The 56064-nt window shown below is 63.5% G+C and carries 51 protein-coding genes, 1 tRNA gene and 2 rRNA genes (2 of these 54 running past the window's edge); 22 read left to right on the plus strand and 32 right to left on the minus strand.

The genetic code is table 11. From position 1 onward, the window contains the following. The 3 genes from FJ974_RS07545 to FJ974_RS07555 form a co-directional block, all read left to right on the plus strand. Positions 1-2851, plus strand: a 23S ribosomal RNA gene (locus tag FJ974_RS07545) (it extends 7 nt beyond the left edge of the window). A 224-nt stretch (positions 2852-3075) separates the two neighbouring features. Further along, positions 3076-3190, plus strand: a 5S ribosomal RNA gene (gene rrf, locus FJ974_RS07550). Between the two features lie 131 nt (positions 3191-3321). Beyond that, positions 3322-3398, plus strand: a tRNA-Met gene (locus tag FJ974_RS07555). An 80-nt stretch (positions 3399-3478) separates the two neighbouring features. On the opposite strand, the gene FJ974_RS07560 is transcribed toward FJ974_RS07555, so the two are convergent. Continuing rightward, entirely contained in the window at positions 3479-4600 is a 1122-nt protein-coding gene (locus FJ974_RS07560; RefSeq protein ID WP_140533852.1) for an NAD(P)/FAD-dependent oxidoreductase, read from the minus strand. 177 nt (positions 4601-4777) lie between these two features. On the opposite strand from FJ974_RS07560, the gene FJ974_RS07565 reads away from it, so the two are divergent. Continuing rightward, positions 4778-6154, plus strand: a complete 1377-nt coding sequence (locus FJ974_RS07565) for an aspartate aminotransferase family protein (RefSeq protein ID WP_140533737.1) — start codon at positions 4778-4780, stop codon at positions 6152-6154. A gap of 14 nt (positions 6155-6168) precedes the next feature. Further along, complete coding sequence (locus tag FJ974_RS07570) at positions 6169-6810, plus strand: ThuA domain-containing protein (protein ID WP_140533736.1); 642 nt, start codon at positions 6169-6171, stop codon at positions 6808-6810. 25 nt (positions 6811-6835) lie between these two features. Here the strand turns inward: FJ974_RS07570 and FJ974_RS07575 are convergent, their stop codons facing one another. The 3 genes from FJ974_RS07575 to FJ974_RS07585 form a co-directional block, all read right to left on the minus strand. Continuing rightward, positions 6836-8191 (minus strand): glutamine synthetase family protein, encoded by a 1356-nt coding sequence (locus FJ974_RS07575; RefSeq protein WP_140533735.1) that lies wholly within the window; start codon positions 8189-8191, stop codon positions 6836-6838. A gap of 520 nt (positions 8192-8711) precedes the next feature. Further along, a complete protein-coding gene (locus tag FJ974_RS07580) occupies positions 8712-9410 on the minus strand; it encodes a GntR family transcriptional regulator (RefSeq protein ID WP_140533734.1) in 699 nt (232 codons plus the stop codon). Positions 9411-9550: 140 nt separating this feature from the next. Continuing rightward, complete coding sequence (locus FJ974_RS07585; protein ID WP_140533733.1) at positions 9551-10336, minus strand: SDR family NAD(P)-dependent oxidoreductase; 786 nt, start codon at positions 10334-10336, stop codon at positions 9551-9553. A 170-nt stretch (positions 10337-10506) separates the two neighbouring features. On the opposite strand from FJ974_RS07585, the gene uxuA reads away from it, so the two are divergent. From uxuA to FJ974_RS07605, 4 genes are all read left to right on the plus strand, one after another. Next, positions 10507-11706: a mannonate dehydratase gene (uxuA, locus tag FJ974_RS07590; protein ID WP_140533732.1), complete on the plus strand. Its 1200-nt coding sequence runs from the start codon at positions 10507-10509 to the stop codon at positions 11704-11706. Between the two features lie 226 nt (positions 11707-11932). Continuing rightward, entirely contained in the window at positions 11933-13303 is a 1371-nt protein-coding gene (locus tag FJ974_RS07595; protein WP_140533731.1) for a glutamine synthetase family protein, read from the plus strand. Between the two features lie 2 nt (positions 13304-13305). Beyond that, positions 13306-14607: an NAD(P)/FAD-dependent oxidoreductase gene (locus FJ974_RS07600; RefSeq protein WP_140533730.1), complete on the plus strand. Its 1302-nt coding sequence runs from the start codon at positions 13306-13308 to the stop codon at positions 14605-14607. 105 nt (positions 14608-14712) lie between these two features. Continuing rightward, the gene (locus tag FJ974_RS07605) at positions 14713-15501 is read left to right on the plus strand and encodes a DeoR/GlpR family DNA-binding transcription regulator (RefSeq protein ID WP_226891511.1); all 789 of its coding nucleotides are present in this window, start codon (positions 14713-14715) and stop codon (positions 15499-15501) included. On the opposite strand, the gene FJ974_RS07610 is transcribed toward FJ974_RS07605, so the two are convergent. The 7 genes from FJ974_RS07610 to FJ974_RS07640 form a co-directional block, all read right to left on the minus strand. After that, positions 15498-16448, minus strand: a complete 951-nt coding sequence (locus FJ974_RS07610; RefSeq protein WP_226891512.1) for an IS481 family transposase — start codon at positions 16446-16448, stop codon at positions 15498-15500. The two genes, FJ974_RS07605 and FJ974_RS07610, sit on opposite strands and share 4 nt — an antisense overlap. A 173-nt stretch (positions 16449-16621) precedes the next feature. After that, positions 16622-17125 (minus strand): L-2-amino-thiazoline-4-carboxylic acid hydrolase, encoded by a 504-nt coding sequence (locus FJ974_RS07615; protein ID WP_140536189.1) that lies wholly within the window; start codon positions 17123-17125, stop codon positions 16622-16624. Continuing rightward, positions 17122-17898, minus strand: coding sequence for an ABC transporter ATP-binding protein (locus FJ974_RS07620; protein WP_140536192.1), 777 nt, complete (start codon positions 17896-17898; stop codon positions 17122-17124). The genes FJ974_RS07615 and FJ974_RS07620 overlap by 4 nt, the downstream gene beginning before the upstream one ends. After that, on the minus strand, positions 17895-18941 hold the full coding sequence (locus tag FJ974_RS30385) for an ABC transporter ATP-binding protein (RefSeq protein WP_140536194.1): 1047 nt from the start codon (positions 18939-18941) through the stop codon (positions 17895-17897). Before FJ974_RS30385 ends, FJ974_RS07620 begins: the two co-directional genes overlap by 4 nt. Then, complete coding sequence (locus FJ974_RS07630) at positions 18938-19768, minus strand: ABC transporter permease (RefSeq protein WP_140536197.1); 831 nt, start codon at positions 19766-19768, stop codon at positions 18938-18940. Before FJ974_RS07630 ends, FJ974_RS30385 begins: the two co-directional genes overlap by 4 nt. Next, complete coding sequence (locus FJ974_RS07635) at positions 19768-20751, minus strand: ABC transporter permease (protein ID WP_140536199.1); 984 nt, start codon at positions 20749-20751, stop codon at positions 19768-19770. The genes FJ974_RS07630 and FJ974_RS07635 overlap by 1 nt, the downstream gene beginning before the upstream one ends. A 273-nt stretch (positions 20752-21024) precedes the next feature. Beyond that, a complete protein-coding gene (locus FJ974_RS07640) occupies positions 21025-22635 on the minus strand; it encodes an ABC transporter substrate-binding protein (RefSeq protein WP_140536202.1) in 1611 nt (536 codons plus the stop codon). A gap of 339 nt (positions 22636-22974) precedes the next feature. Here FJ974_RS07640 and FJ974_RS07645 point away from each other — a divergent pair, with 339 nt between their 5' ends. Further along, the gene (locus FJ974_RS07645; protein WP_140536205.1) at positions 22975-24168 is read left to right on the plus strand and encodes a M24 family metallopeptidase; all 1194 of its coding nucleotides are present in this window, start codon (positions 22975-22977) and stop codon (positions 24166-24168) included. A 175-nt stretch (positions 24169-24343) separates the two neighbouring features. Here the strand turns inward: FJ974_RS07645 and FJ974_RS07650 are convergent, their stop codons facing one another. From FJ974_RS07650 to FJ974_RS07660, 3 genes are read right to left on the minus strand one after another with little or no spacing between them, the layout of a single operon-like run. Then, positions 24344-24760, minus strand: coding sequence for a cupin domain-containing protein (locus FJ974_RS07650; protein ID WP_140536207.1), 417 nt, complete (start codon positions 24758-24760; stop codon positions 24344-24346). Further along, entirely contained in the window at positions 24757-25629 is an 873-nt protein-coding gene (locus FJ974_RS07655) for a phosphoenolpyruvate hydrolase family protein (RefSeq protein WP_140536209.1), read from the minus strand. Before FJ974_RS07655 ends, FJ974_RS07650 begins: the two co-directional genes overlap by 4 nt. A gap of 6 nt (positions 25630-25635) precedes the next feature. Continuing rightward, positions 25636-26832 carry a Tm-1-like ATP-binding domain-containing protein gene (locus FJ974_RS07660; RefSeq protein ID WP_140536211.1) on the minus strand — a complete coding sequence of 399 codons (1197 nt, stop codon included), beginning with the start codon at positions 26830-26832 and terminating at the stop codon, positions 25636-25638. Between the two features lie 97 nt (positions 26833-26929). On the opposite strand from FJ974_RS07660, the gene FJ974_RS07665 reads away from it, so the two are divergent. From FJ974_RS07665 to FJ974_RS07695, 7 genes are all read left to right on the plus strand, one after another. Then, a complete protein-coding gene (locus FJ974_RS07665) occupies positions 26930-27622 on the plus strand; it encodes a TetR/AcrR family transcriptional regulator (protein WP_140536213.1) in 693 nt (230 codons plus the stop codon). A 356-nt stretch (positions 27623-27978) separates the two neighbouring features. Next, positions 27979-29295, plus strand: coding sequence for an ABC transporter substrate-binding protein (locus FJ974_RS07670; RefSeq protein WP_140536216.1), 1317 nt, complete (start codon positions 27979-27981; stop codon positions 29293-29295). 66 nt (positions 29296-29361) lie between these two features. Next, on the plus strand, positions 29362-30267 hold the full coding sequence (locus FJ974_RS07675; RefSeq protein ID WP_140536218.1) for a carbohydrate ABC transporter permease: 906 nt from the start codon (positions 29362-29364) through the stop codon (positions 30265-30267). Positions 30268-30270: 3 nt separating this feature from the next. Beyond that, positions 30271-31227 (plus strand): carbohydrate ABC transporter permease, encoded by a 957-nt coding sequence (locus FJ974_RS07680; protein ID WP_140536220.1) that lies wholly within the window; start codon positions 30271-30273, stop codon positions 31225-31227. Continuing rightward, complete coding sequence (locus FJ974_RS07685; RefSeq protein WP_140536223.1) at positions 31224-31445, plus strand: hypothetical protein; 222 nt, start codon at positions 31224-31226, stop codon at positions 31443-31445. The genes FJ974_RS07680 and FJ974_RS07685 overlap by 4 nt, the downstream gene beginning before the upstream one ends. Next, the gene (locus FJ974_RS07690) at positions 31442-32545 is read left to right on the plus strand and encodes an ABC transporter ATP-binding protein (protein WP_140536225.1); all 1104 of its coding nucleotides are present in this window, start codon (positions 31442-31444) and stop codon (positions 32543-32545) included. The genes FJ974_RS07685 and FJ974_RS07690 overlap by 4 nt, the downstream gene beginning before the upstream one ends. Next, entirely contained in the window at positions 32545-33648 is a 1104-nt protein-coding gene (locus tag FJ974_RS07695; protein ID WP_140536227.1) for an ABC transporter ATP-binding protein, read from the plus strand. The genes FJ974_RS07690 and FJ974_RS07695 overlap by 1 nt, the downstream gene beginning before the upstream one ends. Before the next feature lie 6 nt (positions 33649-33654). Here FJ974_RS07695 and FJ974_RS07700 read toward each other — a convergent pair whose 3' ends face one another. Then, a complete protein-coding gene (locus FJ974_RS07700; RefSeq protein ID WP_140536230.1) occupies positions 33655-34629 on the minus strand; it encodes an AraC family transcriptional regulator in 975 nt (324 codons plus the stop codon). A 91-nt stretch (positions 34630-34720) separates the two neighbouring features. On the opposite strand from FJ974_RS07700, the gene FJ974_RS07705 reads away from it, so the two are divergent. Continuing rightward, complete coding sequence (locus tag FJ974_RS07705) at positions 34721-35935, plus strand: MFS transporter (protein WP_140536233.1); 1215 nt, start codon at positions 34721-34723, stop codon at positions 35933-35935. A gap of 94 nt (positions 35936-36029) precedes the next feature. On the opposite strand, the gene FJ974_RS07710 is transcribed toward FJ974_RS07705, so the two are convergent. Further along, positions 36030-36377 carry a GFA family protein gene (locus FJ974_RS07710; protein WP_140536236.1) on the minus strand — a complete coding sequence of 116 codons (348 nt, stop codon included), beginning with the start codon at positions 36375-36377 and terminating at the stop codon, positions 36030-36032. A gap of 181 nt (positions 36378-36558) precedes the next feature. On the opposite strand from FJ974_RS07710, the gene FJ974_RS07715 reads away from it, so the two are divergent. Next, entirely contained in the window at positions 36559-37851 is a 1293-nt protein-coding gene (locus FJ974_RS07715; RefSeq protein ID WP_140536239.1) for an amidase, read from the plus strand. A 53-nt stretch (positions 37852-37904) separates the two neighbouring features. Here FJ974_RS07715 and FJ974_RS07720 read toward each other — a convergent pair whose 3' ends face one another. The 4 genes from FJ974_RS07720 to FJ974_RS07735 form a co-directional block, all read right to left on the minus strand. Continuing rightward, on the minus strand, positions 37905-38882 hold the full coding sequence (locus FJ974_RS07720) for a hydroxyacid dehydrogenase (protein WP_140536242.1): 978 nt from the start codon (positions 38880-38882) through the stop codon (positions 37905-37907). A gap of 66 nt (positions 38883-38948) precedes the next feature. Continuing rightward, entirely contained in the window at positions 38949-39665 is a 717-nt protein-coding gene (locus FJ974_RS07725; RefSeq protein WP_140536245.1) for a FadR/GntR family transcriptional regulator, read from the minus strand. A 2-nt stretch (positions 39666-39667) separates the two neighbouring features. After that, complete coding sequence (locus FJ974_RS07730) at positions 39668-40837, minus strand: mandelate racemase/muconate lactonizing enzyme family protein (RefSeq protein ID WP_140536248.1); 1170 nt, start codon at positions 40835-40837, stop codon at positions 39668-39670. A gap of 57 nt (positions 40838-40894) precedes the next feature. Then, entirely contained in the window at positions 40895-41782 is an 888-nt protein-coding gene (locus tag FJ974_RS07735; RefSeq protein WP_140536251.1) for a sugar phosphate isomerase/epimerase family protein, read from the minus strand. Positions 41783-42182: 400 nt separating this feature from the next. Here FJ974_RS07735 and FJ974_RS07740 point away from each other — a divergent pair, with 400 nt between their 5' ends. The 3 genes from FJ974_RS07740 (at position 42183) to FJ974_RS07750 (ending at position 45635) form a co-directional block, all read left to right on the plus strand. Then, positions 42183-43238: a sugar phosphate isomerase/epimerase family protein gene (locus FJ974_RS07740; protein WP_140536253.1), complete on the plus strand. Its 1056-nt coding sequence runs from the start codon at positions 42183-42185 to the stop codon at positions 43236-43238. 153 nt (positions 43239-43391) lie between these two features. Then, on the plus strand, positions 43392-44579 hold the full coding sequence (locus FJ974_RS07745) for a Gfo/Idh/MocA family protein (RefSeq protein ID WP_140536256.1): 1188 nt from the start codon (positions 43392-43394) through the stop codon (positions 44577-44579). Between the two features lie 204 nt (positions 44580-44783). Further along, on the plus strand, positions 44784-45635 hold the full coding sequence (locus FJ974_RS07750) for a sugar phosphate isomerase/epimerase family protein (RefSeq protein WP_140536259.1): 852 nt from the start codon (positions 44784-44786) through the stop codon (positions 45633-45635). Between the two features lie 291 nt (positions 45636-45926). Here FJ974_RS07750 and phnE (FJ974_RS07755) read toward each other — a convergent pair whose 3' ends face one another. The 12 genes from phnE (FJ974_RS07755) to phnH form a co-directional block, all read right to left on the minus strand. Next, entirely contained in the window at positions 45927-47294 is a 1368-nt protein-coding gene (phnE, locus tag FJ974_RS07755; protein WP_140536262.1) for a phosphonate ABC transporter, permease protein PhnE, read from the minus strand. 65 nt (positions 47295-47359) lie between these two features. After that, positions 47360-48313 (minus strand): phosphonate ABC transporter, permease protein PhnE, encoded by a 954-nt coding sequence (phnE, locus tag FJ974_RS07760; protein ID WP_140536265.1) that lies wholly within the window; start codon positions 48311-48313, stop codon positions 47360-47362. Positions 48314-48373: 60 nt separating this feature from the next. After that, a complete protein-coding gene (gene phnD / locus FJ974_RS07765; protein ID WP_140536268.1) occupies positions 48374-49282 on the minus strand; it encodes a phosphonate ABC transporter substrate-binding protein in 909 nt (302 codons plus the stop codon). 143 nt (positions 49283-49425) lie between these two features. Beyond that, positions 49426-50280 carry a phosphonate ABC transporter ATP-binding protein gene (gene phnC, locus FJ974_RS07770; protein WP_140536271.1) on the minus strand — a complete coding sequence of 285 codons (855 nt, stop codon included), beginning with the start codon at positions 50278-50280 and terminating at the stop codon, positions 49426-49428. 177 nt (positions 50281-50457) lie between these two features. Further along, positions 50458-51168, minus strand: coding sequence for a DUF1868 domain-containing protein (locus FJ974_RS07775; protein WP_140536273.1), 711 nt, complete (start codon positions 51166-51168; stop codon positions 50458-50460). Between the two features lie 73 nt (positions 51169-51241). Beyond that, the gene (locus tag FJ974_RS07780) at positions 51242-51793 is read right to left on the minus strand and encodes a hypothetical protein (protein ID WP_140536276.1); all 552 of its coding nucleotides are present in this window, start codon (positions 51791-51793) and stop codon (positions 51242-51244) included. Next, positions 51777-52400, minus strand: a complete 624-nt coding sequence (locus FJ974_RS07785) for a DapH/DapD/GlmU-related protein (protein WP_140536278.1) — start codon at positions 52398-52400, stop codon at positions 51777-51779. Before FJ974_RS07785 ends, FJ974_RS07780 begins: the two co-directional genes overlap by 17 nt. Continuing rightward, positions 52397-53104 (minus strand): phosphonate C-P lyase system protein PhnL, encoded by a 708-nt coding sequence (gene phnL / locus FJ974_RS07790; RefSeq protein WP_140536460.1) that lies wholly within the window; start codon positions 53102-53104, stop codon positions 52397-52399. The genes FJ974_RS07785 and phnL overlap by 4 nt, the downstream gene beginning before the upstream one ends. 2 nt (positions 53105-53106) lie before the next feature. Next, positions 53107-53883 (minus strand): phosphonate C-P lyase system protein PhnK, encoded by a 777-nt coding sequence (gene phnK / locus FJ974_RS07795; protein WP_140536281.1) that lies wholly within the window; start codon positions 53881-53883, stop codon positions 53107-53109. Further along, positions 53880-54791 carry an alpha-D-ribose 1-methylphosphonate 5-phosphate C-P-lyase PhnJ gene (locus FJ974_RS07800; RefSeq protein ID WP_140536283.1) on the minus strand — a complete coding sequence of 304 codons (912 nt, stop codon included), beginning with the start codon at positions 54789-54791 and terminating at the stop codon, positions 53880-53882. Before FJ974_RS07800 ends, phnK begins: the two co-directional genes overlap by 4 nt. Then, entirely contained in the window at positions 54788-55900 is a 1113-nt protein-coding gene (locus FJ974_RS07805) for a carbon-phosphorus lyase complex subunit PhnI (protein ID WP_140536286.1), read from the minus strand. The genes FJ974_RS07800 and FJ974_RS07805 overlap by 4 nt, the downstream gene beginning before the upstream one ends. 1 nt (position 55901) lies before the next feature. After that, a protein-coding gene (gene phnH, locus FJ974_RS07810) for a phosphonate C-P lyase system protein PhnH (RefSeq protein WP_140536289.1) crosses the window boundary here: on the minus strand, positions 55902-56064 show its end. The gene runs 449 nt beyond the window's last position; the window shows 163 of its 612 coding nt (coding positions 450-612); its start codon lies off the right edge, out of view; its stop codon occupies positions 55902-55904.

A 56064-nucleotide genomic window follows, 5' to 3' on the forward strand; every position in this document is an offset into this window, starting at 1 on the left:
TGTCTTAAGGGCAATTGGTGGATGCCTTGGCATGCACAGGCGATGAAGGACGTGATACGCTGCGATAAGCTACGGGGAGGTGCGAATACCCTTTGATCCGTAGATTTCCGAATGGGGAAACCCACCTAAGGTACTTGGAAAATCAGAGCAGCAGGACAACTGACGCGAAGTCCCCAAAAGGATTGAGCGTGAGGCGACGATCTCTTTGAGATCGCGCTGTTTGCTGCTGTGGTTTCCATGTATCGATAATAGGTAACTTATCCTGAATACATAGGGATAAAGTGGCGAACGCGGGGAACTGAAACATCTAAGTACCCGTAGGAAAGGACATCAACCGAGACTCCGGAAGTAGTGGCGAGCGAACCCGGACCAGGCCAGTGGCGATGATGAGACAAGCGGAACCTTCTGGAAAGTAGGGCCGTAGTGGGTGACAGCCCCGTACGCGTAATGCAAATCATCGTCCTCGAGTAAGGCGGGACACGTGAAATCCTGTCTGAAATTGGGAGGACCACCTTCCAAGCCTAAGTACTCGTGCATGACCGATAGCGAACTAGTACCGTGAGGGAAAGGTGAAAAGCACCCCGACAAGGGGAGTGAAAGAGTACCTGAAACCGATTGCCTACAAACAGTGGGAGCCCGCAAGGGTGACCACGTACCTTTTGTATAATGGGTCAGCGACTTAGTGTGACGAGCAAGCTTAAACCGGTAGGTGTAGGCGCAGCGAAAGCGAGTCTGAACAGGGCGTTCAGTTCGTCGCATTAGACCCGAAACCGAGTGATCTAGCCATGAGCAGGCTGAAGGTAAGGTAACACTTACTGGAGGGCCGAACCCATAACTGTTGCAATAGTTCGGGATGACTTGTGGCTAGGGGTGAAAGGCCAATCAAACTCGGAAATAGCTGGTTCTCCGCGAAATCTATTTAGGTAGAGCGTCGACCGAATACCCCAGGGGGTAGAGCACTGGATGGGCTAGGGGTCCTCACCGGATTACCAAACCTAACCAAACTCCGAATACCTGGGAGTACTAGTCGGCAGACACACGGCGGGTGCTAACGTCCGTCGTGAAAAGGGAAACAACCCTGACCTACAGCTAAGGTCCCCAAGTTATGGCTAAGTGGGAAAGGATGTGAGGATCCCAAAACAACCAGGATGTTGGCTTAGAAGCAGCCATCATTTAAAGAAAGCGTAACAGCTCACTGGTCTAAATAAGGGTCTTTGCGCCGAAAATGTAACGGGGCTAAAGCCATACACCGAAGCTTAGGGTTCGTAGCAATACGAGCGGTAGCGGAGCGTTCTGTAAGCTGATGAAGCCGTACCCGTGAGGGGCGGTGGAGGTATCAGAAGTGCGAATGCTGACATGAGTAACGTAAGGGGAGTGAGAGACTCCCCCGCCGAAAGACCAAGGGTTCCTGCTTAAAGTTAATCTGAGCAGGGTTAGCCGGCCCCTAAGACGAGGCAGAAATGCGTAGTCGATGGGAACCACGTTAATATTCGTGGGCCTGGAGGTAGTGACGGATCACACAAGTTGTCCAATCTTATCGGATTGAAAGGGCAGCGGAGTGGTTCCAGGAAATAGCTCCTCCTTATAGACCGTACCCGAAACCGACACTGGTGGTCAGGTAGAGTATACCAAGGCGCTTGAGAGAACTATGCTGAAGGAACTCGGCAAATTGCACGCGTAACTTCGGAAGAAGCGTGACCCTTTTCTGCGCAAGCAGAGGAGGGTGGCACAGACCAGGGGGTAGCGACTGTTTATCAAAAACACAGGGCTCTGCGAAGTCGCAAGACGACGTATAGGGTCTGACGCCTGCCCGGTGCTGGAAGGTTAAGAGGAGGGGTGCAAGCTCTGAATCGAAGCCCCAGTAAACGGCGGCCGTAACTATAACGGTCCTAAGGTAGCGAAATTCCTTGTCGGGTAAGTTCCGACCTGCACGAATGGCGTAACGACTTCCCCGCTGTCTCCAGCATAGACTCAGTGAAATTGAATTCCCCGTGAAGATGCGGGGTTCCTGCGGTTAGACGGAAAGACCCCGTGCACCTTTACTATAGCTTTACATTGGCATTCGTAGTGGCATGTGTAGGATAGGTGGTAGGCTTTGAAACCTGGGCGCCAGCTCAGGTGGAGCCACCCTTGAAATACCACCCTTATTACTATGGATGTCTAACCGCGGCCCGTTATCCGGGTCCGGGACAATGTATGGTGGGTAGTTTGACTGGGGCGGTCGCCTCCTAAAGAGTAACGGAGGCGCGCGATGGTGGGCTCAGAACGGTCGGAAATCGTTCGCTGAGTGCAATGGCATAAGCCTGCCTGACTGCGAGACTGACAAGTCGAGCAGAGACGAAAGTCGGTCATAGTGATCCGGTGGTCCCGCGTGGAAGGGCCATCGCTCAACGGATAAAAGGTACGCCGGGGATAACAGGCTGATGACCCCCAAGAGTCCATATCGACGGGGTTGTTTGGCACCTCGATGTCGACTCATCGCATCCTGGGGCTGGAGCAGGTCCCAAGGGTATGGCTGTTCGCCATTTAAAGCGGTACGTGAGTTGGGTTCAGAACGTCGTGAGACAGTTCGGTCCCTATCTGCCGTGGGTGTAGGAATATTGAAAGGATCTGTCCCTAGTACGAGAGGACCGGGATGGACGGATCTCTGGTGGACCTGTTGTGGCGCCAGCCGCATTGCAGGGTAGCTATATCCGGACGGGATAACCGCTGAAGGCATCTAAGCGGGAAACCCACCTTGAAACGAGTATTCCCTGAGAACCGTGGAAGACGACCACGTTGATAGGCCGGGTGTGGAAGAGCGGCAACGCTTGAAGCTTACCGGTACTAATAGTTCGATCGGCTTGATCGTTCTCATTCCTAATGCCCATCGTGAAACACGATGGTCTTGCCAGCGCTCACGCATGAGCGGCCCTTTGGGCCTATGCTCCGCGGGGGCGCCGGACGACCGGCGACGCGCAGTCGCGCTTGCGGGCTTCGCCCGAAAGCCAATTGTAAATGTCGCCTTGGCACGAACGCGACGATCCTTGGATCGCGCTTGAACAGCTTCTCGATTTTGAACGTGCGTTTTGCCGACCTGGTGGTTATGGCGGAGCGGCTGCACCCGATCCCATTCCGAACTCGGCCGTGAAACGCTCCAGCGCTGATGGTACTTCGTCTCAAGACGCGGGAGAGTAGGTCGCTGCCAGGTCTGCCAAGCGCACGTTCATGAAGTCTTCTCTTTATGATCAGGCCCGCCAAACGGGATTGTGGGCCGCGCAAGCGGCCCTTTCATTTGGCAGCGCTTGAATCCGGTAAGCTAGACCTTACCTATACGATTGACGCGGGGTGGAGCAGCCCGGTAGCTCGTCAGGCTCATAACCTGAAGGTCACAGGTTCAAATCCTGTCCCCGCAACCAAGTCGAAAAACGGCCCGCCTCGCGCGGGCCGTTTTTCGTTTGTGGTGCGGCACAACCGGCTTTTACACTTGAGTTGTCGGTCATCGCTTGCCTGGCGTGAAAATATGGGCGACGTACTCAGCGATCGCCAGGCTCGACGTCAGCCCGGGACTTTCGATGCCGAACAGATTGACCAGGCCTGCGACGCCATGGACGTTCGCGTCCTGGATGACGAAGTCGCTGTTGGCTTCGCCCGGTCCCGAAAGTTTCGGCCGGATGCCGCTATAGGCCGGCTGCAGGCTGCCGTCGGCCAGGTCCGGCCAGTATCTGCGGATCGCCTCGTAGAAGCCTTCGCCGCGCGCAGGGTCGACGCGGTAGTCGAGCCTATCCGTCCATTCGACGTCCGGCCCGAACCGGGCGGTGCCGCCGAGGTCGAGCGTCAGATGGACGCCGAGCCCGCCAGGCTCGGGCACCGGATAGACAAGCCGCGTGAAGGGTGCTCGTCCTGCCACCGAAAAATAATTTCCCTTGGCGTAGCGAAGCGTCGGCAGGAATTGCCGGTCGAGGCCTTCGAGCGAGCCGGCCAATGTGATCGCGCTAAGACCCGCGGCGTTGACGAAGCGCGGTGTAGCGATCTCGAAACGCCCGCCGCTTGCCGTGTCAATCGTCTCAAGGACGATACAGGCGGTTTCGATGCGGCCGGACACGACGCGGGTGTTGAGCGAGAGCATCGCGCCGCGCTCTTCGGCATCGCCGAGCAAAGCGAGTAACAGCGCATGGCTGTCAATGATCCCTGTGGAAGGCGAGAGCAAGGCAGCAGTGCAACGCAATGCCGGCTCCAGCGCTCGCGCCTCGGCGCTAGTCAGGTAGGCAAGGTCATTGACGCCGCAGGCGGCGGCGTTAGCGCGGATGGCGGCCAGCACGGGTTCCTGGGCTTCGTCGGTGGCGACGATCAGTTTGCCGCAGCGCCGGTGCGGGATCGCGCGCTCGGCGCAGTAGCGGTACAGCATGTCGCGCCCGGCAACGCAGAACCGCGCCTTCAGCGATCCGTGCGGATAATAAATTCCGGCGTGGATGACCTCCGAATTGCGCGAACTTGTCTCGGTGCCGATGGCATCGGCCGACTCGAGGATCAGCGTATCCAGGCCTTGCGCTGCCATACTGCGGGCGACCGCCAGGCCGATGACGCCAGCGCCGGCAACGATGCAGTCGATCTGTTCCATGCTCATTACATCCGGCGCCTTGAGCGTTTTCATGGCGCTATCGATCGTGACACAGCGGCCCTTGCGGCCGGCCGGCGCTATGATGCATCAAGCAGGACAAAGCAAAGGTGGAATTTGGGATTTCTCAACAGGAGGGATCGTCCTATTCCGCTTGGACGCCTGCCGACAGGAGCCAGCATGGACGCCAGACCCAATTCCCCTGAAGCCCGCGACATCCGCTACCATTTGCACGGCTATACCAATGCCCGCAAGCATCAGGAGACGGGTCCGCTGGTCATCGAAAAGGGCGACGGCATTTATGTCGAGGACATCGCCGGCAACCGCTACATCGAGGCGATGGCTGGCCTGTGGAGCGTCGCCGTCGGCTTCTCGGAAAAGCGGCTGGTCGAGGCCGCCACAAGGCAGATGTCGAAGCTGCCCTTCTATCACGACTTCGGCTCGAAAGCGCATTCGCCGCTGATCGACCTGGCGGAAAAGCTGGTGCAGATGGCGCCGGTGCCGATGAGCAAGGCCTATTTCACCAATTCGGGCTCCGAAGCCAACGATACGGCCATGAAGATGATCTGGTACCGGTCGAACGCGCTCGGCCAGCCGGCGCGCAAGAAGATCATCAGCCGCAAGCGCGGCTATCACGGCGTCACCATTGCCGCGGCAAGCCTGACCGGGCTGCCGAACAATCATCTGTCGTTCGACCTGCCGATCGCCAATGTGCTGCACACGGCGACGCCGCACCACTGGCGTGACGCCGCGCCCGGCGAGAGCGAGGAGCAGTTTTCGAGCCGGCTCGCCGCCGAGTTGGAAGCGCTGATCCTTGCCGAGGGGCCGGAGACCATCGCTGCCTTCATCGGCGAGCCGGTCATGGGCGCCGGCGGGGTCATCGTGCCGCCTGCCGGTTACTGGGAGAAGATCCAGGCAGTGCTGTCGAAGTACGACATCCTGCTGGTCGCCGACGAAGTGATCTGCGGTTTTGGCCGGACCGGAAATATGTTCGGCTCGCAGACCTTCGGTATCAAGCCCGACATCATGGTGCTGTCCAAGCAGATCTCGTCGTCCTACCTGCCGATCTCGGCGCTCATCATCAACGACAAGATGTTCGAGCCGATCGCCGGCGAGAGCGACCGCATCGGCACCTTCGGCCACGGCTTCACCGGCGGCGGCCATCCCGTCGCCGCGGCCGTGGCGCTGGAGAACATCAAGCTGATTGAAGAGCGCGACCTCGTCGGCAATGCGCGCACGGTCGGCGCGCATTTGCAGGCAAGGCTGCGCAAGCTTGACTCGCATCCGCTGGTGGGCGAGGTGCGCGGCGTCGGTCTCATCGCCGCCGTCGAGCTGGTCGCCGACACGGCCAGCAAGGCGACTTGGGGCAAGACGGCCGCGCTCGGCGCGCTGGTCAACGGTTTCCTGCAGCAGAACGGCGTGATCTCGCGCAATATGGGCGACGCGATCGCCTTCTGTCCGCCGCTGATCATTACCGAGACCCAGGCCGACGCGCTGGTCGATGCGTTCGAGCGGTCGCTCGCCGCCGCTCTGCCGCTGGTTCATCCGCAGGGCTGAGAAGGAGAGAAAAGATGCGGCAGGCACTGATCGTCTGGGGCGGCTGGGAAGGGCACGAACCTGAAGCCGGGGCGCGCGTCGTCAAGTCGATGCTGGAGGAAGAAGGCTTTGCCGTGCGCGTCGAAAACTCGACGGAAGCGTTCGGCGACCCGGCCATCGCCGATCTCAGCCTGATTGTTCCGATCTACACCATGTCCAAGCTCGGCAAGGCCGAAGAGGCCAATCTCACCAAGGCGGTCGAGGACGGCGTCGGCCTCGGCGGCTATCACGGCGGCATGGGCGACGCCTTCCGCGACTCGCCCGGCTACCAGTTCATGTGCGGCGGTCAGTGGGTCGCGCATCCCGGCAACATCATCGACTATCGGATCGACATCGTCCGGCGCGACGATCCGATCATGCAGGGCATCGAGGATTTCGCCTACCGTTCCGAGCAATATTACATGCATGTCGACCCGTCGAACGAGGTGCTGGCGACCACCACCTTCACGGGCGAGCATGCGCCGTGGATCGACGGCGTCGTCATGCCGGTCGTCTGGAAGCGCCGGCACGGCAAGGGTCGGGTGTTTTATTCCTCGCTCGGCCACGTCGCGGAGGAGTTCGAGGTGCCGCAGATGCGGACCATCCTGCGCCGCGGGCTGGTCTGGGCGGCGCGCTGAGCCTTTCCGGCCTTTACGAAGCCGGCTAAACGCTTTCCAGATAGGTCTCGATCTCGAAGTCGCTGACGTTAAGCGCGAAGGTGTTCAGCTCCTGGCGCTTGCAGGCGATGAAGGCGTCGCGCAGAACAGCCGGAAAAATCTCCGCCACATGCGGCCCACTCTCGAAGGCGGCGATGGCCGAAGCCCAGTCCGGCGGCAGCTTGGCCAGCGGCAGTCCCTGCCCTTCGCCGCCGGTCGGCTCGCCGGGCGACAATTCCCGCTCGATACCGGCGAGTGCCGCACCCAGGATCGCCGCCAGCACCAGATAAGGATTGGCATCGGCGCCGGAAACGCGATGCTCGATGCGGCGCGCCGCCGACGGGCCGCCGGGAATGCGGATTGCCACCATGCGGTTCTCGTAGCCCCAGGCGACCGCGGTCGGCGCATAGGAGCGCGGCCGCAGCCGGCGGTAGGAATTGAAGTGCGGCGCGAACACCAGCGTGCTTTCGGCCATTGCAGCAAGCAGGCCGCCGACCGCGTGGCGCATGGTGCCGGAGCCCTGGTCGCTGCCATCGTCGAAGATGTTGCGACCTTTGCGGTCGACCAGGCTGAAATGGACGTGGAAACCATTGCCGGCCCGCTCGCCGTAAGGCTTGGCCATGAAGCAGGCGGCAAAGCCGTGCTTGCGGGCGATGCCCTTGACGGTGCGCTTAAACAGCACCGCATCGTCGGCGGCGCGCAAGGCATCGGGGACGTGGTTCAGGTTGATCTCGAACTGGCCGACGCCGTTCTCGGCGATCGCGGTGTCGACCGGAATGCCCTGCATGCGGCAGGCGTCATAGATGTCGTGAATGAAGGCCTCGAAGTCGTCGATCTCGTCGATCGACAGCGCCGCGTCGGAATCAAGCCGCCGCCCGGTGACCGGCGAGACTGGGCCGACCGGCCGCTGAGAGGTCGGATCGACAAGGTAGAATTCGAGCTCCGTCGCGACCACCGGAGTGAGATCGAGCGCTGCATAGCGGTCGAGGATGCGGGCAAGCGCGCGGCGCGGGTCGCCCAGATACGGCGCGCCGCTCTCGTCGGCTAGCCAGAGCGGCAGCAGCGCCGTCGGGTGCGCCGTCCAGTCGACGGGCAGGATGCCGCGTCCCGTCCAATGGCAAAGGCCATCGGCGTCGCCGGTCGAAAAAACCTGCGCGTTGCCTTCGATGTCCTCGCCCCAGACGTCGAGCCCGATCAGCGAATAGGGCATGCGCAGCTTGCCCTCGAGCGCCTTGCGCGCCTGCTCGACCGGGATGCGCTTGCCGCGCATGATGCCGTTGAGATCGCACACCGCGGCCCGAAGGCTATGGATGTCCTCTCTGCTTTCGAGCCAGTTCAAAACATCCGCAATTGCATCGCCCAATTTCCAGCCCCTGGTTTTTCTGAAGGTGCTGTAGCCCTGTCGGCTACGATATCTCATTTACAGCTTGTGAGTTCATGAAGGCCGCCTTGGCTATCGCCCGGTGGCTTTTCTTCATTTTTTCAAGTCACTAGCTGGAATATCGGGCGGCATTTCAAGTCCGTTTTCTGCGATCTGCGATCGCAACATAGCGACACGTTCCCGGAAAGCCAAGCGGCATTTGAGGCAGTCCGTGTTGGCCGCTGTCGGGCCGTCGGCCGTTGGATTCGCATACTTTGGGGATTGGCCGAGACGCCGGTCCTTCGTCATCCTGGGGCGGAGCAAGGAGCGCAGCGACGCAGCGCAGACCCCAGGATCCATGCCGTTACTCCGGAGCGCTTCGACGGTGCAGAATTCTGCTCCGCTGCATTCTTCGGTCGAGGTTGCGGCATGGATCCCAGGGTCTCCGCGACGGAGCTTCGCTCCTGCTTCGCCCTGGGATGACGAAGCTCGGAGGCCTCTGCCAATCTCCAAAGTCTGCGCACTAGTGCCGGGTTTCGGGGAACTTGACCTGCTTGAGGATGTGCGTGGCGCCCTCGTCGATGTCGCGCATGATGGCGGCGCGGGCTCGTTCGCCATCGCCCGCCTCGATCGCCGCGACCACCTCCTCGTGATAATCGATGCCGAGAATGGCGGCGAGGTCGTCCTCGAAGCCGATGCGCAGGTTTCTGAGAAAGGGGCCGACCTGCATCCACACGGTCTCGATCAGGAAGATCATCTGCTCGTTGCCGCAGTGGCGGTAGATCGAGAATTTGAAGTCGTAGTTCTTGCGCAGATAGTCGTCGATGTCGCCGCTGCGGGCGGCCTGGGTGAGCTCGGTGCTATGGCGGCGGATGGCGCGCAGATTGTTGCCGTTGATGCGTTTCGTCGCGAGCTCCGTGGCCGTGCCTTCGAGGATCGTGCGCACGGCGGTTAATTGCGAAAAACGTTCGGCCGAGATCAGCGGCACCTCGACACTGCCGTTCGGCATCGGGCTCAGCGCCCTCAGCGCCTGCAGCCGCATGAAGGCGCTGCGCACGGGCATATCGCTGGTGCCGAGCTCCTTGGCGAGCTTGCGCGAGGTCAGCTTCTGGCCGGGCTGGAGCTGACCCGACATCAGCGCCCGCACGAGCTCCATATAGACTTTCTCATGCAGCGGAACTGTATCGACAGCGGTCAGTCCGAATTGCGATTTGTCGGCCATTGGCTATGCGTTACTTCATTCGTCCTGAAATCTGTTTGGCCGCTTCGTCTATTTACCGGCGACTTTAGAGCGCACGATAGACGGTTAACGCGCGCCGCCGCAAGTGAGGCGAGGCCGCGTCTGTTGATGGTGGCAATCGCTTATCTGACGCCGATGCCTGCCGTCAGGCCGCCGTCGATCTTGTAGTCGGCGCCGGTGCAGAAGCTGGCCTTCGACGAGCAAAGGAAGGCGATGAGCTCGGCCACCTCCTCAGGCTCGCCGATGCGGCCAAGCGGATGGGCTTCGCCGAAACGCTTGAAGGCCGCCTCGACATCGGCGTCGCTGCCGCCATCGCCGCGCGCGGCCTTTTCGAGGATGGGCGTGCGGATCGAGCCCGGGCTGACCGAGTTCACGCGAATGCCCTGACGGGCATAATCGAGCGCCAGCGAGCGCGTCAGCGTGTGGATCGCGCCTTTGGTGGTCGCGTAGGCGGCGACATTCTGCTGGCAGGCAAAGCCCTGCACCGACGCCACGTTGACGATGCCGCCGCCGCCGCGCTTGATCATTTCGGGAATGCCGAAATGGGCGGTCAGATAGATCGAGCCGATATTGACCGACATCGCCCGGTTCCAGGTCTCGAAATCGGTGCTGGTCGCCGTGCCATAGGGGTGCACCGCCGCGGAGTTGACGATGATGTCCAGGCCGCCGAAGCGCTCGACGCCGGCGGCGATCGCTTTCTCGACCTGGTCCGATCTGGAGACGTCGGTGGTCAGCACCAGCGCTTCGGCGCCCGAACGATGGAGCACAGCCTGCATCGCCGCATTGGCGCTTTCGTCGATGCCGAGAGCGAGGATCGCCGCACCGCCTTCGGCAAGACGCCGGGCGCTGGCCAGGCCGATTCCGGTAGTTCCCGTCACCAGGGCAACCTTGCCGTCGAAATCCTTCATGGACAAACTCCTCCAATGACGGCCAAGAGGCCTGATGCGCCTGGCAGGAAGGCGGCGCGAATCCGGATCTGGTTCATCGGATAGCACAAGCCTGCCTGTCGCAATCGTGCGATTTGACTGCCATTGTCGTCCGACAATAAGGTCGATCGCAACCGCATAAAGAGGCAGTGATGGAACAATGCTGGCGCTGGTACGGTCCGGACGATCCGGTCATGCTCGACCATGTCAAGCAGGCGGGCGCGACGGGCATCGTATCGGCGCTGCACAACATCTATGACGGCAGCGCCTGGCCGCTGGATGCCATCCTCGAGCGCAAGCGCTTCATCGAGGCGGCGGGCCTGACCTGGTCGGTGGTGGAGAGCATTCCCGTCCACAATTCGATAAAGATCGGCGCACCGGAGCGGCAGCGCTACACTGGCTGGTACAAGGATATGATCCGTGCGCTGGCCGAGGCCGGCATCTCCACCATCTGCTACAATTTCATGCCGGTGGTCGACTGGACCCGCACGGACCTCATGTACCGGTTGCCGACCACTGGTTATGCCTTGCGTTTCGATGCCATAGATTTCGCCGCCTATGATCTTTTCGTGCTAAAGCGCAAAAATGCCGAGGCGAGCTACAGCCCGGCGCGCCTCAAGGAGGCGGAAGCGCGGCTGAAGACGTTAAGCACCGAGGCCATCGACAGAATAGAGCGCAACCTGATCGCCGGCCTGCCGGCCACCGAACGCAGGTATAACCGCGACACCATGCGGGAGGCGCTTGCCGACTACGATGGGATCGGCCCGGCCGAACTGCGCGCCAACCTCGCGTGGTTCCTGAACGAGATCATCCCGGTCGCCGAGGAAGCCGGCGTCCGTATGTGCATCCATCCCGACGATCCGCCGTTCTCGCTCTACGGGCTGCCGCGCGTCGTTTCCACCGCCGATGACGCGCGCTTCATCCTCAAGGCAGTCGACAGCCCCGCGAACGGCCTGACCTTCTGCACGGGCTCCTATGGCGTGCGCGCGGACAACGATCTCGTCGCAATGATCGAGGAATTCGCGCCAAAAATTCATTTCGTGCATCTGCGCAACGTGACGCGGGAGGCCGACGGCTCTTTCTTCGAGGCGGAGCATCTGGAAGGCTCGACCGACATGGCGGCGGTCGTCCTGGCGCTGATGAAGGAGGAGACGCGCCGGCGCAAGGAGGGCAGGGCCGACTGGCGCATTCCGATGCGCCCCGACCATGGCCATTTGCTTGCCGACGACATCGGCAAGACCAGGATCAACCCGGGCTATTCACTGATCGGCCGGCTCAAGGGCCTCGCCGAATTGCGCGGCATCATGCGCGCGGTCGAGCGGTTCGAGCTGGCCTCGGGGGGCTACCAGTAATCATGCGCTGCTGCCGGCACGAGTATCTGCAACGTGCGGAGGAGACGAAAGTCGGCTCGCACGTCGTTCGCGACGGCTGGACCGAAGGAGGATTCGGCAACGCCTGATCCGGCCTGCCGGCCGGCCATCAGGCGGGCGTCCGTCCTCGGATAATGCAGCCAATATAACGCCCTACCGGAACGGAAATGCCCGCCGAAGCGATTTCTCCTTCGAACGGACATGACCAATGCCTGACAATCTGAACACTTCATTCGCCGGCGCGGACACGCAAAGCTGGCTGAAAACGCATGCGATCGCCGAGGTCGAGTGCTTCGTGCCCGATGTCAACGGCGTGCTGCGCGGCAAGACCTTGCCGGTGGCCAAATTCCTCAAGTCGCTCGACGACCGCGCGCTCTATCTGCCGAGCAGCGCCTTCCTGGTCGCCATAGACGGCCGCTATTCCGGCTCCATCGACGAGAATTTCGCCTACCAGGATCCGGACATGCGCATGGTGCCGGATCTGCCGACGCTGTGCCTTGCGCCCGGCAATCCGGGCAAAGCCTATGTCTTTTGCGACGCCTTCCACATGGACGACCGGCCATGGATGGCTTCGCCGCGCCATGTGCTGAGAGCCGTGCTCGACCTCTACCGGCAGCGCGGCTGGCGCGCGGTGATGGCGCCGGAGCTCGAATTCTATCTCATCGCGCCAAACCCCGATCCGGACCGGCCGCTGACCGCGCCGGTTGGCAGCAATGGCCGTCCGGAAAGCGTGCAGCATCCTTACGACATGCAAGCGCTGGAGGAATTCGAACCGATGATGCGCCGGCTCTACGAGCACGCCGCCTTGGCCGGCCTGCCGCTCGACACGCTGATCCACGAATCCGGCACGGCGCAGCTCGAAATCAATTTCCTGCATGGCGAACCGCTGGCGCTCGCCGACAAGGTGCTGCTGTTCAAACGCCTGGCCCGACAGGCCGCGCAGGCGAGCGGCATGCATGCCACCTTCATGGCGAAGCCGATCGCCGCGCAGGCCGGCAGCTCGATGCATCTGCACATGTCGGTTGTCGACGAGAATGGCCAAACATTGTTTGCCGGCAAAGGTGACGGCGACAGCGAGATGTTTGCGCAGTTCATCGGCGGACTGCAGAAATACATCCCCGAGATCATGCCGCTGTTCGCGCCCAACGTGAATTCGTACCGCCGCATCCGGCCCGGCCACAGCGCGCCCGCCAATATCGAATGGTCGCACGACAACCGCTCCTGCGGTCTGCGTGTGCCGATGGGCGGCCCCGCCGCGCGCCGCATCGAGAACCGGTTGCCCGGCGCGGACGCCAATCCCTACCTTGCCATGGCCGGCTCGCTGATCGCCGGCTATCTCGGCGTCGAGGAGAAGCTAGCGCGCTCGGAGGAGGCCTTCGGCAATGCCTATAAGAGCAAAAGCACACTGCCAAAGACGATGGAGGAAGCGCTCGATCGTTTCGCCGGCTGCGAGCCTGTGCGGGCGCTGCTCGGCGAGGATTTCTTCCAGACCTACCTGCGCGTGAAGAGCGTCGAGCTCGACCTGTTCCAGAGCGTCGTGACGTCCTGGGAACGCGACCATCTGCTGCTCAAGGTGTGACCATGGCTTCGCGTTCGACAGGTTTCAATTCCGGTCTCGATATCGGCAGATCCTATTACGTCGCTACCGCCAACCCGGCGCCCGACCACCCGGCGCTTGCCGGCGATGTCGAGGCCGATCTGGTCGTGGTGGGCGGCGGCTGCACGGGTCTGTCGGCGGCGCTGCATGCGGCCGAGCGTGGTCTTAAAGTGGTGCTGCTCGAAGGCGGCAAGATCGGCTGGGGCGCCTCGGGCCGCAATGGCGGCCAGATCATCCCCGGCTTGCGCAAGGGCGCCAAAGGCCTGGTGAAGACATTCGGGTCGGAACGGGCAAAGGCGCTGTTCGATCTGGCCTTCGAAGCGCGCGGACTGGTGCTCGACATCATCGAACGCCACGCCATCGACTGCGACCTGAGGCTCACCGGCCATCTGGTCGGCGCTGTCAACGGCTCGGACATGCGGGATTTCGAGGAAGAAGCGGAGTGCCTCGCCAAGGTGATGAATTTCCCGCATGTCGAGATCCTGTCGGCGGCGGAAGCGCGCAAGATGGTGGACACGCCGTATCATGGCGCGGTCTTCGAGAAGCTCGGCGGCCATATGCATCCGTTGAACTACACGCTCGGGCTGGCGCGTGCCGCATCCGCCGCCGGTGTCGTCATCCACGAGAACTCGGTGGCCGAGAGGCTGGAGCGAGAACCGGGCATACGGGTCTTCACCGACAAGGGTTCGGTTCGCGCGAAACATGTCGTGCTGGCAGGCGATGCGCTGCTCAAGGGGCTGGAGCCGCGCGTCAACAGCCGCATCATGCCGGTCGGCAATTACATCGTCGCCACCGAGCCGTTGGAGGGCGCACGCAACGTAATCCCTGCCAACGTGGCGGTGTCCGACACGCGCTTCGTCGTCAACTACTACCGGATGTCGGCGGATGGCCGCCTGCTGTTCGGCGGCGGCGAACGCTATACGCCGTCGCCGCCTTCCGACATTGCCGGCTTCGTGCGGCCGCATATGGAGAAGACCTTTCCGCAATTGCGCGGCTGCCGCATCGATCATGCCTGGGGCGGGCTGGTGTCGGTGACGACATCGCGCCTGCCGCATGTCGGGCATTATGGCGAGGTCTATTTCGCGCATGGCTATTCCGGCAAGGGCGTCATCCTGTCGACGTTGTCAGGCAAGTTGCTCGCCGAAGCGATCACGGGCGATGCCTCGCGGCTCGACCTGTTCTCGATGCTGACGCCGCTGCCGTTCCCGGGCGGCACGGCACTGCGCGGGCCGCTCTATGTGCTCGGCATGTTGTGGTACGCCATGCGCGACCGCCTCAGGCACTGAATCGGCTCTGCTTCCCTGGCAGCCCCGGCGTGGCTAATGTCCTTGGTTCCGGGGGGCGAAATCCCCGGGCGCAGCCGGCATCTGTCTGCCAGTCAAGGATGAGTGATGAACATCGAGCCCGGCCGACTGACGAAGAAGGAACGACACGAGCTCATCCTGTCGGAAGTCCGGCGTTCGGCATCGATCCGCATTTCCAAGCTCGCCCGGCGCATCGGCGTTGCCGGCGAGACCATCCGCCGAGATCTGATCGAGCTTGGCCAGGCCGGGCTGATCAACCGTACCTACGGCGGCGCGACGATCTCGCTGATGACGTCCGAGCCGGTCATTACCGAACGCGGCCTGACCCTGGTCGAGGAGCGCGCCCGCATCGGGCGCGGCGCGGCCAGCCTGGTCGGGAACGGCCGCATCGTGATGATCGACGGCGGATCGACTACCTACGAGGTGGCGCGCAGCCTCTCGCAACTGGGCCGGGAACTGACGATCATCACCAACTCGATCGGCGTCGCCTCGGTCGCCGGCGCCAATCCGGGTTTTCGCGTCATCATGTGCCCCGGCACCTATGACAGCCGGGAAGCCAGCGTGCTCGGCGAGGACACGGTCGAGTTCGTGCGCCGCTACAATGCCGACATCGCCATCATCGGCGCTTCGGCCGTCAATACCGAAGGTCCGAGCGACATGGTTTCGGGCGCGGCGGCGGTGAAGCGTGCGATGATGGCGCGGGCGCTCTCGACGATGCTGGTCGTCACCAACGACAAATTCGGCCGCGGCAGCCTGGAGCGGGTCTGCGCCTTGAGTGAGATCTCCGACGTCGTCACCGACAGCGAGCCGGTGGCGGAGCTGCGTGCGGCAATCGACGAGGCGGGCGTCGGTCTGCATGTCTTTGCCGCTGACTAGGTGTTTAGTCCCGGCATTTGATGGATTGGATCGAGTCTGAACCGCTCAGGCTCTTTTTTCCAGACATTGCAGATGAACTCGAAGGGAGTGATGCCCTTGAGGGTCTTCAGTCGCCGGCCGAAATTGTAGGCTGCGACGAAGTCGTTGAGGTGCTGTCGCAATTGGTCGTGATCGTCGTAGTGGAAGCGCTTGACGGTCGCGTCCTTGATGGTGCGGTTCATTCGCTCGACCTGGCCGTTGGTCCAGGGATGCTTCACCTTGGTGGTACGATGCTCGGTGCCGTTGTCGCGGCAGGTGCGCCCGAAGATGTGCTCCATGGCGGTGCGGTCCTGCTCGCGGTTTTTGAACTGGACGCCGTTGTCGGTGAGGATCGTGTGGATCTGGTAGGGAACTGCCTGGATGAGGTGGCGCAGGAACTCGGCCGCGATCATTTTTGTGGCCCGCGTGTGGAGTTCGACGTAGGTGAACTTGCAGGTTCGGTCGATGGCCACGAAGAGATATAGCTTGCCCTCGGCGGTCTGCACCTCGGCGATGTCGATGTGGAAATAGCCAATCGGATAGGCCTTGAACTTCTTCTTGGGCTGCTTGTCGCCTTCAACCTCGGGCAATCTCGAAATGCCATGACGCTGCAGACAGCGATGCAATGACGAGCGCGTCAGGTTCGGGATCGTTGGCTGCAGCGCATAGAGACAATCATCCAGGGGCAACAGCGTATGCCGGCGGAAAGCGACGATGACAGCCTCTTCCTCGATCGACAGCACCGTCGACTTCGGGGCTTTGGGACCAGTCGGCAGATCAGCGACCGAAGTTCGCCCCTTCCATTTGGCAACCGTCTTCGGATCGATCCCGTAGCGCTTGGACAGCTTCCTCAGGCTCTCTTGACTATTTTGTATTGCTCGACGGATTGCCTCTGTCGTCGTGGCGCGCCCATGCAGAACCTGGCCCATAGTGCCTCCTTCCAATCGGGGGAAAATAATGAACCATTAAAGCCTGGGATGAAACACCTAGAACGTGATGGCGTTTCGTTGAATCGCCATCACAGTCTAACTCTTTGTTGGAGCATGATCTTTCTCCGAAAACCGTTCCCACTTTTCGGGATCATGCTCTAATCGTCAGCCCGCTAAGCATCTCGGTTGATTAGCGCGATGTGACAGCAGCCGGTGCCGTGGCCTGGCGTCCAGGTGACGTTGGCGAAGCGCACGCCGGTCGCCTCGAACAGGCCGCGGTCGAAGGCGCCGGCGATGCGGCAGAGCGCGGCGAGCTTTTCCTCGCCAACGCCGGCTTCGATCCAGGCATCCTTCAGGGGACAGCGCTTGACCTTGAAGGCGATATGGTCCGGCCCGCGCTCGACATCGGTCGGATACATGCGGCCGTCATCCGGGCTGGCAGCGAGGAACGCCTGCCCGATCGCCGGCGCGTCATTGGGGCCGAAACCGGCAAAGGCCGCCGCGGCGACCTCGCGGCCACGCTTCTCGATGGTGCGGATCATGACCGCTTCCGCCTTCTCAGCGCCCAGCTCAGCGGTCAGTTCGTCAAGGAAGAGGCGATAGAGATCGGCGCGGTTGCGAAAGGCGAAATCGAGCTCGCGCGACAGTTTTTCGGCTCTGGCTGCGGGGTCGGTCATGATGTGTTCCTATTCAATTTCGGCGTTGCCGCCACCAGCGCCTTGCCGATCGCCGATTGCGGCGCCTCGATGACGGCCCTGGCATCGCCGCTCTCGGCGATCCGGCCGGCTTCGAGAATGACAACGCGGTGGGCGATGGCGCGCACCACGCCGAGGTCATGCGAAATGAAAAGATAGGCGATCCGTTCCTGCCTTTGCAGGTCGAGCAGCAATTCGAGGATTTTTCCGCGCACCGAAACATCGAGCGCCGACACCGCCTCGTCGAGCACGATGAGCGAGGGTTGCGTGGCAATGGCGCGGGCGATCGCCACGCGCTGACGCTGGCCGCCGGAGATTTCGTGGATAGCGCGCTGGGCAAGGCCGGCATCGAGGCCGACGCGGTCCAGCAGTGCCGCGATGCGACGTGGGCGCTCGGAGCGCGAAGTAGTCCCGTGAATGCGCAGCGGATCGTCAAGCATGCGCGCGACCGTGGCGCGCGGGTTGAAGGCGGCGAGAGGATCCTGAAACACCATCTGGAGACGGGCGCGGCGGGCGCGCAATGCAGCCCCCGAGAGCGCGAGGAAGTCCGCGCCTTCAAACTCGATGCGGCCGGCGTCGGGCTCGATCAGGCGCAGCAGAAGCCGCGCGATCGTCGACTTGCCGCTGCCGGACGGGCCGGCCAGCGCCAATGTTTCGCCGGGCCCAATCTCGAAGGAGATGTCGTCGACGGCGGCGAAGGGTTTGCCGCCGCGGCGGTAGCGCTTGGCGAGGTTGGAGACGGTGAGCACGCTCATGCGGAGGCGCCTTGCCGGCCGAGCAATGGCTCGGCGTCGAGGCCGAGATGGGCATCGAGGAGCGCGCGAGTGTAGCCATGGCGCGGCGCGTCGATGATTTCTGTCGTCGTGCCCTGCTCGACCAGCTCGCCATGACGCAGCACGGCGATGCGCTCGGCAAGTGTGGCGGCGAGCGCGATGTCGTGGCTGACGAACAACAGCGTCATGCCGTCCTCGGCCACCAGCCGGCGGATGAGCGCGACGATCTCGGCCTGCACGACGGTGTCGAGGGAGCTCGTCGCCTCGTCGGCGATCAGTAGCCTTGGACCGGCGGCGATGGCAGCGGCGATCGCGACGCGCTGCTTCTGGCCGCCGGAGAGCTGGTGGGGGTAGGCGCGGAGGATATCGTCAGGGTTTGGCAAGCGGACGCGTTCGAGCAGGGCTTTGGCTTTAGCGAGGGATTGCTGCCAGTTAAGGTTGAGATGGGTGTGGGCGACTTCGGCGATCTGCTTGCCGACCGGCATCACCGGGTCGAGGCTGGAGGAGGGGTCCTGGAAGATGAAGCCGATGTCGCGGCCGAGGCGGAGGATCGCGCCGCCATGACGGGAAAGCTGGTGCTCTACGGCGCCCCTCTCTGTCCTGCCCGTCCTCCGCAGCAGCTGCGCTGCAGCTGCGGAGGGTGCACCGGACATCTCCCCCTCTAGGGGGGAGATTAGCTGGTGATCTCCGCCTTCGCCAATTTTCGAAGTCGCAAGAAGAGAGCCAGCGACGGAACTGCCAATCTCCCCCCTTGAGGGGGAGATGTCCGGCAGGACAGAGAGGGGGGCCTTGGCGCCAGCGGTTGCCGGCAAAGACCACTCAACGAGCCCGTCAACCTCCGACGACCGCGGCAACAACCCCGCAACCGCCAGCGCCAGCGTGCTCTTGCCCGAGCCGCTTTCGCCGATGATCGCCAGGCGCTCTCCGGCGACAACATCCAGGCTGATGCCCTTCAGCGCCGTTACCTCGACCCTGTCTCGCCGATAGCGCACCGAAAGATCGCGGATGGAAACCAGCACCGTCACGACAGGCTCCGCCTTACCGCGGTCGTCTCGACGACGCCTTCGCCGGCCAAGTAGACGCCGAGCACGGTCAGCACCAGCGCCGCGCCCGGCACGATCGACAGGAACGGCGCTGTGCGCAACACCGCGCGGCCTTCGGCGATCATGCCGCCCCAGGTGACGCGGTTGGGGTCGCCAAGCCCGAGGAAGGAAAGCGCCGCTTCGGTGAGGATCGCAGCCGCCACGATCACCGAGGACAGCGCCAGAACCGGCGGCAGCGCATTGGGCAGCACTTCGCGAAAGGCGATCTCCAGCGGATGCATGCCGATGACGCGGGCGCCGGCGACATAGTCGCGCTCGCGGATCGACAGCACTTCCGCGCGGGCGACGCGAGCGGGTCCGGTCCAGACGCCGAGCGCAATGGCCGCGATGACGACGCCGAGCGACGGGCCGACGATGCTGACGAAGGCGAGGGCGAGCAGGAAGCTCGGCACGGTCTGGAAAGCGTCGGTGATGCGCATCAGCACGTCGTCGACGAGGCCGCCGACGAAGCCGGCCAAGGTGCCGACCACCGCGCCGATCACCAGCGCTGCCGCAGCCGCCGCCAGCCCGACGGCCAGCGAGGTGCGGGCGCCATGGAACAGCTCGGCCAGCACGTCGCGGCCGAGCCGGTCGGTGCCGAGCGGCAGCGACCAGTCCTGGAAAGGCGGGCGCAGCGCCGGGCCGGCGATCGCCTGCGGGTCGCCTGGAAAGAGCAAAGGTGCTGCGAGCGCCATGGCGAACAGGGCCGCAAGGATGATTGCGCCGGCGATTGCCTCCGGCGTGCGAAAGAAACGATGCAGCCGGCTCATCAACCGGCCTCGCCGGCGCCGACGCGCGGGTCGAGGACAGCATAGGCGAGGTCGACAAGAAGGTTGATGACGACGACCAGAACCGCGCTGACCAGGATGATGCCGAGAAGCAGCGGCGTGTCGCGCCCGGCGACGGCTTCCTGCGCCAAGCGGCCGAGGCCGGGCACGGCAAAGACGCTTTCGATGACGACGCTGCCGCCTAGCATTTGCGCCGATTGCAAGCCGAGCATGGTGACGAGCGGCAGCAGCGCATTGCGGGCGACGTGGGCAAGCACGATGCGGCGGCGCGACAGGCCCCTGGCGCGGGCTGCAAGGACGAAATCCTGCCGCCAGACCTCAGCCATGCCGGCGCGCATCATGCGCAGATAAAGCGCGAGGTAGATGAAGCCGAGCGCCGAAACCGGCAGCACAAGATGCGTGGCGATGTCGGCGGCACGGGCGAGCCCGGTCTTGGCCGAAGCGATGGTCTCGATGCCGCCGATCGGCAACCAGCGCAGGTCGACGGCGAAGACCACGGTCAGCACCAGGCCAAGCCAGAAGCCGGGCACGGCATAGAGCGCCAGTGAGCCGATGGAGAGAAAACGGTCGCGGAAACTGCCGGGCCTGGCGCCGGCATAGATGCCGAGCGTCGAGCCGAGGCCGAAGGACAGCGCGGTGGCGCTGCCCATCAGGATCAGCGTGATCGGCAAGCGTTCGAGAATGACGTTGCGGATCGGCCGCGAGAAGGTGACGGACTGGCCGAGATCGAGATGCAGCAATGCCCAGAGGTAGTTGGCGAGCCGGGTCAGCTCCGACTGGTCGAGACCCCAGCGGTGGCGCAGCAGTTCGATCATGCCGGCATCGCCGCCGGTCGAGACGATGTAGGCGTCGACGGCGTCACCGGGGGCTGCTTCGAGGAGGAGGAAGCTGCCGATGACGACGATCAGCAGCACGAAGACGCTGCCGACGAGGCGGCGGCGCACGAGGGTGAGGGCGCGTGTCATGGCACCCTCGGTGGCCGGGTGCTGAACTGGCTGAGAGAGATGCCGAGCCCAGGCCCCCCTCTCTGTCCTGCCGGACATCTCCCCCTCAAGGGGGGAGATTGGCTGTCATCTATGGCTTCGCCAATTTTCGGCGTTGCAGAACTGGCGGGACGGATAAGCTTCTGATCTCCCCCCTTGAGGGGGAGATGTCCGGCAGGACAGAGAGGGGGGTGACGGAACGCGGCCTCCGGCCTAATTCCCATTTTCTCGCGAACTTTCATCCGCGCGAATGTGTCACGATTCCAAATACGTGTCCGCCCAGTTCGACACCGCCCAGCGCGGGTTGTTGGCGATGTTGCCGACCTTGTCGCTCGCCACGCTGATAAAACTCCATTCGGCGACGTTGATCAGCGGCAGGTCGGCGGCCACCTTTTTCTGGAACTCCTTGTAGAGTTCGGTGCGGGCGGACGTATCGAGCGTCTCCGACGCCTTGGCGATCAGCGCGTCCAGATCGGCGTTCTTGTAGCCGCCCTGGTTGGAGAAGGGCACGCCGTCCGGAATGCCGCTCTGCACCAGGATGGTGGTCGAGATCGCCGGGTCGCCGCGGAAAACCGGCGGGCCGACGGCGAGGTCGAAGGCATGGTCGGTGTAGACCGCTTTTATATGCGCGGCGGAGTCGTTGTTGACGATCACTGCGTCGACGCCGATGGCCGCCAGCGCCTGCCGCAGATAGTCGCCGAACTGCTTTGTTTCGTTGAAATAGGGTGCGGGCAAGAGCTTCAGCGCAAAGCGCTTGCCGTCGTCGGCCCGCTTGTAGCCAGCCTCATCGAGCAAGGCATTGGCCTTGGCGATATCGAACGGATAGGTCTGCACGTCGGCGGTATAGAATTGCGGATCATTCTTCGGCACGGGGCCGGTGGCGGCGGCGGCATAGCCGAGGAAGATCGTCTTGACGACGAAGTCCTTGTCGATGGCGTGCGCGATCGCCTGCCGCACCTTGAGGTCGGCCAGTTCCTTGCGGCGGTGGTTGATCTCGACCACAAGCTGGTACGTCAGCCCCTCATAGCCTTTGGTGATGACTTTGAGGCCCGGCACCTTGGAGATGCGATCAAGATCGGCTAACGGCACGGCTGAGAAGGCGGCGAGCTGGATCTCTTCGGCCTCAAGTGCTGCGGCCGCCGAGGTGCGGTCGGGCAGCACCCGGTAGACGATCTCGTCGAGATAGGGCTCGTCCTTGCCCCAATAGGCATCGTTCCTCGTCAATCTGTAATACTGCCCCGCCTTGTATTCTGCGAATTTGAACGGGCCGGTGCCGACCGGCGCGTTGTTGGCCGGGTTGTCCTCGATCTTGCCGTTCTCATAGACATGTTTCGGCACGACGCTCGACAGCGCTGGCAAGGCGTTGCGGATCAGCTGGAACGGCGTCGGCTTGGCGAATTTGAAGATTGCGGTCAGGTCGTCGGGCGTATCGATGGCGCTGAGATCCTTGAACACGGTGCGGCCGAGATTCTGCAGCGGCTTCCAGACCTGCAGCGCCGAGAAGGCGACGTCGGCCGAGGTGAAAGGCTTGCCGTCATGCCACTTCACACCGTCGCGCAGCTTGAAGGTCACCGACAGGCCGTCGGCGGCGCCTTCCCAGGAGAGCGCCAGGCGCGGCGCCAGTCCGTCCTTGCCGTCGAAGGAGGCCTCGGCCAGCGTCTCGACGATCTTGCTGGAGATGAAGAAGACGCCGTTGGAGGCGACGATCGCCGGGTTGAGGTTGCGCGGCTCGGAATCGGCGGCAACGATCAATCGGCCGCCTTTCTTCGGCGTCTGCGCCCGGCCGATGGCCGGCAGCGCTGTCGAGGCCAGAAGCAGCGCCGAGCCGGCAAGCACGGTGCGGCGTGAAATCGTCAATTCGGACATCGTTCAACTCCCCTCTGCGTCCCGCTGCAGGCGCGGGCGCTCTCGAATGGTTGAGGATTATGGCCTTTGGCAAAGGTTTCGCCAGAGACGGATTTGGCGCATGCTGGCTGGGCTTTGAAATTTTCGTCCGCTGGACCAGTTATGTCGACTGGCAAAAGCCGGCTATCTGGTAATACCAGTTTTATGCGAAGGGCGACTTCAGAGAGGCTGACAGGGTCGAGCCGCCATGCCAGCACCAGTTCTGGCTGGACCAGAGTGGCCAAAATGATGCAGATTTGGCCAACGGCCAAGGCGTAGGAAGCTGGTCGCTCAGCGGCCGGGAAAATCAGGGAGAGGCAGATGAACATCGCTCCGGGCAAGACTGCCGTCAGCAGCACCCCTTTCGACCAGGCGCGGGTGGACCGGCTGATGGAGGAAGCTGGCATCGACGTGCTCTTCGCCACCTCCAAGCACAACACGCAATATCTGCTCGGCGGCTACAAGTTCATCTTCTTTGCCGCGATGGATGCGATCGGCCACAGCCGCTATCTGCCGATCGTGCTTTACGAAAAGGGCGGGCCGGAGCACGCGGCTTATATCGGCAACAAGATGGAAGGCGGCGAGCACCAGAACCATCCGTTCTGGACGCCGACGCTGCATGCCGCCTGCTGGGGAACGCTCGACGCCGCCAATCTTGCCGTGGAGCATCTGCACAAGATCGGCAAGGCAGCCGCCCGCATCGGCATCGAGCCCGGCTTCCTGCCGTCGGACGCCTATACGCTGATCCGCAAGGCGCTGCCGGATGCCAAGCTGATCGACGCGACCGACATGCTGGAACGCATGCGCGCGATCAAGACTGAGGCAGAGCTCGAAAAGCTGCGCATCGCCTCCGAGCTGATCACCGATTCCATGCTGGCGACGATTGCATGGGCGGGCGAAGGCAGGACCAAGGCCGAGATCATCGAGCAATTGCGGCGCGAGGAGACCAATCGCGGCGCGCATTTCGAATATTGCCTGCTGACGCTAGGCTCCAGCCACAACCGCGCCGCCTCGGACCAGGCGTGGAAGCAGGGCGAGGTGCTGTCGATCGATTCCGGCGGCAATTATCACGGCTATATCGGCGACCTCTGCCGCATGGGCGTGCTCGGCGAACCGGATGCCGAACTGGAGGATCTGCTGGCCGAGGTCGAGGCGGTGCAACAGGCTGCCTTCTCGAAGGTGAAGGCGGGCACGCTCGGCGGCGACATGATTTCCCATGCGGAGAGCGTGCTGAAGGCCTCAAAGGTCTCGTCCTACACGGATTTCTTCGCCCACGGCATGGGACTGATCACGCATGAGGCGCCGTTCCTGATGACCAACCATCCGGTCGCCTATGAAGGCACCTATGCGGCCAAGCCGCTTGAGGCGAACATGGTGCTGTCGGTCGAGACGACCATGCTCCACCCGACACGCGGCTTCATCAAGCTGGAGGATACGGTCGCGGTGACGGACAGCGGTTATGTGATGTTTGGCGATCGGGGACGCGGGTGGAACAGGGGTGGGGTAGCAGCTTAGCGCTGGCGCCGCTCCCCCTCACCCGGATTGCCAACCGAATTGCAAGAGCAATTCGGGGCAATCCGACCTCTCCCCGAGGGGAGAGGAGCGTGCCGGTGCCAGCGCCAATCTCTTCTCCCCGCCGGGGAGAAGGTGGCCGCGAAGCGGCCGGATGAGGGGGCTGCGACGCTGAAGATTATTTGCCCGTCGGCAGCAGCCTGAAATCCGGCAGCTCCCGTAACGCCAGTTCCGGTCCGGCCGGCGAGTAGACGACGAAGAGCTGCATCGGGCCGTCGCCGGTGTTTAGCGTCGAATGGAAGCGGCTCTCGGGCACGTAGATGGTGCAGCCGGGGCCGACTTTGGCGACCACCGGATTGCCCTCTTCGTCCTCGACCATCTGCTCGCCATTGCCCGAGATGACGAAGATGATTTCCTCGGCGCCCGGGTGGTTGTGACGCGTGTGGCCCTTGCCGGACGGCAGGTCGACGACGCCACCGGAAAAACGGCTGGCGCCGTTCACTTCGGGCGCCACCGTCAGCGCCAGCCTGCCCCAGTCGAAGCCGAAGGCGCTGACGTCCTTCGGGTAGACGAACACCTTGCTCTTGTCGCTCATCGCCTCATCCCTTCTTTTTCTTGGACGGTCTTATTGCCGCCAAAGGTCACGGCCTTGAAATCGGCGGTCTGTCTGGCGATAGCTGCTTCCGCCGGCAGCCGCTCCATGGAGCTTGCGCCATAGAAACCGTGCAGGCCCTTGCAGCGGTCGAGAATGTAGCGGGCGTCGTCCGGCATCGCGATCGGGCCGCCATGGCAAAGCAGGATGACGTCCTTGCGCACCGTGCGGGCGGCCTCGGCGATGGCGTCGATTTCGACGACGCAGTCGTCGAGCGACTTCGCCGAGGTGGCGCCGATGGAACCGCCTGTGGTCACGCCCATATGGGCGACGACGATGTCGGCGCCGGCTTTTGTCATGTCGAGCGCTTCTTGGGGATTGAAGACATAGGGAGTCGTCAGAAGATCGAGCTTGTGCGCCTCGGCAATCATCTCGACCTCCAGCCCGAAGCCCATGCCGGTCTCTTCAAAGCTCTGGCGCATGGTGCCGTCGAACAGGCCGATGGTCGGAAAATTCTGCACGCCGGAAAAGCCCATCGTCTTCAGTTCTGCAAGCAACAGCGGCATGATGACGAAAGGATCAGTGCCGTTGACGCCGGCCAGCACCGGCGTCTTCTTCACCACCGGCAGCACTTCATGGGCCATTTCCCTGACGATCTCGTTGGCGTTGCCATAGGCGAGCAGGCCGGCGGCCGAGCCGCGCCCGGCCATACGGTAGCGGCCGGAATTGTAGATGATGATCAAGTCGATGCCGCCCGCCTCCTCGGCCTTGGCCGACAGGCCGGTGCCGGCGCCGCCGCCGACGATCGGCACGCCGTCGGCGATCATCTTGCGGAATTTTTCGAGGATTTCTTTGCGCGGAATGGCGGCCATCGGGTCTCACCTGCTGGCGATGTCGAGGAAAGCCGCAACCGCGGCCCTGGCGAATTCGGGGTCGTTGATGTGCAGCGGCAGGCGCGACACGGTGCGCGTTGCGTTCGGCATGATGGTGCGCTCGATGGCCTCGAAGAGGGCTGCATCGGCCTCCGGGTCGAAGAAGGCGCCGCCTTCGATGTCGAGCGCCGAAACGCCTTTTTCGGGGATCAGAAAGCGGACAGGGCCATCGCAGCGCGCCAGGCGGCCGCCGATCCATTCGCCGATCTGGCGGGATTCGTCGGCCGTGGTGCGCATCAGCGTGACGTTCGGATTGTGCTCGTAGAACAGCCGTCCGCGATAGCGCTCGGGGATCGTCGGCGGTGCCCAGAAGTTCACCATGTCGAGCGCGCCGACCGAGCCGACATAGGGCAGTTTGGTACGGGCGATGGCGCCGAAGCGGTCTTCGGTCGCCGGCAGCACGCCGCCGAGCAGGAAGTCGCAGACCTCGGTCGTGGTGATGTCGAGAACGCCGGCGAGCAGTCCACTGTCGGCCAGCTTCTCCATCGAGCGGCCGCCGGTGCCGGTGGCGTGGAAGACCATGCAGTCATACGTCGCGCGCAGCTGGTCGGCGATCGCCGTGAGGCAGGGCGTGGTGACGCCGAACATGGTCAAGCCCAGTGAGGGTTTGCCGGCAGCGGAAGGCGCCGGCCTTGCAGCCATGCCTGCTATTGCCTGGGCGGCATTGTGGAGCACCATACGGGAGAGCCGGTTGAGGCCGGCCATGTCGGTCACCGACGGCATCATGGTGATGTCGGAAACATCGACGTAAGGCGCGGTGTCGCCGGAAGCGAGCGTCGAAACCATGATCTTGGGCAGGCCGAGCGGCAGCGTGCGCATGCCGGCGGTGACGATCGAGGTGCCGCCGCCGCCGCCGATGCCGATCACGCCGGCGATGTCGTCACGCGACTGGATGAAGCGGCTGAAGGCGACGTTCATTGCTGCAACGGCGGTGCCGCGATCGTCGATGCCGAGCACCGCGCCGGCGCCGTCAGGATGATGCGCGGCGACTTGGCTTGCCGCGACATCGACAGGCACTGTGGCGCCGCGCGTGCCGATGTCGACGCGCGCGACCATGCCGCCTGCCGTGGCGACGGCATCGGCCAGGAAGGCGAGTTCCTCACCCTTGGTGTCGGCGGTGCCGACCACGTAGATGCGCTTCATCGCGTTTCCCCGTCATGCGGCGCTCGATATTGCCGCCAGCTGCTCTTGCCCGGCATGACGCCATTGCAATTTTTTGAGACACGCGTATCGTATTGACATGGATGTCTCACGTCAACAAGCCGCCGCCTCCAACGACAATGCCGAACAGACGGCAGTGGCCGAAAGGGGGCCGCGCGCGCGCACCAGGCGGCTGATGCTGGAGACGGCGACGAAGCTGATGCAGTCCGGCGTGACGCCTTCGGTCAGTGAGGTCGCGGAAGCGGCGCAGGTCTCGCGCGCGACCGCCTATCGTTATTTCCCCAGCCAGGCAGCGCTTGTGCAGGCCGTCGTCGACGAAGGCCTCGGTCCGATCCTCACCTGGAAATCGGGGTCGAGCGATCCGGAGCGGCGGGTGGCCGACCTGTTCACCACCGCCATGCCGCGCATTGAGGCTTTCGAGGCGACGTTCAAGGCGGCGCTGAAGCTTTCGCTCGACCAGTGGGCGCAGCGGCAGGCGGGAACGCTCGGCTCCGAACCGGCCTTCAAGCGCGGCCATCGCGTCGAGCTGCTCAAGGATGCGATCGCGCCGCTCAAGGGCCGTTTGCCGCCGCGCCAGTTCAGGCGCCTGGCGCAGGCGCTGTCGATGATGTTCGGCGTCGAGGTGCTGATCGTTCTGAAAGACATTTGGGGGCTGGAGAGCCGCCAGATGATGTCGGTCGCGCAATGGGCGGCGGGCGCGCTGGTGCGCGCGGCGATGGCGGAAGCGACAGCGAAAGAACAGGGAAGATCGGGCGCGCCTGACACGAAATGAAACAAATCTGGTTCGACCAGATTGCGAAGCCGGCTGGGCATAATAATTGTGATGGTGAGCTGGAAACAAGGGCTCCATGTATCAAGGAGTAGGAAAAACAAGGGAAAACAGATAGATGTGACGGCTAGCGGCTTACTTGAGCGCTCGCAATAAGCCAAGAAAGCGCTTGACGTCTGTCTTGAATTGGTAATACCAGATGGAAGCTAAAAGCGGATCGAAGTGAGATCTGACATACATTTTTCCGGCGGGGCGAGGAGGCCCGAAACCGGAGAAGTGCCATCACGGGAGGAACTACCAGGGCCGGCGACGCTGCCGGCTCGCATGACAAGGTAGAATGCGCACAAGGGAGGAAAATTATGCGCAAGATAGTGACCAGCGTGATTGCTGGTATCGGCCTGGCGCTTGCCTGCGGAACATCCGTCCGCGCGCAGGACAAGGAACTCACCATCTTCTGGGCGGAATGGGATCCGGCGAACTATCTGCAGGAACTCGTCAACGATTACACGGCCGAGACCGGCGTGAAGGTTACGGTGCAGACCACGCCGTGGCCGGACTTTCAGACCAAGGCCTTTACCGAATTCAATGCGCATGGCGACGCTTATGACCTGGTGGTCGGCGACTCGCAGTGGCTGGGCGCCGGTTCGACTCAAGGGCACTATGTCGACCTCACCGACTTCTTCAACCAGCACAAGCTCGCCGATGTGATGGCGCCCGCGACCATCAAATATTATGCCGAATACCCCGGCGGTTCCGGCAAATACTGGGCGATCCCGCTGGAAGGCGACGCGATCGGCTGGTCCTACCGCAAGGACTGGTTCGAGGACCCGAAGGAGAAGGAAGCCTTCAAGGCCAAATACGGCTACGACCTCGACATCCCGAAGACCTACGCGCAGCTGCGCGACATCGCCGAATTCTTCTACCGTCCGGACCAGAAGCGGTACGGCGTCGCCATCTATACCGACAATTCCTATGACGCGATGGCGATGGGCGTCGAAAGCGCCATCTTCAGCTATGGCGGCGATCTCGGCGACTACGCAACCTACAAGGTCGACGGCATCACCAATTCGAAAGATGCTGCCGCCGGACTCGACATGTACAAGCAACTCTACAAGTTCACGCCTCCCGGCTGGGGCAAGACCTTCTTCGTGGAAGACAACCAGGCGATCACCGGCGGCCTGGCCGCGATGAGCATGAACTTCTTCGCCTTCTTCCCGCCGCTGGTGAACAAGGCCACCAACCCCTATGCCGACGTCACCGGCTTCTTCGCCAATCCGGCTGGTCCGGACGGCAAGCGCTTCGCCGCTCTCGGCGGCCAGGGCATCTCCGTCATCTCGTACTCGAAGAACAAGGACGAGGCGATGAAGTTCCTGGAATGGTTCATCAAGGACGAGACCCAGAAGAAGTGGGCCGAGCTCGGCGGTTACACCTGCAGCCAGGCCGTGCTGAAGTCGGAAGCCTTCCAGAGCGCCACGCCTTACAACAAGGCGTTCTACGACACGATGTTCATGGTCAAGGATTTCTGGGCGACGCCTGAATATGCCGAGGTGCTCGATCAGCTGAACCAGAACATCTATCCGTTCGTGGTCGGCGGCAAGGGCACCGCCCAGGAAGCGCTCGACAAGACCGCCGCCGACTGGAAGGCGACGTTCACCAAGTACAATCGCTACAAGTAGGCATCACAGTCGGAATGCCGGAGGAGGGTTTCCCCTCCGGCATTCCTGTTTTCAGGGAGACGATCGTTGGCTTCGGTAGCCCTTACCAATCTTGATCCGGCCTCCAGGGCCGCCGCGCGCGGCTGGTCGGATCTGACCATCCGCAACATGTTCATCATCCCGACGCTGGCTTTCCTGATCGTTTTCAACATTTTCCCGCTGATCTATTCGCTAGGATATTCCTTCACCAATTTCGCGGCGAACCGGAGCGAGCCGTGGCAGTTCGTCGGCCTGCAGAACTACCGCGAGCTGCTCAGCGACGACCACATCTGGTCGAACTTCGTCATCACGGCGAAATACGTCATCGTGTCCGTGGCCGGACAGATGATCGTCGGCTTCGGCCTCGCGCTTTTGCTCAACCGCAGTTTCCCGATGAAGGGCCTGATCACCACGCTGCTGCTGTTGCCGATGATGATGTCGGCGGCGGTCGTTGGCCTGTTCTGGCAGCTGCTCTACAGCCCGTCATGGGGCCCGATCAATTATGTCTTCGGCCTGGGCGATTTCGCCTGGCTTTCCAATCCCGACAGCGCGCTTTATGCGGTTGCGATCACCGATATCTGGATGTGGTCGCCCTTCGTCATGCTGCTGTCGCTTGCCGGCCTCTCGGCGGTGCCGCAGCATCTCTACGAGGCGGCGGCAATCGACCGGGCCAGCTGGTGGTACACCTTCACCCGCATAACCTTGCCACTGGTCTCGCCGATCCTTTTGATCGCGCTGATCTTCCGCACCATGGAAGCCTTCAAGACCTTCGACATCGCCTACACGATGACGACCCAGCCGACCGCCGAACTGATTGCGATCCGGCTCTACAAGCAGGCCTTCCAGCAGTGGGATACCGGCAAGTCCTGCGCGCTGGCCTACATCGTGCTGATCATGGTGCTGGCCATCACCAACCTCTATGTGAAGTACCTCAACAAGGTGAAGGAGCGCTGACAGATGGCCGCCGTCCGCACTTCTTCCGAGGTCGCGCTCAACCGCGTCGCAATCGCCGCGGTGCTGATCGCGACGCTGATCTTCCTCGCGCCGATCTATTGGATCGCCTCCACGGCGTTCAAGCCGAAGGATCTCGCCGTCAGCGTGCCGCCCACCGTCCTTTTCCAACCGGAAGTCACGCCCTTCATCCGGTTGTTCACCAAGCGGGTGCAGATGCAGAAGACCGTCGACCCGCAAGTCTACGACGCCGCGCCCTGGTGGGAAAAGCGCATCTATGACGGCGGCGAGCGGGTGCTGAAGGTCGGCAAGGACGTGCAGCTTTCGCAATATCCCGACCGCTTCATGAACAGCCTGATCGTGGCGGTAATCAGCACCGTGCTTGCGGTGGGCATGGGGACCTTCACCGCCTACGGCTTCTCGCGCTTCAAGATCGCGGGCGAGGCTGACCTGCTCTTCTTCATCCTGTCGACGCGCATGCTGCCGCCGGTGGTCGTGGCGATCCCGATGTTCCTGATGTACCGGTCGGTCGGCCTCAACGATTCGCATATCGGCCTGATCATCCTCTACGTCGCCTTCAACCTGTCCTTCTCAGTCTGGCTGATGAAGGGTTTCATGGACGAGATTCCGAAGGAATATGAGGAGGCGGCGCTGGTCGACGGCTACACGCGCATGCAGGCCTTCTTCAAGATCGTGCTGCCGGAAGCGGCGACCGGCATCGCCGCCACCGCGGTGTTCTGCTTCATCACAGCCTGGAACGAATATGCCTTCGCGCTGATCATGACCAACCGGCGCGCCCAGACGGCGCCGCCTTTCATCCCTAGCCAGATCGGTTCAGGCCTGCCGGACTGGACCACGATCGCTGCGGGAACCTTCCTGTTTCTGCTGCCGGTCGCGATCTTCACGTTCCTGCTGCGCAATCACCTGCTTCGCGGCGTGACCTTCGGAGCGATCCGCAAATGAGTTTTCGCGCCGTCAACGAGAAGTACCTTTTGCCGGCATCGCAGATCCTCATGGTGCTGGGCATCGTCGCGCTCTGCCAGCCATGGAGCCTCGGCCTGCATTCCTATGGCGTGACGATCATCCTGATCGGGCTGATCGGCTTCAACATCACGTCCAAGATCGCGCCGGAGCGCGGCGAGGAAACCGGCGCCGCGACGCATGAGGGGGCCCGGCAGTGACGCAGATCGAACTTCGCGGCATCGAGAAATTCTTCGGCGCCGTCCAGGTCATCCATAATCTGAACCTCGCCATCGCCGACAACGAGTTCATCGTGCTGCTTGGCCAGTCGGGCTGCGGCAAGACGACGACGCTGCGCGCCATAGCAGGGCTGGAGACGATCGACCAGGGCGACATCCTGATCGACGGCAAGGCCGTGCAGCACCTCAAGGCCGCAGATCGCGATATCGCGATGGTATTCCAGTCCTTCTCGCTCTACCCGCATATGACAGTGTTCGAGAACATCGCCTTTCCGTTGCGGGCAACGCGCCTGAGCGGCGGCGAGGTCGACAAATCGGTGCGCGAGATCGCCCGTGTCCTGCGTATCACGGACCTGCTCGACAAGAAGCCGTCGGCGCTCTCGGGCGGCGACATGCAACGTGTTGCGATCGGCCGCGCGCTGGTGCGTCGCCCCAAGGCGATGCTGATGGACGAGCCGATCGGGGCGCTGGACGCCAAGCTGCGCGAGGAGATGCGGGCCGAGATCAAGCGCCTGCATATCAAGCAGGGCTCGACCACAATCTACGTCACGCACGACCAGATCGAGGCGATGAGCCTCGCCGACCGCATCGTCATCATGCATGAGGGCTTCATCCAGCAGGTCGGCACGCCGGACGACGTCTATTCACATCCGGCCAACCTGTTCGTTGCCCAGTTCGTCGGCAGCCCGGTGATGAACATCGCTGAGGCCAGCGTCGGCGAGGCAGCCAGCGCGGCGCATGTCACCGTCGGCGGCGCGCAAGCGGGTTTCGAGTTCCCTCGCGAACTCCTGTCCAAACTCAACGGCCACGCCAATGGCGGGCTGACGCTCGGCATCCGTCCGGAAGGGGTGCTTGTCCGGCGCGACGCCGCGCCCGGCTATATGCCGGTGGAAGCGCATATCATCGAACCGCTCGGCTCTTTCGACATCGTCGACCTCAAGGTCGGTTCCAAGATGCTGCGCGCCCGCACCAAGGCCGGATATGTTTCGGGGCCGGGCGAAAAGGTCCATGCCCGCATCGATCCCGAGCAGGCGCATTTCTTCGACACGGCAAGCGGCAAGTCGCTGGGGGTAAAGCTGTAATGGCTCATATCGAGCTCAGGAACATCACCAAGAAGTTCGGCGGCCACACCGCGCTTACCGGTCTCGACCTTGACATCGCCGATGGCGCGTTCTTCGTGCTGCTCGGCGAGACGGGCGCCGGCAAGACGACGACGCTGCGCCTGATCGCCGGGCTCGAGAAGCCGACCGAGGGCCAGGTCCTCATCGATGGTGTCGATGTCGCCGACTGGGGCGCGGCCGAGCGCGACGTGGCGCTGGTGCTGCAGCAATATTCGCTCTATCCGCGCTACACGGTGCGCCAGAATCTCGAATTTCCGCTGAAGCCGAAGATCCGCCGTTTGCCGGATGCCGAGATCAAGGACCGCGTCGACCGCGCCGCCCGCACGCTCAGGATCGAGCATCTGCTCGACCGCAAGACCGACCGGCTCTCCGGCGGCGAGATGCAACGCGTTTCGATCGGCCGCGCCATCGTGCGCAAGCCGCGCGTCTTCCTGATGGACGAGCCGCTGTCGGCGCTCGACGCCAAGCTGCGCGAGGCGCTGCGCACGGAGCTGAAGAACCTGCAGATGCAGCTCGGCGCCACCTTCCTGTTCGTCACCCACGACCAGATCGAGGCGATGTCGATGGGCGACAAGGTCGGCGTGCTCCACCACGGCCATATCATCCAGACCGGCACGCCGCACGAGATCTACAACAATCCGCGCAACACCTATGTCGCGAGCTTCGTCGGCTCGCCGCCTATGAACCTCATCGACGGCAGGCTGGTCAACGACCGCGCGGTGATGGCGCCGATGAATTTCGAACTGCCGCTTACAGGGGGAGCCGGGGCTTTTGCGGGGGGCAAGACGAGCGGTGCGACCGAGGGTCGCCCGCTCGTCTTCGGCATCCGTCCGGAGGATGTCTATCTGGAAAGCGGCGCGCCGGTCGAAGCGCGCGTCCACGACGTCGAGAACCATGGCGTGGAGAAGATCCTGACGCTGAGGGTCGGCGACACGATGCTCAGGGCCACGGTGCCGGCGAGAACCGATGTCGAGATTGAACAGCCGGTGCGCTTTGCCTGGAATCCGGACAAGGTGGTGATGTTCGACAAGGGCAGCGGCGTCAGCCTGCGGCATGCCGGCTGAATAGCGTCAGGGCTGGCTGTCGCTCTCGCCGTTATTGCGGAAATGGCTTGGCGCCACACCTATCACCCGCTTGAAGGCGCGGCTGAAGGAAGCTTCCGAGTCGTAGCCCAGTCTCGCCGCCACGACCGAGACCCGCATGCCGTCGCGGGTGAGCCACTGCCGGGCCTGGTGCATGCGTACGCGCAGGACATATTTAGCCGGCGTCTCGTTGACCACGGTGGCGAAACGCTGCGCGAAGGCGGAGCGCGAGGCGCCCATCATCCGCGCCAGCGCCTCGACCGTCCAGTCGCGTTCGGGCTGCAGGTGGATGGCGGCGAGCACCTTGCCGATATCCGGGTTGCGGACGGCAGCGATCCAGCCGGAGGCGTCGCCGCAGCCATTCTCCACCCAGCAGCGAATGATGGTGGCGGCAAGAACATCGGCCAAGCGGGCCAGAATGCCGCCGGAACCGACGCGGTCCATCGTCACCTCGCCGGCCATCGCATCGAGCAGATGCTGGATGCTCGGCGCATTCGCCATCAATTCATGCGCGCGCATCAGGTCGGGCATCATTTCGAGCAGCGGGTGCGAGCCGTCGAGGTTGAAATGCATGCTGCCGCAAAACAGCAAGGTCCTCGGGCCGCCGCAGCATTCGTTGGAGACGTCGTAGATGTTCTCGCACACCGGCTCGATGGTGTAGCGGCCCATCGGCACGGCAGGCACGCCCGGCGCGCTGGCCAAAATATGCTCGTCGCCGCGTGGAACGAGCAGCGCATCGCCGACTTTCAGTTCGATCCACTCCTTCGCCGGTGAAAACAGCCAGCAGCCTTGCTGGCCGATGAAATGGAACCGCGCCGCCTTCTGGGCCGGGAAGGCCACCGCCCAGGGCGCCCCCAGCACACACCTGCCGTAATCGACGCCGTCGAGGCGCAATCCGCGCAGCATGTCGGTTAGGGGATCGCCGGAAGCCGGCAGGGTGGTTTTGGACGAATTGTAATTCATTTCGGCGTTTATAGCATGGAAACTCCAGGCGGTCACTCCCTATGTTGCAGTGCAGCCAAATGTTGCGCCGCAACCTGCCGGAGATTTTACCATGACCGAACCCGCCACGGGCGTCATCGACGCCGCTGTTCTCGACAGAACCGAATCCGAGGAAAGAACCGAACCGGCATGGGGCGCGGTGGTATCGCTGGCGCTCGGCGTGTTCGGACTGGTGACCGCCGAATTCCTGCCCGCCAGCCTGCTGACGCGGCTTGCGCAAGACCTCGGCGTCACCGAAGGCGCGGCAGGACAGGCGGTGACGGCAACGGCTGTCGTCGGCGCGATCGCGGCCCCCACCATGGCCATCGTCACCAAGCGGCTCGACCGCAGGCTGGTCATGTGGATGCTCTCGGTCCTGCTGATCGCTTCCAACCTGCTCGCCGCCTTCGCGTCCTCACTCACCATGCTGCTTCTTGCCCGCGTTGTTCTGGGCGTCGCGCTTGGCGGCTTCTGGGCAATGTCGGCCGCCATGACGCTGCGGCTGGTGCCGATGCGGCTTATGCCGCGCGCCATGTCGATCATCCTGACCGGAGTGTCCGTCGCCACGGTCACGGCGGCTCCGGTCGGCGCCTATGTCGGCGACGTCTGGGGCTGGCGGACCGCCTTCATGATCGCGGCGGTCGTCGGTGCGCTGGCGCTGCTGGTGCAGATCGCCACCATTCCGCGGCTGCCGCCGGCCGGCGTGGCAGGTTTCCGCACCTTGCTTGACGTGCTGAAGCGGCCGACGATCCGCGTCGCCCTGCTTGTCGTTCTGCTCGTCGCCTCGGGACAGTTTGCCGGCTTTACTTATGTGCGGCCATTCCTGGAAGCCGTGCCGGTCATGCCGATCGAGACGATCTCGCTGGTGCTGCTTGCCTATGGCATAGGCGGCTTCTTCGGCAATTTCGCCGGCGGCTTCCTGGCCGAGCGCAATCTCAAGGCGGCCGTCGGTCTGGCGCCGCTGCTCATCGCCCTGTCGGCCCTGGCACTGCTTGCCCTCGGCGCCTCGCCGGTGACGGCGGCAATCGCGGTCGCCGCCTGGGGCTTCGCCTTCGGCGCGGTTCCGGTCGGGCTGCAGACCTGGCTGGTGCGGGCCGCACCCGACCAGGCCGAAAGCGCCGGCGGGCTGATGGTCGCGACGTTCCAGGTGGCGATTGCGCTCGGCGCCATCTTCGGCGGCCTGCTGGTCGACCACGCCGGCGTGGCGAGCGCCTTCGCCTATAGCGCTGCCGCGACGCTGCTGGCGGCGCTGGTCGCCTTCCTGATGGGGCCCAGGCAGACGGATTAGCCCGGCGGCGCCGCGGCCGTTTCGGACATCGGCCCCGGCACCTTTTTGGTTCCGGGCCGAAGCCGTCATCACGGTCCCCAAGAATCGTCTTCGATCAGGCCGAGCGGCCGTCGAAGTCGAACACCTGCACCGAAGCAAGATCGACATCGTCGAGGCAGTTGATGTTGATGTAGGCGCTGCGTTCGCCGCCTTCGCTGACGTCCTCGGCGAAGGGGTGGATGCCGCAGGTACGGCAGAAACGGTGAGCGATGATGCCTTTGCCGAAAGTATAGCGGCCGAGGTCGTCGCCCCAGGCGACCAGGCTAAGCCTGTCATGCGGCACGGCCCACAGCAGCGCGCCCTTGCGCCGGCAGATCGAGCAGTTGCAGCGCACCGCCCCGCCAAGCTCGCCCTCGACCTCGAACGCCACCTTGCCGCAGTGGCAACCGCCTTTGTAGAGCATCGGTCCTTCCTCCCGCTTCGGCAGGTGCAAAGGCACGCTTGCCGGGCTATCCCTTGCGCAGGCCTGAGTTGGCCTCTGCAAGTCGCTGTTTTTTATGCAATTCCAAAAACGGAAAACCGCTACACACTTTTCTCGGAATTGCTTTAAAGACGTTGCAAGTCTGCCGGGTCCGACATCGAAAATGCAATCCATTCGCGATCGCCTTGAAATCATCCTGTCACGTCTTGCCAATCGCGCCGACGAGAAGGTCTACACAAAGCTCTATTCCGAGGCCGCGCGCGCTGCGGCGGACGCCGCCGATGCCCGCCAGAAGGCCGGCGTGGGCCTCGGGCTGCTCGACGGCGCCATCGTCTCGATCAAGGACCTGTTCGACGTCGCCGGCGAGCCGACTGCGGCCGGTTCGCTGATGCTGGCCAGCGCCGCGCCGGCTTCTCGGGACGCGGCGGTCGTGCGCAGGCTCAGGCAGGCCGGCGCCGTCATTCTCGGCAAGACCAACATGACCGAGTTCGCCTTCACCGCCATCGGCGACAATCTTCATTATGGCACCCCGGGCAATGCCGTTGATGCCAGCCTGATCCCTGGCGGCTCATCGTCCGGTGCCGCGGTGGCGGTGGCGGAAGGCAGCAGCGCGATTTCGATCGGCTCGGATACCGGCGGTTCGGTGCGCATTCCGGCTTCGCTCAACGGCGTCGTCGGCTTCAAGCCGACGGCGCGTCGGGTGCCGCTCGCCGGCGCCTTTCCCCTATCCATGACGCTGGATTCGATCGGGCCGCTCGCGCGCAGCGTCACCGAATGCGCGCTTGCCGATGCGGTCATGGCAGGCGAGGACTCTGCTTTTCTGCAGCCGATTGCGCTCGCCGGCCTCCGCGTCGGCATTCCGCGCGGCGTGCTTTTCGACGAGACGCAAGCCGAGGTCGCTTCGGCGTTCGAGGGAAGCATTCGCAAGCTCGAACAAAGTGGCGCGCGCGTCGCCGACCTCGCGGTCGACGACCTCATCGCCGAGATGCGCGCGGCGACAAAGCGCGGCACGATCGCGTCGATGGAGGGGGCCGAAGTTCATGAGGACTGGCTGGCGGCCGGCGCATCGGTGCCGGTCGACCCGCATGTGAGCGGGCCGCTGTCGCGGGCGCTCGCCATTCCCGCATCCGTCTACATCAGGACGATCCGCCGCCGCACCGAACTCGCCGCTTCCATGGACGAGCGGCTGGCGTCCGTCGATGTGCTGGCCTTGCCGACCACGCCGATGGTCGCGCCGTCGATTGCCGCCATGACCGGCGACGAAGCGCTGCGCGACAAGACGGAAGGCCTGCTGCTGCGCAACACCCAGGCCGCCAACCAGTTCGATCTCTGCGCGATCTCGCTGCCGATGCCAGGCATGATACTGCCGGCGGGGCTGATGCTGGTGGCCAGGCGGGGCCACGACCGCCACCTTCTCGGAATCGCCGCAGCGGTGGAGACGTTGCTCGGCCGTTGATCGCATCAGCGCGACGAAAGATCGTCGGCAATCAGTGAATTCAGGTGTCGTGTTCAGTCCGCCGGAAACCGCCTGCGGTAATGCTCAATCACTTCCGGATTGCGCAGATTGACCGGCAATTTGTTGGCCAGCACCAGCAGCGTCTCGCCGGCGGCGCCGACGCCCATGCGCATCATCGATTGCTCGGTGATGCCGGCCATGTGCGGGGTGACGATGACATTGTCGAAGCCGAAATAGGGGTGGCCCGGCGGCAGCGGCTGGGTGGCGAAAACGTCGAGCGCGGCACCGCCGATGCGGCCTTTGCGCAAGGCCTCGATCAGCGCGTCGTCATCGATCACCGGACCGCGCGAGATGTTGATCAGCAGTGCGTCCGGCTTCATGCGGGCGATGCGTTCGCGACCGATCAGGCCACGCGTTTCCGGCGTCAGCGGACAGCACAGAACGATGATGTCGCTCTGCTCGACCAGCGCGTCGATCGACAGGAAGCCGATCCTGTCGGGCGCCGGCTGCATGCTGCGCGTCGTCGCCACCACATTGAGACCGAAGCCGTGCGCGGCGATATGGCCGACCGCCTGGCCGATCGCACCGAAGCCGACAATGCCGATCGTCTTGCCGGCGAGTTCGCTGGCGAAACTGGCGTGGTCGCGGCCGGCAAGCCAACCCTTGGCGCGCAGGTCGCGGTCGACCACGCGGAAACGTCGAAGCAGCGCAAGAGCGGCGAACATCACATATTCGGCAACCGATCGCGCATTGACCGCCGGCACGTTGGCCACCAGAACGCCGGCGGCGGCGGCCGCTTCCATCGGCACCATGTCAAGTCCGGCGCCGTGGCGGACCGCCGCCCTCAGCCTGGTCGCGCCTTCAAACAGCGCGGGCGGCAGCGGCGCGCGAACGATGATGACGTCGGCGTCCTTCGCTTCGGCGGCCAGCGTGGCGGCATCGAGGGCGGATGCAACGACGAGTTCGCCGGCGCCGGCCAGCATGGCGGAGGCGCGCGGATGCAGCGTGTGCGTTGACAGTATCTTGGGCATCGGGCTCCCGCTTGTTTTAGCGCATTTCTGCGACGCCAGCGATTCCGCCTGGCTGCAGAATGCTGATTAGGCCCTTTCGAGCGCCGCGCTTTTCGGCCCCGCTCCATGGCCCTCGATCAGGCCCTTCCAGTAGCTCTCGGCACCTTGCAGATGGGCGCTCATCAGTGCCTGGGCGAGGTTGCCGTCGCGGCGCAGCAGCGCCTCGTAGATCTGGATGTGCTCGGCATGCGAGCGGATGTTGCGCTCGGGATCGTTGAAGTAGATCGGCAGGCGCTGCTCACCCATCAGATAGTAGACGCTGCAGATGTTGTGGAAGACGCCGTTCTTGGTCGCCCGGACGATTTCGAGATGGAATTCGCGATCCTCCTTGGCGAGACCCTCGCCGGCGGCGATGCGCTCCTCGGAGGCCTTCAGGATCTCCCGCAGCCGCTCGAAATTCTCTTCCGTGGCGCGCGAGCAGGCAAGCTCGGCGGCCTTGATCTCGTGGATCTTGCGCAATTCGACGGTCTCGTAGATCTGCACCGGATCGAGCGGCAGCCCGGCGCGGGCGAACAGCGCCAATGCCTCGACACTGGCCTGCTTGGTATCGACATAGATGCCGGATTTGGCGCGGCGCTCGACGATGCGCATCGCTTCGAGGATGGCCAGCGCCTCGCGGATCTGGCCGCGGCTGACGCTGAAATGCTCGGCCAGTTCGCGCTCAGACGGCGTGCGGCCCGTGTCCTTGTCCGAGCTGGAGAACAGATAGGCGGCGAGTTCCGCGAGAAGGTTCTTTTCTTTCATCGTCAGTTGCGTTGCGCGTGCGCCTCCAGGAACCGTTCCGAAATGGTGAATCCCAGCCCGGGCTTTTCAGGGATCGCTATCATACCGTCCTTTGCTTCGACAGTCTCTTCGACGAGATCGTGGATCATCGGGTTGGCGCCGAGCGAATATTCGACGGTGAAGCTGGCGGGCGAGGCGGCGCATATATGCAGCCCGGCAAAGAAGCAAGGCGCCCCGGCCCACAGATGCGGCGCAAACCGCAAATTGAAGGCGCTGGCGATGGTGCCGATCTTCATCGCCTCGCTGATGCCGCCGCAAAAGGCCGGATCCGGCTGGAAGATGTCGGCCGATCTCAGCATTGCGAGGTCGCGAAAGGCATAGCGCGTCGCCTCGCTCTCGCCGGTGGCGATCGGCACCGAGCCTGAGGCGCGCACCTCGGCCATGCCCGGCTTGTCGTCGGCGATCACCGGCTCCTCGAACCAGGCGAGGTCGAGATCGGCGGTAAGATGGATGAAGCGTTTTGCCTCGGCGACGGTGTAAGTGCCATGCGCGTCGACCATCAGCCCGATATCGGGGCCGAGCGCCTGCCTGGCGGCGCGCACGCGCGCGGCCGAGATGTGCGGGGCATCATCCATGGCGCCGACGCGCATCTTCAGCGCCTTGAAGCCGCCCTTGGCGATATAGGATTTGAGCTGCTCGCCGATCGCGTCTGCCGACGCCCAGCCGCCCGAGGCATAGGCCTGCATGCGCTCGACCTTGCGGCCGCCGAGCAGCCGCCAGACCGGCTGCCCCAAAGATTTGCCGAGGATATCCCAGAGCGCGATGTCGACGGCGCTGATCGCCGCCACGCTCATGCCGCGCCGCGCCAGCTGCGGCATGGCGTGGCCGGCATGGGCAGCCGTGTTATGGCGCACGCCGTTGTAAAGCATTTCCCAGATGACGCCGATATCGGCCGGGTCGCGGCCTATAAGCTGCGGGCCGACCTCGTGGTTCAGCATATGTACGAGCGCGCCATAGCTGCCGGCGCTGCCGGCGGCGTTCTTGCCTTCGCCCCAGCCGACCAGGCCGTCATCGGTCTCGATGCGCAGGATAGCGGCGTCGAACGTCGTCACCTGGCCGAAGTCGCTGCGGTGCTGCTGCGCGGCTTCGATCGGCACGCGGACCCACCAGGCTTGGACGCTCTTAACCCGCATGTTCTTCCCCGGCCCTGCCGCCGGCCGGGCGGAAGGGCTCATTGCCAATCGGAGCGGCTACTTGATCAGCGGCAGCAGCGTTTCTGCGGTGATGCGCATCTGGTCGGTGTAGAATTTCTCGGTCAGCACGCTGGAGCCATGGTCCTGGATGAATTTGAGCTGCTCGGGCGAGATATCGACCGGATTGCGCTCCACCATGTCGGGATAGGGCGCGGCCGGCGTGCGGTCGACGGGCGCCACGAATTCATTGGTCAGCGCCCCGTCATAGCCGACCTCCTTCAGCGTGCGCACGATCTTCGGCCAGTCGATCTGGCCGAGGCCCGCGGCGAAGCGATTGTTGTCGGCAACGTGGAAGTCGTAGAGGCGTTTTCCGACCTGGCGGATGGCGTCATAGACGTTAAATTCTTCCATATGGATATGGTAGGCGTCGAGGCAGACGCCGCATTCCGGGCTCACCGCATCGGCCAGCGCCAGCGCCTGGGCGCCGCGGTTGAAGAGATAGGTCTCGAAGCGATTGAGCGGCTCGACCGCGATCCTGACGCCGACTTTCTGGGCATGGGCGAAGCATTCGCGCGTGGCATCGACCACCCAGCCCCACTCTTCCGCCTCGGTGCCGTCCGGCACCACCTTGCCGACGGTGGCGGGCACCAGCGTGATGATTTCGCCGTCGAGCTCGCTGACCATGGTCAGCACGTCCTTGACATATTGGACCGAGCGCTCGCGCTGGCCCTGGTTCTTGGCGGCAAGGTTGCGTTCGCCCAGCATCAGCGTCACCGAACCCCAGCAGCGGATGCCGTGCTCCTGCAAAAGCGCGCGCGTCTCCTTGGTCTTGTACTGTTCGGGCTCGCCGGAAATCTCGATCGACTCGTAGCCGAATTTCTTGATGCGCTTGAGCGTCACCTCGAGCGGCTCCGCCCGCATCCAGTTGTGCGTTGAAAGATGCATCGTCTATCCTTCCCAGAATTCGCCTGTCACGTTTACCCGCGGCGCCTTCCGGTGAAGTCTGCCGCACGATTCCTCCCCAAGGCGTTCCAGCGTTTTTCGGCAAACTGGTTCGACCAATTGGGCCTGATATGACCTCTACCGCAAATTCCCCTGAACGGCAAGGATCGTCCAGGAGTGACTTGGGAAGTTGCTTATTCGTTTGATTTAACGGTGAAAAATGCCGTTGTTGTGATCAAGTCGGTCACCTTCTTCGTGCTTTCTGCCGCTTGACCAAATTGCCCTATTTGGTAATACCAGAATGGCGCCAAGTTCCGGCGCTGATATCGAACGACCAAACGGGCTGGCCCTCACTTCAATCGGCGCTATGCTTGGTCACGAAAACACGAGAGGGAGGATGCCGATGCCGACGACGATGAAGGGCCCCGGCCTGTTTCTGGCGCAGTTCGCGGGCGACGCCGCACCGTTCAATTCGCTGGCTTCGATCACCAAATGGGCCGCCGGGCTCGGCTACAAGGGTGTGCAGATCCCGACCTGGGACGCGCGCCTGTTCGATCTCCAGAAGGCGGCCTCGTCGAAAGCCTATTGCGACGAGGTGAAAGGCGTCTGCGCCGACGCGGGCGTCGAGATCACCGAACTGTCAACGCATCTGCAGGGGCAACTGGTGGCGGTGCATCCCGCCTATGACGCGCAGATGGATGGCTTCGCGCCGCCATCGGTGCATAACAATCCCAAGGCGCGGCAGGAATGGGCCGTCGAACAGATGAAGTTCGGCGCCACGGCATCGCGCAATCTCGGGCTGAACGCCTCGGTCTCGTTCACCGGCTCGCTGGCTTTCCCTTATCTTTATCCCTTCCCGCAGCGTCCGGCCGGATTGATCGAGGGAGCCTTCGACGAACTCGGCAAGCGCTGGAAGCCGATTCTCGATGTCTATGAGGACAATGGCGTCGATGTCGGTTACGAAATCCACCCTTCCGAGGACGTGTTCGACGGCGCCACCTTCGAAATGTTCCTCGACGCGGTCGGCGGCCATAAGCGCTGCAATATCAATTACGACCCATCGCACTTCCTGCTGCAGCAGCTCGACTATCTCGAATTCATCGACATCTATCACGAGCGGATCAAGGCATTTCACGTCAAGGATGCCGAGTTCAACCCGACCGGGCGGCAAGGCGTCTATTCCGGCTATCAGGGCTGGGTCAACCGGGCCGGGCGCTTTCGTTCGCTGGGCGACGGGCAGGTGGATTTCAGCGGCATTTTCTCCAAGCTCACCCAGTACAATTACGATTCCTGGGCGGTGCTGGAATGGGAATGCTGCCTGAAGCATCCCGAGGACGGCGCGGCCGAAGGCGCGCCTTTCATCCAGCACCACATCATCCGGGTGACCGAGAAGGCTTTCGATGATTTCGCCGCCGGCACGACTGACAAGAAGCTGCTGCGGGCGATGATGGGGATATGACGCTTGCCTTCCCTCCCCCTTGAGGGGAGGGTGGCCCGAAGGGCCGGGAGGGGGCGCTTCATGCCGAGCTCCACGCCGGACGACCCCACCCGATCCGCCGCGCGGATCGACCTCCCCTCAAGGGGGAGGTGAACCAACGAGGGAGACAAAGAAATGGTCGGCGCATCGAAGTCGGAAACGGGAGGCGGCCCGATCCGCTATGGCATGGTTGGCGGCGGGCAGGGCGCCTTCATCGGTGCGGTGCACCGCATCGCGGCGCGCATGGACAATGACTTCGTGCTGGTCGCCGGCGCGCTGTCGTCGGACCCGGCGCGCGCCAAGGCCTCGGCCGAGGAACTCGGGCTCGACCCCGAGCGCAGCTATGGCTCCTATGCCGAGATGGCCAAGGCCGAGGCCAAGCGTCCCGACGGCATCGAGGCGGTGGCGATCGTCACCCCCAACAACGTGCATGTGCCGGCGGCCAAGGCCTTCCTCGAAGCCGGCATCCATGTCATCTGCGACAAGCCGCTGGCGACCTCGCTGGCCGAGGCGAAGAAGCTGGCGGCGCTGGTCGAAAAGACCGGCAAGGTGTTCGTGCTCACCCACAATTATACCGCCTATCCGATGGTGCGGCAGGCGCGCGAAATGGTGGCCAAGGGCATGCTCGGCGACATCCGCATCGTGCAATCCGAATACCCGCAGGACTGGCTGACCGAGGATCTTGCCGCCACCGGCCAAAAGCAGGCGTCGTGGCGTTCCGATCCCAAGCAGGCCGGCGCCGGCGGGGCGCTCGGCGACATCGGCACGCATGCCTACAATCTGGCGCGCTTCGTCTCGGGACTGGAGCTCGATTCACTGTCGGCCGATCTCGACGCCTTCGTACCGGGGCGTCAGCTCGACGACAATGTCAACGTGATGCTGCGCTTCAAGCCGGCCGGCAAGGGCCATCCGGCCAAGGGCATGATCTGGGCGAGCCAGGTGGCGCCCGGCCATGAGAACGGGCTGAAGCTGCGCATCTACGGTTCCAAGGGCGGGCTGGAATGGGTGCAGGCCGACCCGAATTATCTCTGGTATACGCCGTTCGGCCAGCCGAAGCAGCTTCTGACCCGCGCCGGCGCCGGCGCTATGCCGGTCTCCGCCCGTGTCAGCCGCGTTCCATCGGGGCATCCCGAAGGCTACCTCGAAGGTTTTGCCAACATCTATCAGGAGGCGGCGCGAGCGATCCGGGCAGCACGCAAGAAGGGCGGCAAGCCGGGCAAGGACGTCGTTTTCCCGACGATCGAAGATGGCGTCGAAGGCATGGCCTTCATCGAAGCCTGTGTGAAGTCGTCGAAGAAGAATGGGGCGTGGACGAAGCTTTAGGGCGGCGCCCCCTCACCCGGATTGCCAGCCGAATTGCAAGGGCAATTCGGGGCAATCCGACCTCTCCCCAGGGGGAGAGGAGGTGGCAGGCGCCGGCGCCAAGCTCTTCTCCCCAACGGGAGAAGGTGGCCGCGAAGCGGCCGGATGAGGGGGAGTGTGGCCCGGGCGCAAGTGGTTGGCCGCCAAGCTGGGGGAGGGATGTCGATGAAAATCGGCATGTGCATGTTTTTATGGACGACCAGCGTGTCGAAAAAGCACGAAGCGCTGCTGAGGGACATCAAGGCGACCGGCTTCGACGGCGTCGAGATACCGGTTTTCGTCGGTAAGCCCGATGATTACAGAAAACTCGGCGAGATGCTCGATCGCATCGGGCTGGAGCGGACCGCGGTCTCGGCCATGGGCGATCCGGCGATGAACCTGATCTCGGCGGATGCGGCGACACGCAGGGCTGGCGTCGACTACATGAAATGGGCGATCGACTGCAGCGCAGCCCTTGGTGCGAATACGCTTAGCGGCCCGCTGCATTCGACGCTCGGCGCCTTTTCCGGCAGCGGGCCGACGACGGCCGAGAAGAAGCGCTCCGTGGCTTCGCAGCGCGCCATCGGCGATCATGCGGGCAACAAGGGCGTCACCATCGGGCTGGAAGCGCTCAACCGCTTCGAATGCTATCTGGTGAACACAATGGACGACCTGTCGGAGCATATCGAAGCGATCGACCGGCCGCACATCAAGGCGATGTACGACACGTTCCACGCCAATATCGAGGAGGCCGACCCGATCGGCGCCTATACGCGCAACCGCAACAACATCGTCCATATCCATATTTCGGAGAACGACCGCGGCGTGCCGGGACGCGGCAACATTCCCTGGAAGGAGACGTTCGCCGCCATCCGCAAGAGCGGCTATGACGACTGGCTGACCATCGAATCCTTCGGCCGTTCGCTGAAGGATCTGGCGGCGGCGACCAAGGTGTGGAGGGATTTCGCGGAGAGCCCGGAATCTGTCTATCGCGAGGGGTATAGGCATATCAGGGATGGGTGGAAGAAGGCGGCGTAGGGGCTCTTCGCCCTGGCCATTTCTATTTTCGTTCGCGACGGTAGCCAGGTGGTTCCCCCACTCCGTCTCGGCTTCGCCGAGCCACCTCTCCCCCCTCCGGAGGGAGAGGAAAGAAGCCTGGTGGCGCCGGGGGAGGAAAAGCCTCGCCTTCGAGGACAGGCGCGGCTCGGACAGCCTGGCGCCTTTCCTCTACCCCGTCGATCGGGGGAGAGGTGTCGAGCGCAGCTCGACGGAGTGGGGGTCGACCCTTGGCTCGGCACTGTACGATGCCCGCGCTTATGGTTCACAAGGTTACCCCTGCTGAGCCTGCAGCCTGTTGTAGTCGTGGATCGTGCGGCTCAACCGGCGGCGCAGGAAGTTGGAAATGTTGTCGAAGATGAAGACGACGGCCAGCGTCAGCAGCACCATGTAGAAGACGTTGGCCCAATTGGAATTGGTGCGCATGGCTTCCCACAGCTTCAGGCCGATGCCGCCGGCGCCGACGGCGCCGATGATGGTCGCGCCGCGGGTGTTCGATTCCCACTGGTAGAGTGTCTGGCTGATGAAGATCGGCACCACCTCCGGCATCACGCCGTAGCGCTGCACCAGAAGGCCGTTCGCACCTGTCGAAAGCACGCCTTCGCGCGGCTTGTCGTCGATGTTCTCCAGCGCCTCGGAATAGGTTTTGCCGAGCGTGCCGATCTCGGTGAAGAAGATGGCGGCGCTGCCCGCCAGCGGGCCGGGGCCGAAGGCGCGGGTGAAGAACAGCGCCCAGATCAGCATGTCGACCGAGCGCATGAAATCGAAGAAGCGTTTCAGGACCTGGCCGAGCACCCCGCTCGGCGTGAGGTTGCGGGCGGCGAAGAAGGCAAGCGGGAAAGCGACGATGCCGCCAAGCAGCGTGCCGAGGAATGCCATGACGATGGTCTGCAGCAGCTTCGTCCAGACATCGCCGTGCTGCCACTGGGCGTTGTTCCAGATGTTGTCTCCGGCAAGCGCCAGGTTGGACGTGCCCGGCTGCAGTTCGGGTCCCGAGACGATCAGCGACACCACTTCGCCGGCCGACTTGCCGAAGAAGGGCGAGCGCGTGTCGAAGACGAAATTCGCCCAGCCGAGAAAGCGCTTGCGCACCTTGACCCGGTCGGCGGTGACGCGCACCTCGCCGACAAAGCCCATTTTAGCGACGACCTCGTCGTCATGCACGGTAACCCAGTCCGGCACCGGGCCCGTCACCACAGGCTTGCCGCCGGTCAGCGAAATGGGAACTGTCTGCCCGTAAGCGACAATCGTCGCCTGGGTCTTGTCGAAGGTGACGGACCTCGCCTGGCCGTCGATCTGCACGGTATACGTCCCATCGGGATTCTTGATCACCCAATCCGGATTGGGATTGTCGCCAAGGGCTGAGAAGCGCGGATATTTCGGCGTGATCTCCGGCTGATCGAGCCGGAATTCCGGCTGCAGATCGTAGCTGATCCATTGCGACAGGAAGAGCGGCAGGCGTTCCCAGTGGGACTCACGCAGCACCTGCGGCAGGCTGAAGAACCATGCGGCATAGATCAGATAAAGCACGGTGCCGGCGAACAGGAACAGCGTGCCGAAGCGCTGGTAGAGCGGCCGCCGGAACACGTGCGGGAAGCGCTCCTCGATCGACAGCATTTCTTCGGCGGTCAAATTCGTCATGGTCGGTCTTTTGTTTTGACCATGATCTTTTCCGAAAACCGGGCTCCACTTTTCGGGATCATGGTCTAAGCGCCCATCAGGAAGGCCTGTTCGCCGACCAGCTTGCGGCGCAGCCAGGCGGAGAACTGGTCGACGATGAAGATCGTGGTGAACAGCAGCAGCACCAGGGCCAGCGTCTTGGCGCCGAAGCCGCGCGAGATGGAAAGCTTCAGCTCCTCGCCGATGCCGCCGCCGCCGACGGCGCCGATGATGGTCGAGGCGCGCACGTTGATCTCGACCCTCAGCAGCGTGTAGGAGATGAAATTGGGCAGCACCTGCGGCAGATCGGCAAAACGCACCCGCTCGAACCAGTTGGCGCCGACAGCCCTCAGCCCCTCCTCGGGGCGCATGTCGACGTTCTCGTTGATCTCGTAAAACAGCTTGCCCAGCGCGCCGATCGAATGCAGGCCGATGGCGATGATGGCGGCCACCGGGCCGACCGAGACGATGGCCGCGAACAGGCCGGCGATGACGATCTCGGGGAAAGCGCGTAGCAATTCCATGAAGCGTTTGACGACCAGGCGCAGAATTGGGCTCGGCGTCAGGTTGCGCGCCGCGATGAAAGAGAAAGGAATGGCAAAGACGAAGCCGATGAAAGTCGCGACCAGCGCCGTGTTGACCGTGGTCAGCATCAGCTCGAAATATTCGGGGATATAGAACCCGCCCCAGACATAGACACGGCCGAGCGGGAAGTTGAACTCCTGTGTGCCTTTGTCATGCGGCGAAGCGATATCGAACAGCGCCCGCCAGACGTCATTCCAGTCCTTCGGGATCAGCCAGCTCAGGAAATCGAGGATATGCGGCAGCCGCTCGAAGAAATGCCCGGCATTGGCTTCGTCGGCAAACCACATGCTGGAGAACATGGCGAGAAGCAGCAGGCCAACGCCGAGCGCCGTGTAGAAGCGGCGCAGCGAGGTCTGGCGCCGCCAGGCATCGGCCTGCTGGCGGGTGGCGTCGGAATGGAATGTCGCTGATGTCATGATCGGGACATGCAAAAAGGGCGGCGCTGGAGGAAGCCGCCGCCCTTTCTGATCTTGCCGTCAGCCGCCGATCGCGGCTTTGCGGGCTTCGACGATGACGCTGTAGAAGTCCGGCTTGACCGGGACGTAGCCGGTGAAGTCGCCGCCCTCCACGCCTTCGAAGCAGGCCTTGTCCTTGGTCGGCAACTGGGTGAAGAAGTCGGTGAGCTTGGCGGTCATATCGGCGCCGAGCGCGGTGCGGACGACCAGCGGGCCGTTCGGGATCAGGCCCGAGCGCCAGACCTCGACGAAGTCGTTCGGGTCGACGGCGCCCTTGGCGACTTCCTTGTGGAAGGTGCCGGAGGTGTAGCCGTTCTTGAAGTCGCCGATGCCGGAGGAATCGTCCACCGCCACGTCGACCTTGCCGTCGCGCACGGCCAGCACGTTGTTCTCGTGGCCGCCGTTGAACTGGGTGGAGGCGAAGTAGGTTTCGTTTGAGGCGCCGGTGTCCTTCGGAATCTGGGTCAGCGGGATCAGATAGCCCGAGGTCGAATCCGGATCGGCATAGCCGAGCTTCTTGCCCTTGGCCGACTTGATGTCGGTGATGCCGGAGGTCTTCAGCGCCAGGCCGATCGAATAATAGCCGGTGGAGCCGTCGGTCTGCTTGGTGGTGAGGATCGGGGTGACAGCTTTCGGATCCTTGAGGTAGACGCTGGCATAGCCGGAAGCGCCAAGCTCGGCGAAATCGAGCGTGCCGCCGAGCAGGCCCTGGATGACGCCGTCATAGTCGGCGGCCGGGAACAGCGACACCTTCTCGAAGCCGAATTCGGCCTTCAAGTGGTCGGCGAGGCACTGGTAGTTGCGCAGACGGTCGGCCTCGTTCTCACCGCCGAGGATGCCGACGCGGAACTCCTTCATGTCTGCCGAATGAGCGGCGCTGGCTGCCATGGCCAGCAACGAAACGGCGCCAAAAACCATTGTCCTGAACATTTTGATCTCTCTCCTTGTGTTCCGGCTTCGCGCCGGCGTTCGAAATTTCAAGTTTAGCCTTTGACGCTGGCAGGCGATCCGGGTTGCTCTTTTCGGTGTTCATGATGTGCCCGGAATCCAGTCGGCCGGGTCCACGAACACATTCAGCCGGGAAAGGCTGGTTCGAGCGGTCCGGCGGATGCGGTGATCTTTGACTTGACGTTGACGCTGGTCGAGGTGATGGCCTCGGAGATCTCGGCGCCGCCGGCGTCGGCGCCGTAGACCATGCGCACGGCATCGCGATCGAGATCTTCCGGCCCGCCGTCGAAGACGACCTTGCCGGCGGCCATGCCGATGATGCGGTTGCAATAGGCGCGCGCCGTGTCCAGCGTGTGCAAATTGGTGACGACGGTGATGCCTTCGCGCAGATTGATGTCGCGCAGCGAGTCCATAACCACCTTGGCGTTGAGCGGGTCGAGCGAGGCGATCGGCTCGTCGGCCAGCAGTACCTTCGGTTCCTGCATCATGGCGCGCGCGATCGCCACACGCTGCTGCTGGCCGCCGGAAAGCGTGCCGGCCGGCTGCAAGGCGGTGCGCGCAATATCGAGGCGCTCGAGAGCGGCCACTGCTTCGGCGCATTCTACCCGCGAGAACAGGCCGAGCAGGTTGGAAAATGTCGAGCGGTGGTTGAGGCGGCCGAGCAGAACATTGGTCAGCACGTCGAGGCGCGGCACAAGGTTGAACTGCTGGAAGATCATGGCGCAGTCGCGCTGCCAGCGCCGCAGCGGCGAACCCTGCAGGCGGGAAACCTCGGCGCCGTCAAAAAAAATCGACCCCTGGCTGGGATCGATGAGGCGGTTGATCATACGCAGAAGGGTCGACTTGCCGGCGCCCGAACGGCCGATGATGCCGACCATCTGACCTTGCGGAATCGAGATGTTGATGTCGCTGACGGCGGTGTTCTTACCAAATCGTCGGGTGACGCCTCGGATTTCCAGCGTGGCTGAAGAAACTGACATGGGGCAACACTCCAGTCCGTCACAGTTTGAAGGTCTGTTAACCTTCGCTATCGCAGGCCGATGAAGCTGGGGTGTCGGAATGATGTCAGTTTTGTTACAGCCCACAGGCTGGTTGGCTTGAGCCAAAGCGCATCGCGCAAAACCGATTTCAAGCGAACGCGCTTTGGGCAACACGCATCACGCCAGGACCAGCAATTCCTCGAAATGCTTCATGTCCCTGAAACTGCAGAAGGCCGGAGGCCTGAGCTCGATCACCGGCGCCTGACGATCCAGGAGTGTCAGGCAGTTGTCGAACAGCTCCTGCCAGGCGGAAACCCGCTCATCGGCGAGGCGGCGGATCTGGTAGGCGAAGGTTATGTGGAAGACGTAAGTGTCGTGGTCCGGGTGGCGGTAGCCAAATGGCACCGAGAGCGCGTCGCGCCAGGCCCGAAGAACGCGCCGGTCTTCTTCTGAGGCGCCGGCAACCGTCAGGCCGGTCGGCACCACTTCGACCACCTTGATCTTGAAGGCGCCGCGATCCTCGAAGCCCTGCAGGCGCTCGAGGTAGAGCCGGGTCATGTCATCGATGCCGGTGTCGAGCGCCACGTCGGCAGGCCAGTAGGGAAGGCGGCGGCGGTATTCGATGATGCCCTGGAACAGCGTCATGTGCAGGCTGGAGATCGGCGTGAAAACGAGCCGGTCGGCATCCGGCATGGCCAGCATGCGCTCACGCACTTCGATGATGGCAGCTTGCGAAGGAGAGCCTTCGATCAAATGGCAAACGACGGTGTTGCCCGGTTCGAGGAGGAAGTTGCCCGATGTGTCGTAGCGGGTGCCGAGATGGACCGGAGGCGTCGGGTTGGCGCCTTCGAAATATCCTGCGAGCGAAGATCTAACTGTGTCGAGCATGGCAATCTCCTTGGGGAGATCGCCCTCCTGTCCGAGTCCTGTGTCAAGGATGTGAAACTGTAGCGAGCAGGCATCAAAGGCAGGGATTCGCCAAAGGCTCGCGATCGACTTCAAGGAGCTTATCCATCTCGGCAACGAACTGCCTTCGATCGACTGACCTTATTGAATTGTAGAGCTTGATACCGTCACCCTGGCACGAGGCGCCGTGGCGCTTTGCAGCTATCGCCCGGACTCGACGCTGCTGGTCTTCCAGTGCCGCTGGCGTGGTGCCAGAATTCCGCACGATAAACGCCTTGATGCGGTCGATCTGAGACTGAAGAAAGACAAGGTAGTCACGGTCTTGCTCGGGAGAGCAGGTCTCTCCGATCGCTTCGACCTCGGTATAAATCATCCAGGCGCAAAGGACGGCGCCGCGAGGGTCGCTCTTTGGCTGCTCAGCGAGAGCATGCCGAGGCAGAAAAGTCGCCAGCCCAAACAGGCAAAAGCCAATCCATCGTTTCAGCATTCCGGCCTCCAGAGCTTTCAAACGCGACGAAAATGCAGTCGATAGTAGGCAAAATGCAGATGCGGCGCCATTGCTCTTACCCAGGCGGATGAGAGCGGGGCGCCTATCTTCTGCCGCCATGCTTCTCCAGGAACGCCTCCGCCGACAGCTCGCGGAAATCGTCCAGTGCCGCTCGCAGCCGGGCATGGTCCCAATCCCACCAGGCGAGCGCCTGGTAGCGTTCGGCGGTGCGGCGGTCGAAGCGCTCACGGATCGGCTTTGCCGGCACGCCGGCGGCGATGGTGTAGGGCGCGACATCCTTCGACACGACCGCGCCGGCGCCGACCGCCGCGCCGTCGCCGACGGTGACGCCGGGCAGGATGGTCGAACCGTGACCGAGCCAGGTGTCATGACCGATGGTGACGCGCTTGGCGCGGCGCTGGGCGAAGAATTCGCTCTCGTGCTCGGCGTCGTCCCAATAATCCGAAGCGCGATAGGTGAAGTGGTGAAGCGTCGGCCGCCAGGTCGGGTGGTTGGTGGCGTTGATCCGCACGCTTGCGGCAATGTTGGAGAACTTTCGAATAGTCGCGCACCAGACGGCACAGTCCTGCATCATGTAGGAGTAGTCGCCAAGCTCGCTTTCCGAGACGCGGCTGCGCTCGGCGATCTCGGTCCAGCGGCCGAGCTTCGAGTTCTCGACCTGCGCCGTCTCGTGGATCAGCGGCGCTTCCGAAAGCTTCTTCGTCATGCGGCGATTTTTCCGGCGGCAAAGGCGGTGACGTCGATGACGCGGTCGGCAACCGCCTCGCGCACATCCTGGTCGTGGAAGATGCCGAGAAGTGCTACGCCCGCCGCCTTTTTGGCGGCGATGAGGGCAATGACGACGTCGCGGTTCTGGGCGTCGAGCGAAGCGGTCGGCTCGTCGAGCAGCAGGATCGGATGATCGGTGATGAAGCCGCGCGCGATGTTGACGCGCTGCTGTTCGCCGCCGGAGAAGGTTGCCGGCGGCAGCGCCCAGAGCTTTTCCGGCAGGTTGAGCTGCGCCAGCAGGGCACGGGCTTTTTCGCGCGCAATTTCGCGCACCTCGCCGCGCTCGAACAGCGGCTCGGCGACGACATCGAGCGCCGGGACGCGCGGCACGGTGCGCAGGAACTGGCTGACATAGCCGATGGTGTGGCGGCGCACGCCGAGCACCGTACGCGGGCTGGCGCTGGCGAGGTCGATCAGGCCGCCCTCGTGCTGGACGATGATCTGACCTTCATCGACGGCATAATTGCCGTAGAGCATCTTCAGGATCGAGCTTTTGCCGGCGCCGGAAGGACCGCCGAGCACCGCGCATTCGCCGGCGCGGATCGAGAAGGAGACGCCCGCCACCACCGGCAGCGTGACGCCGTCGCGCAGATGCATGGTGAAGCTTTTTGCGACATCCGAGACAACGAGAGGCGTCGGCATCATCACACCTGCAGGATCGAAGAAACGAGGAGTTGGGTGTAAGGCGCGCGCGGATCGTCGAGCACGCGGTCGGTCAGGCCGCTTTCGACGACGCGGCCGTCCTTCATCACCATCATGCGCTGCGACAGGAGCCGCGCCACGGCAAGATCGTGGGTGACGACGATGGCCGCCAGGCCGAGGTCGGTGACCAGGCCGCGCAGCAGGTCGAGCAGGCGCGCCTGCACCGACACGTCGAGGCCGCCGGTCGGCTCATCCATGAACACCAGCCGCGGCCCGGTGACCAGGTTGCGGGCGATCTGCAGGCGCTGGCGCATGCCGCCGGAAAAGGCGCGCGGCTCGTCGTCGATGCGGTCCTCGTCGATCTCGACGCGCGACAGCCAGTCGACGGCGGTGGCGCGGATCCTGCCGTAGTGGCGGTCGCCGACCGCCATCAGCCGCTCGCCGACATTGGCGCCGGCCGATACGGTCATGCGCAGCCCGTCCGCTGGGTTCTGGTGGACAAAACCCCAGTCGGTGCGCATCAGGAAGCGGCGCTCGGCCTCGCTCATGCGGTAGAGTTCGCGGAACTGGCCGTCGCGCATGCGGTAGCTGGCGGTTCCGGATGACGGCAACAGCCTGGTCGACAGGCAGTTGAGCAGGGTCGTCTTGCCGGAGCCGGACTCGCCGACGACCGCCAGCACCTCGCCCGGCCAAAGGTCGAAGGTGACGTTCTCGCAGCCGACGCGCGAGCCGTAGAATTTGGACAGCGCCGAGACGCGCAGCAGCGGTTCGTCGGTCATTGCGCCGGCTCCTTAGTTTCCAATGCAAGATGGGCTTCTGGCGCGAGGTGGCCGCGATAGCCTTCGGCGCGCCGTTTCTCGCAATGGTCGGTGTCGGAGCAGACGAACATGTGGCCGCCATGGTCGTCGAGGATGACCTCGTCGAGATAGACGTTTTCCGCCCCACACAGCGCGCAAGGCTGGTCGAAAGTCTGCACTTCGAAGGGATGGTCCTCGAAATCGAGGCTCACCACATCGGTGAAGGGCGGCACCGCATAGATGCGCTTTTCGCGGCCCGCGCCGAAGAGCTGCAAGGCCGGCGAGCGGTGCATCTTCGGATTGTCGAATTTAGGCGTCGGCGAGGGGTCCATGACATAGCGACCCTCGACCTTGACCGGATAGGCGTAGGTGGTGGCGATGCGACCGTGCCTGGCGATGTCCTCATAGAGCTTGACATGCATGAGGCCGTATTCCTCCAGCGCATGCATCTTGCGCGTCTCGGTCTCGCGCGGCTCGAGGAAGCGTAGCGGCTCGGGGATCGGCACCTGGAAGACCAGCACCTGACCGGGGTTGAGTGGGTGCTCCGGAATCCGGTGGCGGGTCTGGATGATCGTCGCTTTCACCGTTTCCGTGGTCACGGCGACATTGGCGACCTTCTTGAAGAAGGCGCGGATCGAGACGGCGTTGGTGGTGTCGTCGGCGCCCTGGTCGATGACCTTGAGCACGTCATCCGGCCCGATGATCGAGGCGGTGACCTGCACGCCGCCGGTGCCCCAGCCATAGGGCATCGGCATCTCGCGCGAAGCGAAGGGCACCTGGTAGCCGGGAATGGCGATGCCCTTCAGGATGGCGCGGCGGATCATCCGCTTGGTCTGCTCGTCGAGATAGGCGAAGTTGTAGGTGGCGATCTCTGTCGGTTGCGCGCTCATTCAGCGGCCTCCCTCTTTTCTTCAGCCTTGCCGGGATTTTCCCGCGCGTCATGCTCGGCGCGCATACGGCGCACCAGGTCGAGCTCGGCCTGGAAGTCGACGTAGTGCGGCAGCTTCAGATGCTCGACGAAGCCGGTCGCCTGGACATTGTCGGAATGCGAGATGACGAATTCCTCGTCCTGCGCCGCGGCGACGACGTCCTCGCCGAGCTCGCCGGCGCGCAGCGCCCGGTCGCACAGCGCCATGGCCATCGCCTTGCGCTCGCTCTGGCCGAAGACCAGGCCATAGCCGCGGGTGAATTGCGGCGGCGCCTTGGCCGAGCCCTTGAACTGGTTGACCATCTGGCATTCGGTGACGCGGATGGAACCGAGCGGCACGGCGAACGGCAGTTCCGGCACATCGAGCTCCAGCTCGACCTCGCCGATGCGGACCTCGCCGACGAAGGGATGATTGCGGGCATAGCCGCGCTGCGTCGAATAGCCGAGCGCCAGCAGAAACCCTTCGTCGCCGCGCGACAGCGCCTGTAGGCGGATGTCGCGCGCCATCGGGAATTGCAGCGGTTCGCGCGTGATATCGCCGGGCACATGGTCCTGCGGCATGTCGCCGTCGGCCTCGATCAGGCCTTCATGGGCAAGAATCGAGGAGACGCGCGGCATGGCTTCGGCATCGCCCTCGCGCTGCACGGGCGCATCGACATCGGCGCCGGCGGCAAGTTCCGGATCGAGCAGGCGATGCGTGTAATCGAAGGTGGGCCCAAGCACCTGTCCGCCTGGCAGGTCCTTGTAAGTCGCCGACACCCGCCGCTCGGCCTGCATGGCGCCGGTGTCGACCGGCCTTGTGTAGCCGAAGCGCGGCAGCGTGGTGCGATAGGCGCGCACGAGAAAGATCGCCTCGATCATGTCGCCGCGCGCCTGGACGACGGCGAGCGCCGCCAGTTCGCGATCATAGAGCGAGCCTTCGCTCATCACCCGGTCGACGCCAAGCGCCAGCTGCTCGACGATCTGGTCGAGCCGCAGCGCCGGCACCGAGCGGTCGCCGCGGCGGCGATCGGCAAGCAGGCGATGGGCGTTGGCGATCGCGGCTTCGCCGCCTTTTACCGCGACATACATGTCAGGCCTCCATCGTCTTGATGCGGGTGGTGCGCGGCAGGCAGGCGAGGCTGCCGGGGGCGGCCAGGATGATGTCGACGCCGCGTGGAAAACGTTTGTTGTTCTGCTTCCACTGCTCGACGAAATGGCGTGGCATGCCGGTTGGCGCGATCATTGCCGCCTTT

Source organism: Mesorhizobium sp. B1-1-8 (genome assembly GCF_006442795.2).
Taxonomy (GTDB): Bacteria; Pseudomonadota; Alphaproteobacteria; order Rhizobiales; family Rhizobiaceae; genus Mesorhizobium.

Excerpts from the sequence above, each read along its gene's own strand:
- FJ974_RS07710 (WP_140536236.1), bottom strand. The coding sequence starts at position 36,377 with ATGCTCTACAAAGGCGGTTGCCACTGCGGCAAGGTGGCGTTCGAGGTC.
- FJ974_RS07560 (WP_140533852.1), bottom strand. The coding sequence starts at position 4,600 with ATGGAACAGATCGACTGCATCGTTGCCGGCGCTGGCGTCATCGGCCTG.
- FJ974_RS07805 (WP_140536286.1), bottom strand. The coding sequence starts at position 55,900 with ATGTATGTCGCGGTAAAAGGCGGCGAAGCCGCGATCGCCAACGCCCAT.
- phnK (WP_140536281.1), bottom strand. The coding sequence starts at position 53,883 with ATGACCGACGAACCGCTGCTGCGCGTCTCGGCGCTGTCCAAATTCTAC.
- FJ974_RS07570 (WP_140533736.1), top strand. The coding sequence starts at position 6,169 with ATGCGGCAGGCACTGATCGTCTGGGGCGGCTGGGAAGGGCACGAACCT.
- phnE (WP_140536265.1), bottom strand. The coding sequence starts at position 48,313 with ATGACATCAGCGACATTCCATTCCGACGCCACCCGCCAGCAGGCCGAT.
- FJ974_RS07670 (WP_140536216.1), top strand. The coding sequence starts at position 27,979 with ATGCGCAAGATAGTGACCAGCGTGATTGCTGGTATCGGCCTGGCGCTT.
- FJ974_RS07640 (WP_140536202.1), bottom strand. The coding sequence starts at position 22,635 with ATGTCCGAATTGACGATTTCACGCCGCACCGTGCTTGCCGGCTCGGCG.
- FJ974_RS07730 (WP_140536248.1), bottom strand. The coding sequence starts at position 40,837 with ATGCGGGTTAAGAGCGTCCAAGCCTGGTGGGTCCGCGTGCCGATCGAA.
- FJ974_RS07660 (WP_140536211.1), bottom strand. The coding sequence starts at position 26,832 with ATGAAGCGCATCTACGTGGTCGGCACCGCCGACACCAAGGGTGAGGAA.
- FJ974_RS07780 (WP_140536276.1), bottom strand. The coding sequence starts at position 51,793 with ATGGCGGCAGAAGATAGGCGCCCCGCTCTCATCCGCCTGGGTAAGAGC.
- FJ974_RS07655 (WP_140536209.1), bottom strand. The coding sequence starts at position 25,629 with ATGGCCGCCATTCCGCGCAAAGAAATCCTCGAAAAATTCCGCAAGATG.
- uxuA (WP_140533732.1), top strand. The coding sequence starts at position 10,507 with ATGGAACAATGCTGGCGCTGGTACGGTCCGGACGATCCGGTCATGCTC.
- FJ974_RS07630 (WP_140536197.1), bottom strand. The coding sequence starts at position 19,768 with ATGAGCCGGCTGCATCGTTTCTTTCGCACGCCGGAGGCAATCGCCGGC.
- FJ974_RS07725 (WP_140536245.1), bottom strand. The coding sequence starts at position 39,665 with ATGAAAGAAAAGAACCTTCTCGCGGAACTCGCCGCCTATCTGTTCTCC.
- FJ974_RS07645 (WP_140536205.1), top strand. The coding sequence starts at position 22,975 with ATGAACATCGCTCCGGGCAAGACTGCCGTCAGCAGCACCCCTTTCGAC.
- FJ974_RS07580 (WP_140533734.1), bottom strand. The coding sequence starts at position 9,410 with ATGGCCGACAAATCGCAATTCGGACTGACCGCTGTCGATACAGTTCCG.
- FJ974_RS07650 (WP_140536207.1), bottom strand. The coding sequence starts at position 24,760 with ATGAGCGACAAGAGCAAGGTGTTCGTCTACCCGAAGGACGTCAGCGCC.
- FJ974_RS07800 (WP_140536283.1), bottom strand. The coding sequence starts at position 54,791 with ATGAGCGCGCAACCGACAGAGATCGCCACCTACAACTTCGCCTATCTC.
- phnC (WP_140536271.1), bottom strand. The coding sequence starts at position 50,280 with ATGTCAGTTTCTTCAGCCACGCTGGAAATCCGAGGCGTCACCCGACGA.
- FJ974_RS07585 (WP_140533733.1), bottom strand. The coding sequence starts at position 10,336 with ATGAAGGATTTCGACGGCAAGGTTGCCCTGGTGACGGGAACTACCGGA.
- phnE (WP_140536262.1), bottom strand. The coding sequence starts at position 47,294 with ATGACGAATTTGACCGCCGAAGAAATGCTGTCGATCGAGGAGCGCTTC.
- FJ974_RS07595 (WP_140533731.1), top strand. The coding sequence starts at position 11,933 with ATGCCTGACAATCTGAACACTTCATTCGCCGGCGCGGACACGCAAAGC.
- FJ974_RS07705 (WP_140536233.1), top strand. The coding sequence starts at position 34,721 with ATGACCGAACCCGCCACGGGCGTCATCGACGCCGCTGTTCTCGACAGA.
- phnL (WP_140536460.1), bottom strand. The coding sequence starts at position 53,104 with ATGCCGACGCCTCTCGTTGTCTCGGATGTCGCAAAAAGCTTCACCATG.
- FJ974_RS07605 (WP_226891511.1), top strand. The coding sequence starts at position 14,713 with ATGAACATCGAGCCCGGCCGACTGACGAAGAAGGAACGACACGAGCTC.
- FJ974_RS07720 (WP_140536242.1), bottom strand. The coding sequence starts at position 38,882 with ATGCCCAAGATACTGTCAACGCACACGCTGCATCCGCGCGCCTCCGCC.
- FJ974_RS07620 (WP_140536192.1), bottom strand. The coding sequence starts at position 17,898 with ATGAGCGTGCTCACCGTCTCCAACCTCGCCAAGCGCTACCGCCGCGGC.
- FJ974_RS07600 (WP_140533730.1), top strand. The coding sequence starts at position 13,306 with ATGGCTTCGCGTTCGACAGGTTTCAATTCCGGTCTCGATATCGGCAGA.
- FJ974_RS07565 (WP_140533737.1), top strand. The coding sequence starts at position 4,778 with ATGGACGCCAGACCCAATTCCCCTGAAGCCCGCGACATCCGCTACCAT.
- FJ974_RS07740 (WP_140536253.1), top strand. The coding sequence starts at position 42,183 with ATGCCGACGACGATGAAGGGCCCCGGCCTGTTTCTGGCGCAGTTCGCG.
- FJ974_RS07615 (WP_140536189.1), bottom strand. The coding sequence starts at position 17,125 with ATGACCGACCCCGCAGCCAGAGCCGAAAAACTGTCGCGCGAGCTCGAT.
- FJ974_RS07665 (WP_140536213.1), top strand. The coding sequence starts at position 26,930 with ATGGATGTCTCACGTCAACAAGCCGCCGCCTCCAACGACAATGCCGAA.
- FJ974_RS07610 (WP_226891512.1), bottom strand. The coding sequence starts at position 16,448 with ATGGGCCAGGTTCTGCATGGGCGCGCCACGACGACAGAGGCAATCCGT.
- FJ974_RS07775 (WP_140536273.1), bottom strand. The coding sequence starts at position 51,168 with ATGCTCGACACAGTTAGATCTTCGCTCGCAGGATATTTCGAAGGCGCC.
- FJ974_RS07715 (WP_140536239.1), top strand. The coding sequence starts at position 36,559 with ATGCAATCCATTCGCGATCGCCTTGAAATCATCCTGTCACGTCTTGCC.
- FJ974_RS07680 (WP_140536220.1), top strand. The coding sequence starts at position 30,271 with ATGGCCGCCGTCCGCACTTCTTCCGAGGTCGCGCTCAACCGCGTCGCA.
- FJ974_RS07745 (WP_140536256.1), top strand. The coding sequence starts at position 43,392 with ATGGTCGGCGCATCGAAGTCGGAAACGGGAGGCGGCCCGATCCGCTAT.
- FJ974_RS07785 (WP_140536278.1), bottom strand. The coding sequence starts at position 52,400 with ATGACGAAGAAGCTTTCGGAAGCGCCGCTGATCCACGAGACGGCGCAG.
- FJ974_RS07750 (WP_140536259.1), top strand. The coding sequence starts at position 44,784 with ATGAAAATCGGCATGTGCATGTTTTTATGGACGACCAGCGTGTCGAAA.
- FJ974_RS07685 (WP_140536223.1), top strand. The coding sequence starts at position 31,224 with ATGAGTTTTCGCGCCGTCAACGAGAAGTACCTTTTGCCGGCATCGCAG.
- FJ974_RS07635 (WP_140536199.1), bottom strand. The coding sequence starts at position 20,751 with ATGACACGCGCCCTCACCCTCGTGCGCCGCCGCCTCGTCGGCAGCGTC.
- FJ974_RS07735 (WP_140536251.1), bottom strand. The coding sequence starts at position 41,782 with ATGCATCTTTCAACGCACAACTGGATGCGGGCGGAGCCGCTCGAGGTG.
- FJ974_RS07695 (WP_140536227.1), top strand. The coding sequence starts at position 32,545 with ATGGCTCATATCGAGCTCAGGAACATCACCAAGAAGTTCGGCGGCCAC.
- phnD (WP_140536268.1), bottom strand. The coding sequence starts at position 49,282 with ATGTTCAGGACAATGGTTTTTGGCGCCGTTTCGTTGCTGGCCATGGCA.
- FJ974_RS07700 (WP_140536230.1), bottom strand. The coding sequence starts at position 34,629 with ATGAATTACAATTCGTCCAAAACCACCCTGCCGGCTTCCGGCGATCCC.